The sequence below is a fragment of the Azospirillum brasilense genome, from assembly GCF_003349955.1.
In the GTDB taxonomy this organism is placed as follows: domain Bacteria; phylum Pseudomonadota; class Alphaproteobacteria; order Azospirillales; family Azospirillaceae; genus Azospirillum; species Azospirillum brasilense_B.
Window position 1 is genome coordinate 1 of record NZ_QLKQ01000039.1, and the last position, 55,326, is coordinate 55,326.

Genomic DNA, 55,326 nt, shown 5'->3' on the forward strand with positions numbered 1-55,326 from the left:
GACAAAACTCCCTCCCCTGCGAGAGCGGGGGAGGGCCGGGGTGGGGGCAAGCGCCTCCAACACACCGACAACGGTCCACCAATCCCATGTCCCCCCTCTTCACTCCGCTGAAGCCGGTCGCTCCGGCGCTGCGCACGGCGCTGGGCATCGCCTGTTTCGTGCTGTTCTTCCTGGGCTGGGGCATCGCCACCTACGGCGGCTTCGTGAAGCCGCTGTTCCTGGCCTCGCCCGGCGACACGCTGACGGCGGGCATCGCTCTGTTCCGGGAGTTCGGCTTCGCCGAGGACATCGCCGTCACGGTCTGGCGCGTCTTCGCCGGCTTCGCCATGGCCGCCGCCCTGGCGGTGCCGCTGGGCATCCTGATGGGGGCCTTCAAGCCGGTGGAGGCCTTCTTCGAGGCTTTCGTGTCCTTCGCCCGCTACCTGCCGGCCTCGGCCTTCATCCCGCTGCTGATCCTGTGGGCGGGTGTGGGCGAGCTTCAGAAGATCCTGGTCATCTTCATCGGCTCGGTCTTCCAGCTCATCATCATGGTGACGGTCATCGTGTCGGGCATCCGCAGCGATCTGGTGGAGGCCGCCTACACGCTGGGCGCCAAGCGCGACGGCGTGGTGCTGCGCGTCCTGCTGCCCGCCGCCTCGCCGCAGATCTTCGAGGCGCTGCGCCTCGTGCTCGGCTGGGCCTGGACCTACGTGATCGTGGCGGAACTGGTGGGCGCGTCGCGCGGCATCGGCCACATGATCATCGACGCCCAACGCTTCCTCGACACCGGCCAGATGATCTTCGGCATCTTCATCATCGGCGTGATCGGCCTGATCACCGACCTGCTGTTCCGGGCGCTCAACGCCCGTCTCTTCCCGTGGGCCAAAGGACGATAAGCGCCGGCCATGAGCAAGCTGTCCATCCGCAACGTCGAGAAGACCTTCCCCGGCCGCAACAGCACGGCGCCCACCCGCGCGCTGGTGCCGACGAGCCTGGAGGTCGCCGACAACGACTTCATCACCATCCTGGGGCCGTCGGGCTGCGGCAAGTCCACGCTGCTGCGCATCGTCGCTGGTCTGGAAACCCCCACCGCCGGCGAGGTGCTGCTGGAGGGCAAGGCGGTGTCCGGCCCCGGCCCCGACCGTGGCATGGTCTTCCAGTCCTACACCCTGTTCCCCTGGCTGACCGTGCGCGACAACGTCTGCTTCGGCCTGCGCGAGCGCGGCCTGCCGCGGGCGGAGCAGTTGGCGATCGCCGACCGCTTTCTGGCCCAGGTCGGGCTGAAGGGCTTCGAGAACCACCACCCCGCCCAGCTGTCCGGCGGCATGCAGCAGCGCACGGCGCTGGCCCGCGCGCTGGCCAACGACCCGAAGATGCTGCTGCTCGACGAGCCCTTCGGCGCGCTGGACCACCAGACGCGCGAGCTGATGCAGGAGCTGCTGCTGGGCATCTGGGAGGCCGACCGCAAGACGGTGATGTTCGTCACCCACGACATCGACGAGGCCATCTTCATGGCCAGCCGCGTGGTGGTGATGTCGGCCCGGCCGGGCCGCATCAAGTGCGACATCCCGATCGATCTGCCGCACCCCCGTTCCTACAAGGTCAAGACCACCCCGGAGTTCGCCGCCTACAAGGAGCGGCTGACCGAGGAGATCCGCGTCGAGACCATCAAGGCCGTGACGATGGAGCGCTGACGCGGCGCCATCCCGGACCGGCATACGCGAAGGAGCGGCGCTCGCGGGCGCCGCTCTTTTCTTTTTCGCACCGCTTTCCCTGCAACGGCCGGATCAGGACTGGCGGCCGGTGTTCATGACCAGATCGGACAGGGCGACGCCGGCGCGCTCGGCGTCCGACGCGAGGGAGCGCGGACAGTTCCAGTGCATCCGTCCCGCGATTTCGAGCATCCGGCCCCGCTGCTTCACCACCCACACACCGGTGGTCGCCATATGGATGACGCGCGCCAGCGGCTCCCCGCCGGAGACTGCGCGGGGCTGGGACGGGGATTGGGCAACGGCCGCCGGAACCGCCGCCGGATTTGCCGAATGGGTCGCCGCATCCGAACGTTCGAAGATCGGAGCGCAAGGATGGAGACGGACCGGCTGCAATGGATGCCGTTCGCGGCGGTCACTCGGGCGGCTCGCCGGGAGAACGGCAAGGGCCTGCGGCCTGGAAAGATGCAGCATGGTGGGCATCCTGGGACGTTTCCGAAGAGCCTGCGTCTGCCATGTGGCGCAGGTCGTTAGGACACTGAACCTTCCATGCAACTTTGGTGATGTAAAGGGGAAACGCGCCAAAGTCAGTGCAACGTTTCGACGCGGCATGATGGTAAACAAGTAATAACCAGAAAATAACTACAGTTTTTCACTGGAACCTGCACGCCGTTCCCATCGGCTTTGCTGAACGACCCCGCCCACCCATCTTAGGGAGAGGGTTGGGAAAGCGAAGCCACGCTCTTAGGGATGGTTTCGATGCCTTTCGCCCCGGAATAGTCACACGCGGACGGGTGTTCATTCCGTAAGCATGCGTGACAAGCGCAAGCTTGGCCGCCGGTCTCTCAGGCTGGCGCCACCCAAGAATGCAGGGAAGAAAATGGGTAGGATCATGGTGAAGAAACTGGCAGTGATCGTCGTTGGCGGCCTTGTTCTGACGGGCTGCTCGAACCTCAGCCACCGCGAACAGCGGACCTTGTCGGGTGGCGCCATCGGTGCCGCAGGCGGTGCCGCGGTCGGCGCCCTGACGGGAGGCAGCGCCGTGATGGGCGGCGTGATTGGTGGCGCGGCCGGCGCCGCGGTTGGCGCCTTGACCTCCAACAACGGCAAGCACCGGTAAACACGGTTTCAAAACACCGGTTTCACAACGGGGCTCGGGCCGCCGGACCAATGTCCGCGGCCACCCCGAGCTTCCGCGCACCTTGAACGTCAAGGTCTCAGCAGATTTTGATTTTCAAGGAGATTTTGGAGCGGGTGAAGGGAATCGAACCCTCGTCGTAAGCTTGGGAAGCGGATTTTGCCGCTCCCCAAGCTTCGATATTGTTGTAAGCAGTTGTAGCAACAGGAAAGTGCATTACCACTATCTCCTTCTGCCTACCGTGATCTACCGCCTTCCGTGTCACAGATTGTCACGCGCTGGGTGGCTGTCGCCGCCGCCCAAAACGCGATGCATCACCCAAGCGATGCCCAGGGTGGGTGGCGGGCGCAGGTCGACCTGTTCGTGACTGCTGACCAGATCGTGGTGGACATCCTCGACGATGGCCCTGGTATTCCCGAGGCCGAGCGGGAGAAGGTGTTTCAGTCCTTCTACCGCATCGAACACTCTCGCAGCCGCGAGTCGGGCGAGTTCGGCCTTGGCATGACGGTCGCTTGCGCAACGATCCGAGCGCAAGGCGGGGGCATCGTGCTCGTCGACCGGCCGGAAGGAGGGGGGCGTGTGGCGGTTTCCCTGCCGCCGTCGCCCTGATCAGGAGTACGCCTCCCTTCAGACGCTCAATCAGTTATAGGATACTCAATAAAAGCCCGATCAGTAACCCATTTCCGACCACAGGTTAGCATCCCTTTCTACTTGGAGATCGGCCAGCGGTACTGAGATCCTGGTGAAGTCGATGCGGTACATCGGGAGCTGCCAGTCATTGTACAGCGGGCCGAGTTGTTCTTCTCGTGCTGCATCAGTTATGAGCCCTGCTTTTTGCAATGCAATGAGCATCTCTCGGGTTAGGTTTCTGGCATCACTCCAGTTCTGCGTTTCCGCAAAGTCAATTTGGCTCCATATGGACGAGGTTATGTCAAGCCCTGCCCTTGTGAAGGCGCCCATGTCCCGGAGAGCTTGGCACAATCGCCAAGCGAGGGGCTCGCCATAACGGAACGCTGGTGCCAGTGCGTCCGGTTCGTTCCACATCGGCTCACCGTCTTCATGAGTGACAATGTCGGCGTAAAGCAGGCTTTCTCGCGCATATATTGTCCAGTTTGGCAGGATGTACTCGCCCACCGCACCTTCAAGATAGTGAGACTTGCGATTGTCATCGACGTAATCCTGAAGCTGCTTAACATCGACAGGCCTCCAGCTCTGCGCTTCAACATAGATCAGTCTAGCGAGATGGTCGTAGAACCACCCCATCATCGGTCCGATACGCGACTGCCGCAGCTTCGGCGGACAACGCACAATGTCCATAAGGATCAGGATCTTTGCAATCTCTTCCCTGGCGTGACCATCCAGGATGGTTGCTCCCCGATGGTGCTCGTCCAGCGCCTTCGAGGCCGCAAGCAGGTCCTCTGCGCTCTTCATCAAGACCGGCAGACCTTCGGCAATGACGTCTAACTGCTTCGTCTGAGGTAAGTTCGGTAGTATGCGTCCACGCCGCATACCGATGTCGTCCGACTTCTTCGCTTCCATCGTCTGCCCGCAAATGGGATACGCTGCGCGTGCTGCAATCCAAAGCCGCCGCGCACATCAGGCTCAGCGTGCCTCCTGGTCACATCACACTATAGCTTAAAACGTGGCCGGTTGAGAGGATCCCTGGTACACGAGCCGTCCGAACTGAAGCGGCAATTCGGAGGCCAATGGTATGGATCCGGACGCGTAGTGATAAAGGTAACAATCAGCTGTGAGCACGGCTATTAGGCCACCGCGAGTGAATTGCACCCCCTCAATCCCGCTGCCCCGGTCAGAGCAGACATCTAACTGTTGGACAATTTGCCCGTCTCGGGCGTCCAGGAGGTAAACGATGCCCTCCGAGCTTCCGACCGCTATAATTGGAACGTCTCGCGAAGCGGAACTGAACATCAACGCATTTAGGGCGAGCTGTGACTCGCAAAAATCGCGCTGATCAGCCGTAAGAGTAGATGGATGGAAGAGAAAATTCGTTATCATTTCCCCCTGTACCGTATCTACTAGCGACTCTCTTCTTGCTATTGTACTTTGCATATGCTTTGAGAGCTTAAATGTTTTCGATATTTTAGCTGATTTTACCGAAAATATATCAATCTTTCCATTGCCGAATGTTATGGCTAATTCGTTACGCGTCGGGACGTACGCCATAGAGTAGGCGTGGGACCAGGGACGCGAGCGACTGTCCACCTCAACCTCTCTCAGTGAATACCTCCCGCGCCGTATCACAAGGCGCGCAATTTTCTCATTCTGGCCGGCAATCCATGCTTCGTTATTGCTTACGAATGCTGCGCAGTATGGCTCCCAGGGGAGGTCGCGCGCGAATATTATTTCGAAAGTTTTGCTTGAGATATTAACGGACATTACGCCTTCGCGCCCATAAATTAACAACCTCATTCCATTTGGCGATATCTTAACGCCATGGGGTGTGATTCCTGAAATTTTTGCTACCATTATGCTTTTTCTATTCCAAATGAAAACATTTCCTTCGCTATCGATGGCCACATGTCGATCCGGGCCAGCCATAGCCGTTCCGATGACCGACGAAGGCATGAGCCGATCAAGCGTGTAGACGGACGACACGGTGAATAAATGGAGCGCCGAATTGCCAGAGCTTACCATCGTTTCAAAGCAGTCATAATCACCGGACAGCGACGGAATGTCGCCAATTGCACCGCGAGGAACTCGCTTGGTATGGATTAACTTGAACTCATCCATATCACTGAATTTTACACGATCGTTCAAGCTAGAATAGTACCAAGGACGCTGCGCTCCTCCTGTCATCCTCATCACATCAAATCCAACTTTCTTAAACACGTCCTCTATTGTCAGTCCGTGGAGGAGCGCATAGTCACAGAATTTTTTACAATACAAACTATTCCCATCCTTTCCGTCCTTCGCAATTTCTCCAAAACTTGTAGAGTACGCAATAAGCGTATCATCAACGTTTGATTCCTGTTCCCGAATGACATCCAAAAAATTCCCGCTTCGATTCCACTCTTCCGCCGACCATCCCTTCACACCCTCCCGGCAAGCGTCCACGACCAAAACCTTAGGCCCTCCGCAACCACGTAGAGCCCTAATGAGGGCTGACGTTGGGACGCAAAAATAATCAAGAGATCCTGCGCTTAATGGAAATTCAGCATCCACAGGAATTATGTATCCGGCTCCGCGGAATTCCACGCCATGACCAGCAAAGTAGATCAATGCCATTTCCGATTCTGACGCCATCTTCTCAAAAGCATCTAGGTGACTTTCGAGATTGGCTCGATCAATATCGGTAATTAACGTTGCTGAAAATCCACGAAGCTGGAGGAGGCTGTGCACTTTCAACGCATCGCCAATTGGATTGTCAAGCGGAAGATCTTTGTATTCTCCATTCCCAATTATTAGGGCGGCCCGCTTTCTCATCGAAGTTACCCTTGTATATTTTAGATATCGAAGCGTTGAGGCTAGATTAATTGGTAAAACTGGTGGGAAACTTACGTCGTGGCGAGGGGTTGTGAAATTTTAGCATATTTGATCGAGCATGCACGCAATTTGTAGCGGATGCGGAAGAAGGCTCTCGCTTGACGAGTTGATCTAACATTTCCGCAATTAATCGGTAGAGGCAATCGCGGAAGAGAGTGTGGGTGGCACTCGGTCACAATCAGAAGCGCGGGTTCGTTCGCACCCTGAAGGCCGGGGCCATGTGGTCGCCATGGCGGGGGATGGCGTCAACGACGCGCCGGCACTCGCCGAGGCCGGCATCGGCATCGCAATGGGCACCGCGACGCGGACGTGGCCGTCCATTGCGCCGGCGTGCCCCTGGTGAAGGCGACATGGCCGGCATCGTGCGGGCACGGGCCTTGAGCCGGGCGACGATGCGGAACATCCGGCAGAACCTGTTCCTGGCGTTCGTCTACAACGCGGTGTGGCGTGCCGGTCGCGGCTGGCGTCTTCTATCCGCTGTTCGGCTGGACACTGAGCCCCATCATCGCCGTGGCGGCGATGGCGCTCAGTTCGGTCAACGTGATCGGAAATGCCCTACGATTGCGGCCCCTCTGCCTATAGAATGGAAGGTCCATTGGCAGGCTGGCCGCCAAGGGACGGTTTCGCCCGTCCGCAAAAAGGGTGACAGTGATTCCAGCGTTTCGAGTACATCGGAGGGGTGATCCAGAATGTCTTACAAGTCCGGGCACACTTACCAGACGCTGAAGAGCGCCCTCTCGTCGACTCGTTCGTCGTTTCCTGATCATTCAACCGTGGCCGAGATGAGGCCGCACTCTCAAACCATTCATCTGCACCGTGTGAGGGAGGAAACGTACAAGGACGATATTCGTGCACATCGCTTCGATCTCGCGCGTCCATCGGTGGAGACGATCTTCCACGAGCTGACGCATTGGGCCGACTTGGTGAGCACCGTGTGGGGGCAGGAATATCTTGTCGGCTTGTTCGACGCCTACGACGTCATTGTGCGGACACAGGGCGATGAGAGTACATACTGGAAGGTGATCGAGCATTTCGACCAAGATCGCCGCATCATGCTTCCGCGCTATTATCGAACCGTCGCTAAGGAACAACAACTGCACAGCGTTAGCCGACCTTGGACGATTGAGTTCAGTTGCGGGCAGGAATTTTCCCCCGATGGCAGGATAAACCCTGCACATCCCTTGATGTTTGTTCGTTTTGGCGAGAATCCTTCTGGTGCGCTGGTCGCGCGCCAACCGCTGACCGTCGGCGCTCTTCTCGAGACAATAGCCACGTACTCAGAACTGAAATCTGGCATGCCCTTGCTCTACAAGCCAGATCCGATCGAGATGAAGATTGACTCGCAGAATTGGTCGAAAGAGAAATCATCCATTCTGTACCAAGCCGAGCTGACGACGTACACGGCTCCTGCTCATCTTTTATCTTTTAGAACAAAGACGGGCGAGATGTTGCTGAGCTATGAGAAGGCGGCGAGCCTCGCATATGTGTGCCTAAATCTAACGGACGAGTCCTTTGACCGCCTTAAGCATCCTAAGGAGTACGAGCCTTTTGGAGAGGACCGCCTTGCCGCCTTCATCAAGGCCAGAAATCGGGGCTATGCTTTTGCGGCCATTGCGACGTATGCTCCGGTGCATGATGATGCTGTCGCGACGCAAGATTGGTTGAATCTTGCAATGGAGAACGCCGGTCTATTGAGCATTGGGGAACTCCAGCAACGAGCCTATGCCCATTTTGAGAGCCTGTCGCGCCAACTCACGGTCCGCAACGATCTTGACTTGGTGAGGGATTACCTTCTCGAAATCGGGCGGCAGGTCTTTGGCATTCGGTCGCAGATTGGCAGTCCAGAAATCACACAGTCCGCACTGAGCAACCGGAAAATGCCTCTTCCTCCGCTCTTCGACTCCGAGGGCACACTGATGGAGGTCGGAGAGGTTCCTTGGGATCGCAGTCGCCATGATCCGGAGCATATGTTCGAGTGCGAGTGGGCTTTGCGGGAGTTTAGAGACAACTTCCTCAAGGGCTGCCGCGGAATTGGTCGGCAGGAGGAGGACGAATAGTCCAAAACGGAAACTGCCGATGGTTCTGCCGGCTCGGTCTGGAAGGTGACGTGCCGGATCACTCGACCTTCTCCAAGAACCGGCACGGCCGCTTCCGCGACAGCGAACTCCTGCGGAAGCTGTTCGAAACGACCGTGCAGCGCTGCCTGGAGGCCGGGCTGGTCGGCGGCGACGGCTTTGCGGTCGATGCAGCCTGATCCGGGCGGACGCCAACAAGCAGCGCTCGGCGGCGGGATCGGAGGAGGTCGACTGAGAGGCGATGGCGGCAACCCGCCGCTCGGTCCGGGAGTATCTCGACACGCTGGACGAGGCTGCCTGGGGCGCCGCCAGCGAGGTGAAGCCCAAGTTCGTCTAGCGCTCGGATCCGGCCGCGCAGCGGACGGGGGCACAGAAGGGCCATGCGTTCTTCGCCTACGCCACCAACTACCTGATCGATCTGACGCGAGCGGAAGTAGGTCGAGATGCTGTTCGCCCACCTCAAACACATCCTGAGGCTCGACCGGCTGCGATTGAGGGGGCCGAACGGCGCCCGCGACGAGTTCCACCTCGCCGCCGTCGCCCAGAACCTTCGCAAGCTCGCCAAGCGGATTTTGTCACATCCCAAGCTGCGACGTTCTTGTAAGTTGTTGTAATATAGGGGAAAGCCATTACCGCTATCTCCCCGTGTCTACCGTGATCTACCGCCTCCCGTGTCACAGATTGTTACGCGCCACCGGGGCGGCTGTGGTGGCGTTCAGATGGCCCCCTTGGCGGCTGCCCTCGGCGCACTCGTGCCTTTGTATGCAGCTCCCGGCGGGAGAAATTGGGTGGAAGAGCTGTTTTCCTGGTTTCGCCAAATCGATCTTCGTCCGGAGGAGACAGGGCGGAGGCTCCTGGACCGATCCCCCATGCCGACCAAGCGTCGCCGGCCACCATATCGCAAGCGTGACGAAAAGATAACTTACTTGGTCGCCGTGACCGGGTGGGAGCACTATTACGGTTTCCGGATCGCCACCGGCAGCGCATGGGAACCTGGCCCCTATTATGAGCTCGCGACGCTGATCCTGCGGGGCGAGGTCGTGCGCCCGGAAGGCTTCAAGCACCCCTGCGGGGAGGTCACGCTGAGTTCCCGAGCGGGCATGCTCCAAGAGGCGGGGGAACCAAAGTGCATTGGAAGCCTCAGCGTACGCGGTGACCTCCTTCAAGCATACGTCTTCATTCCGGCCGAGCGGCTGGCGGAACTGGTTGCCGTTGCGGCGAGCGGCCGCATCCGTATCGCCGCAGTGGGTGGAACCAAGCTGCGATACCGCAGCGGCACCATACACTCCGTGACCCTGAACACGGAGTTCGACCCAGAGGAGTGGTGAGCGGAGGGAGGGTTCCGCTGCGTGATGATCTCGCCGTCACCTTGCCCACTGCGTCCGCGTAATGATCCCAGCCAGATCTGCCGAAGACCATAAGGGCACCGTGGCGCTTTCACCACGCCTCGGGCCACAACCAAGTGCGAGCCCACTCGCCGAGTAGCAGGCGCTTCACACACCACCTGGGGCAGGTGCGCGCAAATGGCAAGCTCAAGAGATCGAATTCTGCGTTTACGCATGTCTCGATGATTGTGGCGCGCCTGAGTTGCTAAAACAAAAATTTCTGTTAGAGAATGGATGGATTTTCCCAGACGCAGGTCCCTGAAATGCCGTCCGACTCTCCTGATGCATCCGCTCTCGAAGAAGCTCGGACTTTCATCATCAACAACTGCTTAGCCCGTAACCCGGTGATCGTGCTCGGCAGCGGCGCCTCGGTCCGGCACGGACTGCCAACCATGGACCAGCTCAAGGGCGCCATCGTCGACGCAGTCGATCCTCTGAAGCGTACCGGCGCGGAGGACGAGGCCTGGAAGCAGTTCAAGGCCGTTCTGGCCGAGAAGGATTCCAGAACTGGCCAAGCCACGGACCTGGAGACCGCGTTGCAGCGTGTCGGCCTGCACGAGCATCCGGCCCTCCACGACGCCGTGATCGATGCCAGTTGGTCCCGCGTGGCGGCCGATGACCAGAAGGCGTTCCTGTCGTTCCTGGCCGGAGGAGAACTGCCGCTCGCCCGGCTGTTCCGCTTCCTGCTGAACAGCCAGCACCGCCGCGTCACCGTGGTCACGCCCAACTACGACCGCATCGCCGAGTACGCGGCGGACGTCGCCGGATTCTGCCACCGTACCGGCTTCGGCTCCGGCTACATTCGGACGTGGCAGGAGATGGACCGGCCGGTGCGCTTCTACCACGCCGACCTAAAGGTCGAGGAGCGCACGATCGACATCTGGAAGGTGCACGGCTCCATCGACTGGTTCCGAATCGGTGATCCGGGGCGGGAGCGTATCCTCAGCCTGCCCATCGACGCGTCCGACACCGCGCCGCCCACGCGGATGTCTATAGCGCGCCCAGTGATCGTGCCGCCTGGTCGGGGCAAGTACGAGGAGACGCACCGCGACCCTTACCGCTCCTGCATGCGTGAGGCCGATCGCAGCTTGGGGCAGGCGCAAGCCTTCCTGTGCGTCGGCTACGGCTTCAACGACAGCCACCTTCAGGAGCGGTTGGTGAGCCGCTGCCGCGACGCCAGGCTGCCGGTGGTGCTCGTAACCCGCGACATTACGCCGAAAGCCAAGGAGTTGTTGATCGACGCCAAGGCCAACTGCGTGATTCTGTCCAAGGGCAAAGCCGCGGGGATGACTCTCATTCATACGCCGACCCAGCGCGACGGCGTCGCGGTGGAGGGGGCCGACCTGTGGGACTTCCCGCATTTCCTCGACTTCGTGCTGTAGGAGCCCGCCATGTTCGTCTTCCGCGACGAGACCGCACTGGGCAAGGTTGTGTCGGTCGACACTGGGACCGTGGTAGTCCAGGTGCACGCCCCAGACCGGCTGCAGCGGCTTCAGGTCAATCGGCTCGTAGTGCTCCAGGCCCGGCCGGGGCAGCCGCTGATCGGTGTGGTACGGAAGATCACCAGGCAGATGGACGGCGAGGGGGTGGACGAGGAGACGCTGCCCGGGCTGACTCTGTCGGAGAGCAACTTCGTCCGCATCGCCCTGGTCGGCACGCTGTTCCACCGCGACCGCGGCCAGCGGCACGTATTCCGGCGCTCACTGGAGGCGGTCCCGCAGATCGACGCCCTGTGTTTCGCTCTGGAGGGACCGGATCTTACCGCGTTCATGCAGGTGGTCTCGCAGATCGGTGCCGGCGACACGGAAGCGCTGTCGCTCGGCAGCTACACGCTGGACGCTGGGGCCGCCGCACTGCTGAATGGCAACCGCTTTTTCCAGCGCCATGCCGTCGTCGTCGGCAGCACCGGGTCGGGCAAGAGCTGGACGACGGCGCGCCTACTGGAGCAGGTGGCCGATCTGCCGAACGCCAATGCGCTGGTGTTCGACATCCACGGCGAGTACCGCACGCTGACCGGTTCCGGCTTCCGCCACCTCCGAGTCGCCGGCCCGGCCGATTTGGACGAAGGAACGGCCTCGCCCGACGTGCTGTACCTTCCCTATTGGCTGCTGAACTACGATGCCCTGCGCACACTGCTGGTGGAGCGCAGCGACCAGAACGCGCCCAACCAGTCGATGCTGATCGGCCGGCTGGTGCGGGAGGCGAAGGAGAAGTTCCTGCAGGAGGCTGATCGCAAGGATCTGCTGGCGGGCTTCACTGTGGACAGCCCGATCCCGTTCGACCTTGACTGGGTGCTGAGCCGCTTGGGTGAACACAACGAGGCCATGGAAGTCAATCCACACACCAAGAAGGAGCGTCAAGCCGAGTTCAACAACAAGCTCGGCCGGCTGATCGCGCGGCTGGAGGCGAAGACCCAGGACCGCCGCCACGGGTTCCTGTTCGGCGGTCGGCCGGCGACCGGCGAACTCGGCTACCTCGACACGCTGGTCGAGCGCCTGTTGGCCGGACGGCGCGGGCAGTCGGACGAGAAGGGCGGCGTCAAGATCATCGACTTCTCCGAGGTGCCCTCGGACATCCTGCCGCTGATCATCGCCATGGTGGCGGGGCTGGCCTTCTCGGTACAGCAGTGGACCCCTTCGGACCGGCGTCACCCCATCGCGCTGTTCTGCGACGAGGCGCACAACTACATCTCCGACCTTGCCCAGGACGACTCCGAGGCGCGCGTCGCCGTCCGCACCTTCGAACGGCTGGCCAAGGAGGGCCGCAAGTACGGCGTTGGGCTGGTGATCATCAGCCAGCGTCCAGCCGAGGTGAGCCGCACGGTGATCAGCCAGTGCAACAATGTTATCGCCATGCGCCTGACCAATGCCGAGGACCAGAGCAGGGTGCGCAGCCTGCTGCCCGACACGCTAGCTGGTTTCGCCGACCTACTGCCGGTTCTCGACGTCGGCGAGGCGGTAGTGGTGGGTGACGCCAGCCTGCTGCCGGCCCGCGTGCGGATTGCCGAACCGCGCAGCAAGCCCGATAGCTTGACTGTTGAGTTCTGGACGCGCTGGTCGGCCGACAACAATCCCGGTGGTCTTAGCAACGCCTGCGAGGCATGGCGCCGACAGAGTTTCGTGACGACTGCAGTACAGCCTGTGGCAGCGCTCGAAGCGGAAATCGCATAGGCATGATGCCGCCCAGAGGTGGTTGCTTTCATCCGTCCGGGCGAGGTGCGAGCATAACAGCCTTTCGTCATTTCCAAGATTTCTCTAAAAAGGGCAAGAAGATGACCCTCGGCGCCAGCCCAAGCTCCCAATAGGCATCTTAAATAAATCAAGGAAAACCCTTTGGGTTTGTGCCTCTAAACGTCTATAACTCCGTCAGTATTGACCCATATGAGAGATAAATTCGCCAATCCAGATAATGATCCGCGTGGTCCGTACTGCGCTGTTGATCTAACGATGCCGGGATCGAAGCCACCATTACTCTACGAATGGCAGGGCATTCTGCCGCCACGTGGACGCTGCTGGCGAATCACTCGTGAACGCGGGGAGGAAATGGAGGCTGATGGCCGTGTCATATGGCCGAAGAGAAGCCGACTTCCGCGCATGAAACGATACTTGGCTGATCTGCCAGATCATCGGAACGATGATGTGCTCGATGCATCTGGGGCTGCGACAAAAATTCAATTAGTCCTCCGAAAGGCTCTTCGTGCCATCGCAAGCGAGATTGCGCGGACGCCGAGAGCATTAGGTGCTGTAGAATGGAGAGATTTGGAGCGAGTGCTGCGTGAAGTTTTTGAATCCATTGGATTCGACACTCGATTAACGCGCCCTGGACGCGATGGCGGATTCGATTTAGAAGTATCTTGTTTCGAAGAGGGGCGCAAAGAGGTTTACTTAGTTGAGGTAAAACATTGGAAGCCTCCTTCAAGACCAGGGATGGCGATTGTTTCTCGATTCACTGAAGTTGTCATTGCCGAACGGGCGGATCGTGGGCTGCTGTTGTCAAGCTCTGGATTCACTAGGGAGGTGATTCGCGGGCGATCAGAGGTGGAACAGCAGCTCGTGCGCATTGGTTCGGACAGCAAAATTGTGACGCTGTGCCAGTTATATGTTCGCAATGGACGCGGGGCTTGGCTTTCGACATCAGCGCTTCCTGAGATTCTTTTCCACGGTACTATTTGAGGTGATGATAAAGATATTGGCATTACGCGAAGACATCCGCCGTATGTAAATTGTATAAATTTTAGTATTGCGACAGAACTCTTCCGTGTCTATAACTAAAATAGTGCGAATCATACCTGAGTTATTAAGCTATATTGCTTGGAAAGGTCGGCCGCATGTGATAAATATGGTCACCTAAAACCATTTTTCGGCGAAAGCGAGAGCTGAATATTTGTGCCGCCGCTTTGTGGATCCGCCTGGGCGAGTGTCGTGGTGATGCCCGCCGATGTAACCTCCTTCTGGTAACTGAAACGGGCTTCTTTCCGTCCGTACACGCCGAATGCGAGTTATTGCATGCCATTCTGGACTGCTCAGAGAAGCTCGATTAGCTTTACGCGCGTTGCGGATATGATCGCATCTTCGCTAGCGTAAGGGATATTCGATGGGATCGCTCTACCTGAATCGGCTTGGCAAGGATGAACGTCAGGTTCTTGTTGCTCAGCTTTGGCAGCAGCAGGCAGGGAAATGCTTTATTTCCGGCAAGCCAATCGATCTGGCGTTGCACGAGGTGGACGTCGACCACATCATCCCAACACGGGATAATGGCAAGGACGATCCGACCAATTTCGCCCTTACGCTCTCCCACTATAACCGGTCTAAACAGGCGAGTGACCTGCGCATTGCGCGGGTGCTCGCCCGGTTCGAGGACATCAAAGCCACTGCTGACAGTGACGACCGCGGCGCCAACCTGAACGACGTGCTGCGGTCGGTGGGCGGCTCTTCGGCGCCGTTGCGCGTGTCGGTCGATGAGCACACAGTGTCCTACCTGACTCCCGGCTCCGCCGATCCGGTGCGGTTGCCCCTGCACATGGATTCGCTGTCCGGCATGCGCTACTTCTTCGCCGTGCTGCCGGTGGAGTGCGTCTTCCACGACGACCGCATCAACCCACGCCCGATCGGCAGCAACCTGCGCGGCCTGATCGAGGAGTTCCACCGCCGGCGGCCTCAACTTCACGTCGCGCTGGGCTGGATCGAGACCGCCCGCCTCCCCGAAGCGCAGGTGCGCGTGTTCGATGGCCAGCACAAGGCCGCCGCGCAGATTCTGCTGGGGGTCCGGCACATTCCCCTGCGTGTGTTCGTTGATCCCGATCTCGACCGTCTGCTGACTGCCAACACCAACGCCGGCACGACTCTGCGGCAGGTGGCGTTCGACAAGTCGGTGCAGCGCCGGCTGGGTAGTTCGATCCTGCTCGACCGGATCGCCCGCTACCGCGCCGAAAAGAACCTGCCGGACGACTATGAAGAATTCTCTGAGAAGACGCTCGTCGAGCACTTTAAGGGGGAGCAGAAGGCGATGACTCGTTACATCCTCGACAGCGTGCGCGATGCCATCACCCACGACCCGAACAACAAGCTGATGGATTTCGTCGAGTACGCCGGCAAGGGTTACGCCAAGCCGTTCTCCTACAGCGCCCTCGAGAAGACCTTCTATAGCCAGTTCATCTACGGCGGGCTGCTCGAAACCCCCTGGAACTACCGTGCCGACTTCGGCGAAAACCCACGTGAGCTGGAAAAGACGCAGATCGTCCGGCTGATGACGCTGATCGCCGAAAAGCTCTACATCGGCCGATACGATGAGGAAGTCGGAACCCGCCGCCTGGAAAACGCGGTGCAGGGCGGCGACGACGTGCCGGAGCCCCATCTGCGCGCCTTCCGCATGGCGAAGGAGGAGATCCTGCAGTGCTGGCTCGGCTACATCCGCCGCATCGCGGAGCAGCACTTTCTGGTCATGGGCAAGAACGTGCGGCCGGAAAAGCTGTTCCAGTATCCGTTCCCGGAACAGCTGTGGACCAACATCGGCCATTTCATCGACAACCTCGCCCGCCTGCCCTTGTGGGTGAATCGCGAGGCGTCTTCGACCGTGTTCGGGGCCAAGCAGACCTATGGGTTTTGGCAGAGCATCTTCGAGGACGGGCTTACCCCGTCGCGCCAGCGGATCATGCCGGCCGGCCTCGACATCATGGACATGATCAAGGGCTGACGGCGCGTGCAGGCCGGTGGCCCGCCTACCTCGTCCGTGGTAGGGTCCGGTCGTTTCGCGTCAACCATCACCGACTGTTCCACACCCCATGCCCATTCTGCACTGGCTGACCCGTGACCAGGACATCACGGCCGCGCGCACCGTTCCCTACCGCCTTTTGGAGGAGGTTCCCGACCTCGGCTATGGAGACTGCGACGTCGGCAACATGCTGATTCAGGGCGATAATCTGGACGCCCTGAAGGCACTGCTGCCGTTTTATGCAGGGCAGGTAAAGTGCATCTTCATCGATCCACCGTACAACACCATGTCGGCGTTCGAGCATTATGACGACAACCTGGAGCACAGCCAGTGGTTGGCAATGATGTGGCCCCGGCTGGAGTTGTTGCGCGAGTTGTTGAGTGAGGACGGCTCGATTTGGATTTCGATTGACGACAATGAAGGGCATTACCTTAAAATTATCATGGACGAGATCTTTGGAAGGCGCAATTTTGTTGACACAATAATATGGGAAAAAGCCGACTCTCCGCGAAATTCTGCGCGGCAATTTTCATCTGACCACGATTATATTTTTTTATATTCAAAAACTGACGAATGGCAGCCAAATAAGTTGCCGCGCACTGAAGAAGCAAACTCCATATACGTTAATCCTGACAACGATAAAAGGGGGGCTTGGCTTCCTGGCGATCCATACGCAAACAAGCCTTATTCTAAGGGTACATATACCATTACTGGACCTACTGGCCGCACTTTTTCCCCGCCCCCAGGACGTTTTTGGAGAATTGCGGAGGAGCGACTTTGGGAACTTGACAAGGAAGGGCGCATTTGGTGGGGACCGGAAGGAAGCGCGCGACCAAGTATAAAACGCTATCTATCCGAAGTTTCAGATCTTGTCCCACGGACGCTTTGGTCAAAAACGGATGTTGGAAGCAATAGAACGTCAAAGAACGAAATGAGGTTGCTCTTTCCAGGAACAGTATCATTTGGCACACCGAAACCAGAGGCGCTTATTCAAAGAGCAATTCATATATCTACTGGTCCTGGAGACATCGTTCTTGATTCGTTCCTTGGCTCCGGCACCACCGCCGCCGTTGCGCAGAAAATGGGGCGTCGGTACATCGGCATCGAAATGGGTGACCATGCGATTACCCACTGCGTTCCACGCCTGAAAAAAGTGATCGATGGCGAACAGGGGGGCATCTCCAAGGCCGTTGGCTGGCAGGGCGGCGGCGGGTTCCGCTTCTACCGGCTCGGCCCGCCGGTATTCGAGGCCGACGGCGCCATCCGCCGGGACATTCGCTTCCCGGTGCTGGCCGCCCATGTCTGGTTCTCGGAAACGGGCGCGCCCTGGCCTGGCCCGGCGGAGTCACCCTTCCTCGGCGTGCACGACGGGCGCGGCTACGCGCTGCTGTACAACGGGATCCTCGGCGAACGGCGGCCGAACGGCGGCAACGTGCTGACGCGCCCCGTTCTGGCGCTGCTGCGCGAGGCCATCCAGCGGCAGGCGCCAGGCTTTGCCGGGCCGCTGACGGTCTACGGCGAACGCTCCGCCCTGTCGACGGCAGCGCTGGCGGCGGATTCCATCACCTTCAAGCAGACCCCGTACGACGTGAAGGCGCGGCGATAGGACGGCATCATGGACCTGAAGACATACCAGCGGGAAACACTCGGCGCGCTGCGGGAATTTTTGGAGCAGGCCCGGCTGGAGGGGCCAAAGGCTGCCTACGACGCCATGGTGCGTCGGCCGGAGCTGGCGGGCCGCCTGGGCCGGTACGGCGACCAGTACCGGCCGTTGGAGGGATTGCCGCAGGTTCCCTACGTTTGTCTGCGGCTGCCGACCGGCGGCGGCAAGACGATCCTCGCCGCGCACGGCGTGGAAACCGTGAAGGACGCCTGGACGGAGAAAGATTACCCGGTTGTGCTCTGGCTGGTGCCCAGCAACACAATCCGCCGGCAGACAGTGGAGGCGCTGAAGAACCCCCGCCACCCCTACCGGCAGGCGCTCGACAAGCCCTTCGGCGACCGCGTACGGGTGTTCGACATCGCCGACTTCGAGCAGATCCCGGCGCATGACCTCGGCACGCAGCTCTGCGTCGTCGTCGGGACGATCCAGACGCTGCGGGTGCAGAACACCGAGGGGCGCCGCGTCTACGCCAACAATGAGAACCTGGAACCGCATTTCGCCAAGGTGCCGCACGGGACGCCGGGCCTGGAACGGCTGCCGGACGGAAAGCCGAAACACTCCTTCGCCAACCTGCTGCACGTCCACCGTCCGCTGATGATCGTGGACGAGGCGCACAACGCGGTCACCGGCCTGACGCGCGACATGCAGCAGCGCGTGAACCCCTGCGCCATCATCGAGTTCACCGCCACGCCGCGGCTCGGTAGCAACACGCTCTACAGCGTGACCGCGCAGGAGCTGAAGGGCGAGGAGATGATCAAGCTGCCCGTCGTCCTATCCGAACACAAGACTTGGCAGGGCGCGGTGTCGGACGCGATCGCTCGGCGCGCCACCCTGGACACGGCGGCCAAGGGCGAGCGGGAATACATCCGCCCCATCGTCCTGTTCCAGGCCCAGCCCAAGAACCAGGAGGTGACCGTCGACGTGCTGCGCCAGCACCTGATCGACGTCGAGAACATTCCCGAACAGCGCATCGCCGTCGCCACCGGCGACCAGCGAGACCTGGACGGCATCGACTTGTTTGACCGGAGCTGCCCTATCGAGTTCATCATCACGGTGGAGGCGCTGAAGGAAGGGTGGGACTGCTCGTTCGCCTACGTCTTCTGCTCAGTCGCCAACATCCGCAGCGCCGTCGATGTGGAACAGCTGTTGGGCCGGGTCCTGCGCATGCCCTACGCGCGCCGCCGCCGCGCGGCCGTATTGAACCGCGCCTACGCCCACGTGACGGCTACCGCCTTCGCCGAGGCCGCGAACGCGCTGTGCGAGCGCATGGTGAACATGGGCTTCGACGAAGAGGAGGCGAAGGAGAACATCGAGCCGCAGCGCGAACTCGATTACGGCGATGAGGGCCTGTTCGGCTATCGCCCGCCGCCGGTGCCGAGCTTTTCGCACACAATCGCGGCGGACCCTGCCGTGATCGACGCGCTGACCGGGGCGGCCACGCATGGTGTGCGCGTGACGGCCGCTCCGGACGGCGCCGCGACGGTTGTCGTGAGCGGGGCGCTCAGCGCCGCCGCCGAGCAGGCCATCGCCACCGCCCTGCCGGAGAACCTGCGCCGGGGATTCCGGGAGGCGGCGGCGCAGTACAGGATGGACGTCCACGGCCGTCTATCACCCGCCCAGAGGGGCGAGCGGTTCGTCGTCCCGGCACTGGTGGCGGAGGTGCAGGGCAGTTTCCTCTTCGCCGACAGCGACCTGTTCCTAGAGTCGGTGGAGTGGTCCCCCCTCGATCACCCCGCCCGGCTGGACGCGGACGAGTTCAATCTGCGCGAAACCGCCGCAAGCTTCGAGATCGACCTCGACGGCAAGCGCGTCGTAATGCAGATCGCCGGCGAAAGCGAACAGCTGCCGCTCGGCATCGACGTGGAAGGCTGGACTGAGGAGGGGCTGGTCCTCTGGCTCGACCGGCAGACGCGCCACCCGGAGGTCTCGCAGGGCGATCTGATCCGCTGGCTGAGCGAGCTCGTGCATGATCTGGTGAAGGGACGCGGGATGCCAGTCGCCGCCCTGATGCGGGCGAAGTTCATCCTTGCACGGAAAATCCGAGAGAAGATCGCCGGCTTCCGGAGTGAAGCCCGCGCCGGCGCCTATCAGCGTTTCCTGTTCGACCCGCAGGCGCGCGTGGAGGTCAGCTTCGACGATGCCTTCGCCTTCGCGTTCAAGGAGGGCATGTACGACGACCAGCGTTTCTACCGCGGCCGCATGAAGTTTCGCCGGCACTTCCTCGGCCCCGACAAGGTGCCGGCCTTCGACGGCGTCGCCGGCGGCGAGGAGGAACGGTGCGCCATCGCGATCGACGGCATCGACGACATCGCCTTCTGGATCCGCAACGTGAGGCAGCACCGGAACTCCTTCCGGCTGCCGACCTCGTCCGACAATTTTTACCCGGACTTCGTCGCCCGGCTGAAAGACGGCCGCACCCTGGTCATCGAATACAAGGGCAAGCAGGGTTCCTCGACCGACGACACCCGCGAGAAGCGCGCCGTCGGGCTGCTGTGGGAACAGCGCAGCAAGGGCGAGGGACTGTTCCTCGTCGTCGAGGAAAAGGTGGAGGGCATGGACATGCGCACGCAGATCATACGCAAGATCACCAGCAGCCCGGCTCGCTGACGCCCGTCACGGCCCACGTGCGTCATCCGCGCGCAGCGCACTGCGCAGGATCACGGTTACCGGTTCGCCGGCCTCCAGCGTGATCATCGGGGCGCGGTCCAGCATGTCCTTGGTGGCTTTGTCGAGCGGGCTGTCCAGGTTGCGGCCAAGCAGGGCGCCAAGCAGGCTGCCGCCTCCGGTCAGGACGGCGGTGGTCACGTCCACGGCGGTGCTGGCGGCGATCAGTAGGCCGGTTCGGAACCAGGGCACTTCAACGCTGCCGGGCAGGCCGCTGGCGCCGGTGGCGTCGGCGGTCATGGCGGCGATGGTGACGGTGTCGTTCTTCGGCCAGGGCCGGGTGATCACCGGGTTGGCGATCTCCAGACGTTTCTGTCCGCGCGTTACGGCCGGGGCGTAGGCCATGGTCAGCGTGGAGCCGGCAGGCACCGCCAGACAGGAAAAGCCAGCGTCCCACACGTCGCGCGTCACCATGGCGGTGAGAATGCCGCCCCGTTCGCTCACCACCCGCGTGATCGTCTGCGCCGGAATCGGCGTGCCGGCCGGCACCACGCAGGCGCCGTCCGCTGGCGTGAAATCGGACGCAGCGCGGATAGCCTCGCTTCCCGTGCCCTCCTCCCTGCGGCTCCAACCGCCCACACCGGCGTCTATGGCCTTCTTGCCCAATTCGTCCTCCTTCGGGACGGCCCTTGCCTGCGGTCGCACCGACGGAGGCGGCGGCTCCGTCGTCTTTATGCGGAGCACCGGTGGCGGTGCCGGAGCCGGCTTCGGTGCTATGTCCTCATAGCCCGGTAGCTTCGGCTCGCCGCGCGGCAGTTCGAGGCTGCCCAACACCTTGGGCAGGCCGGAGCCCTGGCTGCGGCCCAGCATGTAAGCGGCCAGGCCGAGCCCGAGCACGACGGCCGCCACCAGCAGGATGCGGACGACATGCGGACCGGAGGTGATCACCCGGTGGCGGGCCAGCGGATCGGGCGGCAGCGGCGGCGGGGTGTCGTTGACCGATGTCACGGGCGGGTCCTCCGGATGTGCACCTCCTGCGCGCCGATCGCCAACAGCAGGTGGTCGTGGATGCCGGCGACGCGGTAAGTGGCGTTCATCCGGCCATACTGGACGGGGATGCGGGTGCCGTCGGCGCCGATGCGCCAGAGGATCGGCGCGCCGTAGGTGCCGAGCGCGCCGGGGGTGAAGTTGATGATGGTCACCTCGCCGTCATCGCACACCGGCGGCTGGCCGTCGGGGGTCGGCACCGGCCGCCACTCGGGCGTGTCGCCGTCCAGCGTGTAGGTGCAGCGGCGGTCCCGGTAGGCCAGCTCGGTGGTGCGGTCGCGCCGGTCGCCGGCGGCGGTGGGAAGGGCGGCCGCCTGACCGTTCAGGGTGGCGAGGTAGTCTTCGGGGTAGCGCCAGCGCACCTCGACGTGGTGGGTGCGCTTGTGGGTCTCGACGTTCAGGTCGTATTTCCGCTCGCTGGTGAAGAGGGAAATCTGCTGGTTGAGGCCGGCCCGGCGCGGCATGAAGGCGATGCACTCGGTGCGCTGCGGCCCTTTGCCGAAGCTGTAGGGCTGGTGGGGAATCCACACCTGGGCGCCCGGCGCCACAATGTCGCGCACCACCTCGCCGGGCTTGAGGCAGACCAGCGTCTGGTTCCCCTCGGCCATGTAGACGAGGTATTGCAGGTCGGGCTGGTACCAATATTCGCAGCTCTTGCCCTTGAAGCAGGTGAGCGTCGGCAGGTCGAGGGCCGCCTCGTTGGCCTGCCCCACCCAACTGCGCGTCTGCGCCCGCGACGGCCGCGGCGATGCCTTCTCCTTCGGCTCCCGCTCCATCGCCGTCGGTGGGATGTGCAGGTCGGCCAGGGTGTAGGGACGATGTGGGGTGGCAGGACCGGCGGCCGGCGCCGAGGACGGCTCGGTGGCGCAGGCGGCCAACAGCGGCAGCGCCAGCAGGGAAGCCGGGAGTCTCATGGCTGGGGCTCCATCGTCTCGGATTGGGGGATGGGGTGGGCTTTGGCCGGCTCCTTCGTCTCGGCCTTCAGCGGCGTGCCGCTGGGCTCGGAGAAGCCGGAGATCGAGACGCCGTCGAGCGCACCGTCGCGCGAGGGACCGTCGACGGTGACCACGGCGGCGCTCATCAGCGTCTTCGCGCGCGGCTTGAAGTCCCGGTACACCGTCTCGGTCCACACCACGTAGAAGGCCGAGGTACCGGTCTTCGGGTCGGCCTCACGCTCCTGGACGCGGATGTCGGCGACGTCGCGGGTCCAGCCCTCGCCCGGAGCGAGGTCGGATGCCAGCAGGGCGTCCCACTTGCGCTCGGCCCCGCCGGTCAGCCGGGCGCGGGCGGCGGCGCGGTCCTTGGCCAGCATCACCGGGTCGGTGCCGATCTGCCGCTGCCAGCGGACGAACCACTGGACGGCGTTGATCCGGGCGCCCTTGGTAACGGTGATGGTGTTGTCGAGCAGCACGAGGCGCTGGTGGCCATCCATCTCCTGCTCCACCCGGTAGACCGGCTTGTACCGGGCGATCTCCACCAGCTTACCGGCGATGCGCAGGTTGTCCCAGGTCATCAGCGAGCCCCAGGACAAGCCGAGCACCGCCAGGGCGAAGGTCCAGCGCTTCAGCCGCAGCGCCTTGGCCTCCCGGCTGGCGCGGTAGGTCATGGCGGCGAGGTATTTGGCACTGTCGGGCACGGCCGCCGGTGGCGGGTCGTAGACGTTGACGACGCGCTCCTTCATGACGGGTCGATCTCCTTGTCGTCGGCGCGGCGATCCGTTCCGGGCGACTGGCCCGGCGGGTCCTGTGGCCGTTCGGTGGCGTTGGAGGCGGTGCGGCGCAGCCACGACTCTTCGCCGCCCCAGCGCTCGATGAGCCGGCTGGCCTGCCCGCGGGTGAGATTAGGATCGACGGTGCGGCCGGCGGCGAGGCGGTCGAGTTCGCCGCGCTGGGCATCGGTCATCGGCTTGTCCCAGCCGCTGCCACGCGGGGCCGAGGCCCGGGAGCCACCGAAGCGGCCGCCCGGGTAGCGGCGCCCGGCCGAGGCGCCGCCGGTTCCGCCACCAGCACCGCCACCGGCCCCGCCGGTGCTGCCGACGGACGCGGTTGCACCAGTCGTCACATGACGCAGGCCGCTCCACACCGCCGAGGCGCTGACGGCGAGGCTGCCGGGCGCCCCGGTGGTGGCCGCCGCCGCGCCGGCCATGGTGCGCATGCCAAGCCAGCCGGTGGTCCACAGGGCGGCCAGCGCCGTCATGCCGTCCATCACCGGGCCGCCGTTGACCAAGCCGGCGGCGGCGCGCGGCGCCTTGATGGCCAGCACGAAGATCGCCGCCGCCAGAACCGCCACCCCGAAGGCCTGGGCCAGGGTCGGGGTGCCCTGGAAGGTCAGCGCCAGCAGCGTGGCGCTGCACATGGCGATGACGCAGCCGAGCACCAGCAGCTTGAGCGCGGTGGCCGCGATGTAGCCGATGGCGCGCTCGGCCACGAAGCTGGTGGGGCCGAGCACGGCGAAGGGGATGGCGAGGTAGGCGGCGAGCGACAGCAGGCGGTATTCCAGGAAGGCGAGGAACACCTGAATGGCTAGGATGCAGAAGCTGACGATCACCACCAGGGCGGCCAGCAGGAAGATGACGATCTCGACGAAGTTCAGGAAGAAATCGACCGGCCCCAGCATCTCCTTGACGCGCTGCATCAGCGGGATCACCGCCTGGATGCCGAGATGGGCGATGTAGCCGGGGTCGTCGAGCGCGAAGCCGCCGCCGGGCACGAGATTGAGCCCCTGCCGGGCGGCGGCCTGCATCAGCGCCGCCGAGCCGGCGGGGAACCACTCGACCAGGGCGCCGATGGCGGCGAACTTCAGCAGCATGCGCAGGAAGGGGCCGTGCACCGGCGCCTTGCCCTCGAACAGCCAGAGCAGCAGCGCCAGCGTATAGGAGAGCATCATCAGCAGGCGCAGGGCGGTCTGCACGTCCGGCCCGAGCAGGCCAAGGCCGGTGACCACGGCGGCGGTGAGCTGATGCAGGACGACTGACAGGGCGCTGACGTCCATGGCGGTCACCTTCCCGGCGTGGTGTACGTGCCGATGCCCTGCCAGGCCGGGTTGCTGCGCTCCAGCCGCTCCAGGGCGGACGCCCCGTCGTCGGAGCGGGCGTAGAGGACCAAGGCCACGGCGCCGATGACGCTGACGAGGAGCATCGCGCCGAGGGCGAGGAGGATGTGCCGGATGCTCATGGGTCAACTCCCGGGCGCGCCGTAGGTGTCGAGGCCCTGCCAGTTGATGCGGGTGTGCTGGCGGGCGCGCTCGACGGCGGCCTGCTCGTAGTCGAGCTGGGCTTCCGCCGCCCGGTGGTGCGCCGCCTGCATCATCAGGAGCTGGCCGGCGACCTCGGCGTTGAGCAGCGTCGCCTGAGTGCCGGCGTCGATGGCGCAGGTCTGGCCGTCGCACCCCTTCAGCGCCGCCATGAGTGCATGGGCACGGGCCGGGTAGTCCTCGATGCCGGTCATGACGTCGGCCGAGACCAGCTTGCTGGCCCGGCTGGCGTCCCGGGCGAGGCGGGCCTGCTCGGCTTGGTGTTCCGCCAGCGCCTCGGCGCTCATGCCCTCCGGCAGGGCGTCCGGGTAGAGGTCGGCGAACTGCTGTCCGACGCCGTCCAGGCTCCAAAGCACCCGGTCCACCAAGCCGGCGGCGCGGCGGGCGTCGCCGAGCCGGACGGCCACCGCGACGCGCGTGTCGAGATCGGACAACCGGCGCATGCGGATCATGTTGTCGATCTGGGTCAGCATGTGCGCGGTCTGGGCGATGATCTCGACCTCCTGGCGCTGCACCATCTCCTCGACGATGCGCGGCCGGCTCTCCACGATCGGGCAGCCGGGCGCCTGGGTGCCGCCGCTCCCCGTCACGCCGGATGCGGCCCCCATGACGGCTCCGGCGGCTCCGCCGGTGACGTAACCGGCGACGACCGAAAGCGCGGTGCCGAACAGCCCGTCGCCCTCCTCGGAGAAGCAGCCGCCTCCGCCACCACCGCCGAAGAAGCTGTTCAGGAGCCCGCCCAGGAAGGCATGGGCCGGGGGCGGCGAACCGACGGTGACGGCCAGAACCACGGCCATGGCCGTGGACGTGCGCATCCAACGCGGGCTCATGGTATTTCTCCTTCATGTTCATGGGTCGTCTCCAGGGTGGCGGCGGCCTCGTCCAAGCCGTTGCAGCGCAGCCATTCCGCGGCGAAACGCTGCGGCCCGGCGTTCGCCATCAGCTCGAAGGCGCGGCGCTTGTGGGCGGCCCCGCCGCAGCCGCACACGGCGAGCGCCGCCGGGTCGAGGGTGAGCTGGCCGAGCCGGCTGCCTTCGGGGGTCTTGAAGAAGAGGTCGCGGCGCGGCATGGCACGGGCGACCTGGCCGGCCTGGGTGGCGTTCAGCCCCCAGTCGCGCAGGATGGAGCGCTTGGCGGCGTTGGGATCGGCGAGCAGCACCAGGACCTGGATGGTCTTCAGCATCGCCGCGATGGCCGAGCCCTCGATGTCGTCGAGCTGGTGGGTGGCGAGCACCAGGGCGACGTTCTTCTTCGGCCCGCGCCGGCGCAGCTCGTCCAGCTCGGCGGGCTGGTGCTTGAGCGCTTTGAACGCCTCGTCGACGAGGAACAAGGTCGGCCGGCCGTCCTCGAACAGCCGGTAGAAGCGGCGAAACAGCGCCTTGATCACCGGCGCCGCACCGGGGCCGCGGTCGATCAGCGCGCCGATGTCCACGGTGGTCCAGGCGGAACCGAGGAAGCGGTCCTCGGCCGCGTCAACGAGGTCGCCGTAGGGGCCGCCGCGGCAATAGGGCTCCAGCGCAATGCGGACGATGTTGTCCTGCACCAGATGGGCGAGGTGCGACAGCGTACGCTCGGACGGCGGCGAGACGGCCAGCAGGTGCAGCGCCGCGTCCACCGCGTCGCCCGCCTCGGCGGCCGACAGGTTACCCGGTCCCAGGACGCCCTGAAGACGCAGCAGGTCCATGACGAAGCCATGGCCCCAGGCGAAGCCGTTGGGGGTGTCCACGTCGGCCAGCGGCTGCAAGGCGAGGTCATTGAGCGTGCCGTCGCCCGAGCCCATGGACAGGAACTCGCCGCCGGCCGCCCAGGTCGCCACCAGCGACGTGCTCTCCGTGGCGTCGACGTCGATCCAGACGACGCGGGCACCGGCGGCGCGGGCGAGGAACTGGTGGCCCATGAAGGCCAGCACGGTGGACTTGCCGGTGCGCGGTGGGCCGATCACCAGCGCCGCCCCGTCCTGCCCCTGGTGGATGTCGAGCATCAGTGGCGTGCCGCCCTCGGCCTCCAACTGCATGAGGGGATCGCATTTGAGGTGCGGGTTGCGCTCCGGCCCGCCCCAGGCCGAGGAGAGGATGAGGAAGTCGGCGAGCTGGACCTGGGTCAGCGGCACTTTGCGCGGGTTCGGACGGACATGGCCGGGCAGCGTGCCGTACCACGCCCGCTCGGCGCCCCAGGTCTCCTCGATGACGGTGAAGCCCAGCGTGCGCAGCGCCTTGACCAGGTCGTCGCGGCGCTCCTCCACCTCCTCGACCGAACGGCCCCACAGCACGGCGGTGGGCGTCATCCAGCCGGAGCTGGTGCCGGCCTGCTCGGCCTCCAGCCGGGCGGCCTCCGCTTCCAGCGCCTCCATGACGCCGACCGGGTCGTGGCGCAGGGCGGCGTAGCCGCCGACGGCGCGCAGCAGAACCGAGCGCCAGTCGTAGGAGGTGTCGTCGTGCTTGCGCCACAGGGCGGCGAAGACGCCGCGCGCCTGGACGTGGTCCATCGCCTCGAAGCGCACCGACCAGCGGAACTCGAAGGGCAGCGTGTCCAGCAGGTTGAGCAGACCGGGATGGCTGGCCTTGGGGTAGCCGCCAATGCCGATCATGCGGACCGGCCATTCCGTCCCGCCGTTGCTCCAGGCCGGGAACGAGCCGGGTTTGAAGCCGACGTCCACGAGGTTGGCCTTGATCGGAAAGCCGGGGATGTCGGGGGCGGTGACGTGGCGCTGGTAGAGGGGCGAGACGCAGTTGTGCAGCAGGGTCTGCACGCCGTCGTCGTCCAGCATCCTGGCCCACCCCACCGCCCGGCCGAGCAGGGAGGCGAACTGGAGCACCAATTGCCGGAAGGGCTCGACGTGGTCGCGCATGACATCCGGCTTGGCGCGCTCGGGCGGGTTGCGGGTGAACCAGGAGGCCACCGTGCGCGTGGTCGGCCGCGACGGCGTGTGGGTGATCGCCACGAAGGTGCGGGTGCGGAGCTGCCGGCCGGCGTCGTCGAGGCGGTCACGCCGCTCGCCGTCGATCAACTCGGACACCGGGTGCGTTCCGGTGGAGCGCGGGTAACCGCCGACCTCCCGCCGCTGCATCTCGAAATGGAAGGTCCAGCCGCCGGTGAAGGGGAACAGGACGTTGCCGGCGGCCAGCGCCGTCTGCATCCGCTCGGCCGGGTCCTGGCCGTCCTGGTCGCGGCCGCCGTACTCGACGACGGCCATCAGCGCGCCGTCCTCCTCCAGCAGCACCACGCCGGGCCAGACGAATCCATCCCACGGCAGGTGCCGGGACAGGGAATCGAAGCCGTCGTCGAAGGCGGTCAGGTCGAGCATGCCTCACCTCGGGGCGCGGTAGGAGGAGAGGGACAGCGACCGGCCGCGGGTGCGCAACGCCCGCAGCAGCCAAGCCGAGGCGTTCTGGCGGACGATCTCCAGCCACCAGGGATCGCGGCGGGTGAGATAGCGCGCCGTCAGGAAGACCAGTAGGAACCCCGCCACCGCCTGCGGGATGGCGCCGAGTGCCAGCCACAGCTCCGCGGCCAGCCAGACGGCGATGGCCAGCAGCTCCATCGGCACGCCGAGCGGCATCTTGCTGAGTGGTCCTTCTTACTTCCCAAACAGCCATCACCTATTCTTCTCGGTAGCCGCCGGACGCCTGTCTTCGCCGCCGTTCCTACGCCACACCACGCCCGGTCCCGGAACCGTTCGGGACCCCGCCTCGCTCAGCCCGTTTTCCCTGTCCGGCCACGGCCGAACACCTCATCGACCAGCCGCCGGACATCGACCTCGGCCGGCCCGATGAAGTCGATCTCCTGCACCAGCAGGCCGGTGCCCCGGCTCATGGCGAAGCTCATCCGTTCCCCCACCACCGCGGCGGCCACGGGCAGACGCAGACCGCAGACGGTCATCTCGGTGCCCGGCTCGATCTCCAGGCCCGCGGGGGCATGCGTCAGGACCACCGACGCCGTCATGGCCGGTTCGACCGCCAGCGCCTCGACCACCAGCTGCATGGTGGCGGCGCAGCGTCCCACGGCGTCCCGTTCGGGATGGGTCGGCACCAGCACGGTGTCCGCCGCCAGCAGCGCCGCGCGCAGGGCTGCGGTGGAGGCCGCCGGGGTGTCAATGATCACGTGGTCGAAGCGGGCGTGCAGGCCCCAGACGCCGCAGCGCAGGTCCGGGCTGGCGATGCCGATGGTCTCGAACAGCGCCGGCAGGTCGTTGCGCCGCCGGCTCTCGGCCCACTCCAGGGCACCGGAGCGCTGGCCGGTGTCGAGCAGCGCCACCCGCTTGCCTTGCAGAGCCAGCTCGCCGGCGAGATGCACCGCCAGCGTCGTCCGTCCGGCGCCACGGGCCTGGTTCACAAGCGCCACGATCATGATGTGCCCTCCTCGGGAAAGGCGCCGTCCAGCAGCTCGCGCAGCAGCACCGCCATGGTCACACCCCGGCGGAAGGCGGCGATCCTGATCCGCCCGCGCAGCTCGGGGGTGACGTCCACCGTGAGCCGCGCGGTGTAGAGGTCCGCCTTGGGGGTGGCCGGCCCGTCGCCCTGGCGCACCCAGGTGTCGGGGGTGCCGGGACGCGCCCCGAAGCCGATCCGCCCGCCGCTCACCGGAGCGTCCCCAGCACTTCGGCGGCAAGCGCCACCATCTCGCGGGCGGCCTGCGATCCGGGCGCCTCCTCGGCCGCCAGCCGGCCGGCGCGGGCGCAACGGGCGAAGACGACGCGCTGACCCACCGTCGTCGCCAGGGCCGGCGGCAGCGTGCCGGCGAGTTCCCGGCGGGCGTCGCGCAGCAGCAGCGTGCGGGCGATGCAGCGGTTGAGCACGAAGCGCGCCTCCAGGCCGGGCTTCCAGCCGCGGGCGTCGTCGAGCAGGCGCAGCAGCTCCGCCGACGCCCAGGCATCGTAGGGGCTCGGCTGCACCGGGATGAGGACGAGGTCGGCGGCCAGCAGCGCCGAACGGACGAGGCCGGTGACGCGCGGCGGCCCGTCGATGACCACGTGCCGGTAGCCGCGGGCCAGTTCCGGCACCTCGCGGTGCAGCGTCTCGCGGGCCAAGCCGGTCATCGCGAACAGCCGGGGCAGGCCCCCGCGGTCGCGCTGCACGGACCAGTCGAGCGCGGAGCCTTGGGGATCGGCGTCGATGAGCAGGACCCGGTGGCCCGGGCGCGCCAGCTCGGCGGCGAGGTGGGTGGCGAGCGTCGTCTTGCCGACGCCGCCCTTCTGGTTGAGCAGCGCCACGATCATGACGCCGCTCCCCGGGCTGCGGCGTGGAGCCGGCTTTCCTCGGCATCCCCGCGGCCCATCAACAAAGACTCGTTAGACTCTCTGTTAGATACGTTAAGGGCGCGAATCGGCCCTGTATACCAAGGGCCTGGATGGTGTCCGTGCACCCGATAGCACGAGTGCCGTGCACCCGATGGCACGAGCGTTTGCACACCCGATAGCACGAGCGGTGTCACCGGTTTATCCCCCGTGTCTGTGGATAAGTCTGCGGCGCGAAGCGCAGCCGTTCGCTGCCGTCCGGCTGGCGCTCGACGGCCAGCCGGTAACCCGGCAGCCGCTGGCACCGGGCGACGGTGCGCAGGTCAATGGCGAAATTGGCGAAGCGGGCGAGGCTGCCCGACTTGGCGTGTAGGTGGCGGAAATCGAAGGCCCAGCCCTCGGCCTGGCGGCCGGCGTGCTTGCGGGCGAGCCGGTACAGCCAGCGCTCGATGCCGCCGGTGAGGCCGAAGTATTCCCGCCCAATGGTCAGCACGAAGGCGTCGGCGAGGACGCCCTGGTAGAACCAGTCCGGCAGGATCAGTTCCAGCCCCAGCGGCCGGCCGGCGGCGTCGGTGCGCTCCTTCCACTCGTTGATCCAGGAGAAGCGGTGCCGGCGCCGCAGGTCGGGCTGGCGGAGGTTGGTGACCACCGTGGTCGCCTGAAGCCGGTCGAGGGCGGCGCGCAGGCGCTGGTAGTCGCGCAGCGAGGTGCCGCGCCCGGTGAAGGTGAGGATCTGGTGTGGTGTCGCACTGAGCAGGCGCGCGGTGCGCAGGCCGGCGTCGCGCGCCTCGACGAGTTGGCTGGCCGCCCAGATCAGCACGTCGGCGTCCCAGATGGTGGCGATGCCGTGCTCGGCGGTGCCCTCGACGCGGATGCGCACCTCGCCCGCGGCGTAGTCGATGGGCTCGGTGCGCTTCGACTTGGCGAGCGAGAAGAACGGGTGCGCCATCAGGTCCTGCTGGTCGCGCACCGCCATGTCGCCGGGCAGCGCAACGAACAGGTCGAGCTGCATTTGCCGTTCGCTGTTGCGGAAGACCCCGTACATGGCGCAGCTCAGCGGCTCGCCGGGCGGGCCGGCCGCACGGTGCCGGTGCCGGGATCGGAGGTGGAGGTGCGCAGGCCCTGGTCGGCCCAGCTCTTCAGGTCCTCGACGGCGTAGACCACCCGGCCGCCGATCTTGCGATAGCGCGGGCCGGTGCCGTAGACGCGATGCATCTCCAGCGTTCGGCCGGACAGGCCGAGGAAACGCGCGGCCTCGGGCGTGCGCAGGAAGCGTGGGGGAAGGCCACCGGTCTTGTCGTCCATTCGTCCGTCTCCGTGTGCTGCGGGCACCCCAGGGACAGAGGGGCGCGTCGTGGAGCACGGTGGCGGAGGGGAGGCATGGCCAGGGAGGGGAAAGACCTTGCGGGGGTGAGTCCCCCGGTGGGGAGCGATCAAGACCTCGAAAATGCTTGGTTTCAGCGCCGTTCAATCACCGGGGCAAGGCAGAGTGGACAATAATCTTGCCTGAAGAACAGCGCGATGCCGCTGGATCAGCGGAAATCCGGATTTCCGGATCGGCTTTTTTCGGATAGGCGCCAGGAGCGGATACCCAATACTTGCGCCTTAAAGAACTGAGTTGGAGGCGCCTATCGCAACGGCTGACGTCTCGTTGGGGCGGGTCAGGCGCCGAAGCCACAAAAGGTCGGTGTGGCGCACGCAACTGTCGGAGACAGGCTGACGGTAAGGCATCGGTGTGGTATGCAACCCGTCGATACCGGTCCGCGCTTCTGGGGCTCTGACATGCCGACCAAAGTCCGCGTTTTCATCAGTAGCACAATGGAAGACCTCGCCAACGAGCGTCAGGCAGTAGTAGAGCAGGTACGTGGTCTGGGGCTTGAGCCAGTGAATGCCGAAGGCTTGCTGCCGAACGGCGAAACCAGTTGGAATTTGCTGGCGGATGAGATCCGTACATCTCATGTTTTCATCCTTATCCTCGGCGACAGGTATGGCTGGATTCCCACCACGGGCTATGGCGCAGGACAGAATAAGGGGGTGACGCACTTGGAGGTTGATCTTGCTCGCTCCTTGAATATTCCTATTTTGCCATTCTTTAAAAAGCTAAAATATGGTTCAGATGCATCAAGTGACGATGCAGTCCGCCGCGATCACTTTAGGACTGAAATCGGGGACTGGTCGAAAGGAATATTTAGAGCTGAATTTGATTGGGCAATTGACCTTGGGCAAAAAGTTCGAACGGCTCTTCTAGATGTGTTCCAGGACACTTATCTCAAGCAGCTAGTGCGAAAACTTGAGGCTGGAAGATCGACGATCACCGAGCCAACTTCCCAGCCCCCCCTCGGTTTCGGTAGTGGGCCCCAACGTTCGCCTAGTTCAATACTCTTCGCTGGCGCAGGCTTTTCTATAGCAGCCGGTTACCCGACAGCGAGCGCTTTAGCAGAGATATTGGGCCAACGGTTGGGGTTGCAGTCAAGTGGCGTTGAGATTCTCAGCCGCCATTCGTTTACTGATGTTGCCGCCCTTGCCGAAGCTAAGTTGGGACGCGCTAGCATAATACGCGCTATACAGGAATTGCTTGATACGCCTCTCCCCGTTACCCCGACTCGCGCCCATCTTGCGGCAGTCCAGGCATTTCCAATAATCATTACAACGAACTATGATCTACTTTTCGAACGCGCCTGCAAGATGCTAAGTATTAACTATGCTGTTTATACACCGACCTCTTTCCGCCCCAACGGGCAGGCCGATGTTACAATCTACAAGATTGATGGATCAATTTCTGATCCGGACACCTTGATCCTCACGGATGCAGATGCTTACCGTGCCCAGATCACTAGCGCGTTTTGGAACCCGATAGCGAGCGCATTACAGAATTGCCGCCTTGTTATCGTCGGGCACTCGGTGCGAGACCCTACCAGCCGACGGATTCTTAACAGCCGGAACCGTGAACTTCCGGGAGTCTACGTCTCACCTTATTTGGATGAGCTGGACGCCGTTCTCCTTCATCGCTACAGCCTAGAAGGAATTAAGACTGACGCTGATACCTATATGACCGCAGCCCTTAGCTTGAGCGCGCATCCGTTAAATTTGTCGTCTTAAAGGTTCTTATGCATCTCGTTGTTATACTACGCAGTCTTTTCAGTCTGCCTCGAGTCAAAAGCAGATATTGGATTTTGTTCAGGAAAAATCGCTCCGGTTCCCCGGTAGGTAGGACGCACGCAAGGAAAGGTCACCCATCATCCTTTGCTTTCCTCGTGCCACGGCGCCACGCCCAAATCGTAGCGTCATTGTCCTGTACCCAATCGGCCAATTTCTCGACTTCGGTAATGGCTTCCAGCAACCGCTCCCGGCTGACCTCGATGGGAAGGCCGTGCCACGGCATGTCCTGCTCGACGTCCCAGCGCTGGCGATCCTCGCTGACGAAGAAAGGGTTTGGGTGCTTCTCCAGCGTTTTAATATTGTGATTGCTTTGGAAAGTTAGGAAATCATTGCTGTGATGAAAGTCGTTGCGAGCCAGGACAACCTGTTCGATGAGGTCGAAACGAATTGGACAACTAGCGTAGATCTCTCCCATAATATGCTCAAGTATTTGTCGATAAGCTTCAACAAAGCCCTTCTTGAAGTGCTGCTTGCGAGCTTCCTTCGAGGTAAACTCGAGCCCGATTTCTCGCTCCAACGCCATAAAGTACAGTCTGAGCGTATCCGACAGCAGAGACACGGCCAACATACCGACAAGTTCGCGTGTCTGCTCGGCTTCCATCCATTCGTTCAGAAATGGCGGTTCCTCACTGTCATAGTCGGGATTGAATGGAGGCGGTTCGAACGGAGACACGCCGTCTTCAATTCGCTGCTTCAACTGCTCGAACGGAATGCGTGCTTCCTCGTAGAAGAGACGGATGATTCTGGTGCGCTCCCGCATGAAGTAGGAGAGGTCCATGCAGATTACTCCCTAGCTTGGCAGGTCGAGGCTGCGGCTTGTTAACGGCCTTTGTCCACGGGAATGTCTGCTAAGGGTCATAGCAGCCGTTGACCCAGTGCGGACTTTCCCGAGGTCTGCTTCGGGTTTATTTAAATTAATTGCGCCTAGTTGAGCCACCGTGCACCAGCAACGGGCGGCCTGAGGTATTTTCAAATGGCCTTGTGTGAGAATTTCACCGTCGTGCCGTCTGTTCTATTCACCCAGAAGCACTTGGTCCCGAACTCAGCGCTTCGTACGCTAAAATCCTTCACGCCGGTGCCGATTTTCTCCTTGGCTTCTGGATGACGGGCTAAGGCAGCCTCCAGCACGATAGCATCGGCCGCGCTGACCCTGTCACCAACATCGTATTTATTAAGCATCGCGTTTAGGTAGGCGACGGCATCGCCCTTCTTATCAAAGTACATGGGGCCGAGCGTCACGGCAATTTTCCTAGCCATCTACGACTCCTCACACGTTACTCAGTTGCTTCCGCAGGCCCGCCATCGTCGATCACAAGCAATCGCTCACGTAGCTCTCTAATAATGGCAGCCGGTATTTCCATGCCGCCGAGTTGGTCGGCGCGCTCTACGACCCACTCGCGGCACTCTTCCTGTCCAAGATCGTCGCGTGCGATCTTCTCATACAGGGCGACGGCGCTCATGCGGGACAAGCCAAGTTCCATCAGCGAAATCAGCGTTCGGGAGGATACGCCGAACTCAAGCTGCGTGCCGATGTCCAGCCCGTGGTCTATCAAGTCCTCACGGCCGATCGACCTAAGATGCAAGTGCAATACGTCCATATAGGCCGACAAGTACTTCGGCGCTCTAAAGCGCGCGATCTGCTCAACTAGGGCCATGGTGTCGCGTATGAGCGCTGGCAGCTTATAGGGGCGGTTGACCTCTATATGCCACGCGATATTCCTGCGGATAATCTCCGCCAGAGACTGGCCTCTCAACCACTGGAAGACGATCAAGGCATAGAGCTTGATGCGGCTTTCGGGCTCGAACGCCGGAAACAGGCTCACATTGATCCGGCGCATGATCGTGACGAAGCGGTCGTAGCTGTCATCACTCGCCACCTCGGCTGGCAGTAGGTTCTCAGGTTCGCCCTTGTATGACCTGAAGGTGTCCAGCAGGCGCTGTAATCCGACGGGGCTGACGCCCGGATGGCGGGCTGCCAGATCGGCATCAATGTCCAACTGGCTTGCAAGACCATGCAGCACATCGTCGAGCCTCGCGATGAAGGCAGAGGTGTGCCGCTTGGCGAGATCTGCCTGAGAAATTGACCCCAAGCGCATGTAGGACGTTAAAAGGTAGGCGCCAACCTGCTCGAACTCCTCGCTGCCTTCCAAATCCGATGGGGTCCGCTCGCCTCGTTTCGCTAGATAGTCGAGGAGCGCGTCGCCGAGGTCGAGCACTGCATCGCTCTCCCGTTTGATTGGGTATCTTGAACGAAGAGGAACTCCCTTTGGCCATGCGACCGGGTCGTTCGGGTCGATGCAGATGATGTTACCCTGGAACTCGGCCCCCCAGCGTCCGGCCCGACCCGCGAGGTTCCAGAAGTCGTGCGGCTCCATGGGATGGCCCTTACCCCTGCGTGGGCCGCGCACGACGATCGTGCGGCACGACAGGTTGACGCCCTCCACTAGTGTCGACGTGCAGACAAGGAAACGGATCTTTCCCGATCGGAACAGCCGCTCGATTTCGAGTCGGAGGAGCGATGGCATGTTCCCGAAGTGGAACGCTACGCCCCGCTCGACCAAGGGCGCCAGCCGAAAGTTTGGATGCACGCCCTTGCGGGCGAGTTCGGCCAAAGCGGTGAGCTCCGGATCAGTTAACTTTGGGTCGACCTTCGGCTGAAGCTGACTGATCAGATCCGCTATGTCCTCGGAATCCGCCGCGCCGTTGGCGTATACGAGCGTGCCGCCCCGTTCGCCGGCCGCGGCAGCGATGAAGGCGAGGCGCTTGATAAAGCTGGCGGGCGTATTCGCGAGTTCGAGCACCCCGATTGGGATTGTGGCCTCTGCCTGTCTTGTCTCCAGGGTCCATCGCCTGGGCTTCCCCGGAACCTGCCGAGCCAGCAGCAAATTCTGGAGGACAGTTGGGGCGTCACTATTGACCGCTACCGTCTCGATGCCCTCTGGCGCATCCGCCAGTAGCTCTTCCGGGTTCTGGGTAGCCGGACTTATGAAGACGAGCTTCATCATGGGGTTCGTGCGCGACGCGCGCTCGACCGCATCCTGCAAGATGACGCCCCGTCCGTCATCGCCGATTTTGTGGGCCTCATCCACGATCAAGAGATCGACGAGAAAAGCGTCGCCCAACACATTGGCAAGGAGGTGCATCCGCTCTTGCGTCAGGACGAGCACGAGCCGAGAGCCGCCAGTGCGCGCCGCGTCGTACTTGCTGCGCAAAGGCAACGAAGACACCTCAATGCCTTTCGCGTCGCTCAGGAGATTCTGCAGATTCGTCTCGATCTCAGAGACAAGCGCCCGGGTAGGAGCGAGGTATATGGCTACCGCAGCTTCGGCCGCGCCGAGCTGATCGACAAGCCATTGCAATACCAAGAAAGTCTTCCCCGAAGCGGTGGGCGCCGATGCCGAAAGCCATCTAGCCAGCGAGGCATTCGTCCAGAACCGCTGTTGGAAGTCGTTCACCTGCATCCACTTTCCGGTGGTCTCGACGAGGATTGAACGATCCATTTCGCGGCGCTGGGCCTCGAGGCGGAGCGCGATCCCCAGCCGACTGTCGAGATCACCTGCCACAAGGGCGCGATTGACCGCCAGCGAGACAGCCCGAAAATTGGAGAGCTTGCCGAGCAGCACAGCGCCCGCATCCCTCACGCCTCTGTCGTCCGTCAAAGTGATAGCGGCGACTGCTATCCTGAGCGCGGCCTCTTGATCGGTTCGCATTTCTGACCGGGCCAGGATGCTGCCTGCAAAGATGAGTCGCTGCCAGTCAATACCGTCCGCACCAGTCTCGTGGGCCTCCCCCGCAAGGTTGTCCAGTTCGGACCGGACTGTCAGCCGGACGATCTTGGTCAAATCGTCGCGCACACCTTCCGCGAGCAGCCAAGCTTGCAAATCTTCAAGGCTCATTTCTTCAATCCCATGGCCTCGAGGAATGCGTCTCGAAAGTCCTGCGCGGACGGCAGAGGGATGCAGAAGAACTCGATCTCAAGGCTTTCGAGCTTGTTCGCGGTAAGGCTCTTACCAATCTTCTCCCGCCAGTCGACGAGCGCCTCGCGTGCCGCCTTCGCAATCTCGTCTGCTACTGCCTGAGCGTCGTTCTTAGGGTAGAAAGGCGCTCCGAAGCCCACTAGCGCCAGCCCGCAGTAGCGGACCCTATTCGACTGAGGCGACGACCGGTCGAAATACTTCCTGAGGGCGGCAGTGAGCGCCGGGTCGCTTAGATCCGCCCTGTCGCTCAGCAGGAGAAGATCGCGCTCTCGCTCGGCGCCTTCGTGCTCAGACTCGATAAGGTAGGGAGCCAGCGAGCCGAGGCAGGATCGGATTGCATCGCCCGCGTCTTCGTAGATCTTAGACTCGCCCCAGTAGAGTTTCAGCACGCCTTCCGATGTAACACCAGCGTAAACGCCATCGGCACCATGGTAGTGTAGACGGCCATCGGTCTTCAAATCCATCTTGCACAATATCTGGGGCAGCTTGAGAAACCGCTCCGCCAGCATAAAAAGCAGCATTTCTCCGCCCTCGCCCGTCTTCGCTAGGTCGGTAAAGGAACGCTTGGCCCGTTCGACCAGCTCGGCGATCGCCTCTGTGCTGTTGAACTTGGTGTCGCGTGCCTTCGCTTCTGCGACCTTGGATCGCGGCAGTGCGTAATCAGCCGCCAAGTTCCTCATGAACTCGGCGAGGCGACGCAACTGGATGCGACCATTGCCGTCCACGGCGAGGCAGTGGCAGTGAATTTTGACTGAGTGGCCTGTGATCAAAACGTCCCGCTCAACGAGCGCAAGATGGACACCTAGCACTTCGGGGTTGCCTGTTACTGCGGCTTCTAAAGCTTCCGCGTTTATCTCCGACAGGCCCGCTACCCCCATTTGGACTGGCCCGCTTCCTAAAAATCATTCGAGCTTCGAATTCCTGAAGTTTACACGAACTCGTCGTTGTTCAACAATTGTTTTTCGCCGTAACGATTCTTCCTCGTGGAGGGTTGCTTAGGACGCGCCGGGTCGATGAACGTGCGGTTCGGGGGCAGGCGCTCAGCGTCAGCTCCTGGCGCAAAGCGGATGAATCGGTTGACTCTGTATGTGTCTTCGCGCTTTCAGACCCCGCAACCGCTCTACAGCGACAGCCGGAGCAAATCGCGATAGCCGCCGTCCATCAATTGGCGCCCCCGACGGATGAGGTAGCGCACCTGGTCGCGCAAGGGGGTGTTCCGGTACCAGTCGGCCTTAACGCGCTCGGCACCGAACAGCGCTTCGGCCGTCTGCCGTGTGTTGGCCCCGTCGTGGTAGGCGTCGAGCGCCTGGAGGGTGCGCATCAGCATGCGGGTCTGGTACGGCGTCAGGTCCGGGGGAGCGGCCGGGTTGGTCACCGCATCGTGGAACCGGCGGAGCGCGGCGACCTGGGCGTCCAGGTCATCGTCCAGCGCGACCAACGCCCGCAGCGGCGTGCCGGGTTTGGGAAGGCGCTTGCCCTCGATCCAGAAGCGCCGCTCGCGCGGCCCGTCGGCCAGCGCGACGTGGAAGCCGTCTCCCGTGTCGAGGACGGCTTGGCGCGACGCCCCCCACCAGGGATCAAGGCAAGGAGATGGCCCGGCGTAGGGCCTTGGGGCCGGCGACAGCCGGACCAGGGCCGGCAGCACCTCCGGTCTCCAGAACACCAGCGTCTCAGCGCCGCTTTTGCCCGGGTCCTCCAGGACAGTGCAACCCCCAATGGCCAGTGCCGTCGGAGGATGCCGACTCGCCGCGCTGCCCAGCCACCTCCGTTTGATAATCCCCGTTGCGGCGCAGGAACTCCCACGCCCAACAGGAAGCAGGGATGGTCAGGGCATACTGGTAGGCGGCCGATGCTCGCCAATCATTCATAGCGGTCATGATGTCTTCGCTCGCGCGCAGCGTCAGGTTGCGCCCGAATCGAAAAAGTGAGCCGCTACCCTGAAATTGCGACAGCGCTGACGGCGTAGAGCCCGGCGGGAACGGCGTACTTCAGCGGACTCCGCCGATCCGGCCCCCCGGAACGGCGGATTTCCGGAAATCCGGCGATGCGGAATTCAGTGCATGCCCTGGCGGAGCAGGTCGCGGTAGCCGACGCGCGTCATCCACTGCGCCCGCGCCAGATGGGTGGCGTGGGCGTGCCGGGCGCGGTCGGGCTCGCGCGCGGGGTCGATGCGCAGCACGATGCGGGCGACTTCGTCCGGGTCGGCCCCATCCGCCTCGGCGTCGAGCAGGCGCAGGTAGGTGACGAGGTGCAAGCGGTCGTAGTCGGTCAGGGTCTCCGAAAGAGGCGGCGCGTCGGCAACCGGCGGTTCGAGCTGCGGCGTCGTCATCGGCTGATCTCTCCCCTCTGTGTGTGGCCCCGCACCGAAGCGATGGGTGTTTTCATATAATCGTATGTAGGGACGATCCGGAGCGGTGTCGCGGAGTGGCACCGAAACATCGTCGGTTTGTCCGGCGTGCTCCGAATGGGAGATGTATCCCGTGGAGACCCGTCCCGCAATCCTGCTCCATCCTGCCGATGGAGGACATGCCCGACATCCTGGCCCTGAACATCCGCCGCCTGCGCCTCGCCAAGGGCATCACGCAGGAGGAGCTGGCGCATCGCGCCGGCATGGACCGCAGCTATCTGGGCGGTATCGAGCGGGCCGAGCACAAGGCGACAGTCGTCACCGTTGGCCGTCTGGCGATGGCCCTCTCGGTGCTTCCCCGTGATCTCCTGGAACTTCCCCCCAACCACCCCTACCTCGCACAGCTTGCCGGAAATCCGTAGGTCCGGAACGGCGGCGCTGCGCATCGGACATCACGCCGCCGCCGTGTCTTTAGATGCCTTGTGATGGGTGGTTGCCAACGGCGCATCTGGCGGGGTTTAGCTAAACTTTCAGTCTATTCTTCAGCCTTGCGGGATGGACGGGCATCGATCCCGGAGCGGGAACCGGCGCGTCGTCCGCACCGGTCCCCTGCCGGCGGTCACGCCGCCTGCCGCACCGGCGGCTGAAGCCCGTGCAGGAAATCGACGGCGCGCTGGGCATGAGCGGCGGCGCTGACGATGAAGCGCGTGTCGTTGCGCAGCACCTCCAGCCAGGAGGCGATGTAGGCGGCGTGGTCCTCGCGCACCTCCGGGGTGATGCCGAGGTCGGCGCACAGAAAGGCGCTGCCGATCTCCGCCACCAGCTCCTCGGCGGCGTAGCCCTCGTCGCCCCAGCGCTTGCGTCCAAGGTCGCGGGCGAGCCGCGACGGGTGACGGGTCCAATGCACCGTTTCATGGCCGAGCGTGGCCGCATGGCTCTCGGCGTCACGGAAGCTCTCGACGGGTGGCATCTGGATGTGGTCCGAGCCGATGGCGTAGTAGGCCCGCGTGCCGCCGGTGTGGATGTCGGCTCCGGTGGCGGCGAAGAAGCCGTCCGCCGCCGCGATACGCTGCATGGGGTCCAGCGGCACCGGGGCTGGGATATGGAAATGTTCGGGCAGGCCGTCCACCTGCTCGGCGTTGAACACCGTGTAGCCCTTCAGGAAATGGATGTCGCGTTCGCCCTCCTCGCCGTCGCCGTCCGGTTCCCGGCGGGTAACCGTGCCGGCGTAAACGACCAGTGTGCCGTGCTCACTCCGGCGCACCTGTCCGCCGAGCCCCTGCGCCTGCCGGTAGCTGAGCCAGAACGGCGAGGCATAGCCGCGCTCCATGGCGGTCATCCACAGCATGAGGGTGTTGATGCCGCGGTAGGGCTGGCCGGTGGCGCGCAACGGCCGGGCGATGCGGCCCGCAGCGTGACCGGCGTCCCACGGCTTCATCCAGGGCCGCACGCCCCGTTCCAGGTCGGCAAGGATGCGGTTGGTGACGCGGGTGTAAACGTCGGTGCGGTCGTGCGTGGGAGCGGTCATTTCGGGTCCTCCGTGTCGGGCTGCCGTGCAGCGCGCTGGCTGCTGCACGGTTGCCCGTCGGCGAGACCGGGGTACGGGGGAGGCCCTGCCGGCGGGCGGGGCCGGGCTGCGCGGCCCGCGGGGCTTCGAGCCCCGCCCGGGACGGGCGGCCCTGCTCCGCCGTAGGCGGCGGGGCCGGCGGGGCGTAGGGGCGGCGCCCCTCGACTCCCCGCACCGGCGGCGCCGGAGGCGCCGATCCGTGGGAATGCGTCAGGGATCGGCGCACGCGTGGGGCCGAGACGCGCGACACGCCGGCGCACCTCGCGGCGGCCAGCCCCTCATAGAACGAACCGGAGGGATTAATAGGAATGCAGCAGATCAGCAGCGGCCATAGGTCGGGCTTATGCTCATCGGCAAACGATGCCGCCTGCTAGGTTTGGTCTGCGCTTCGATCCACCGTGCATCCAGGTCGAGATCAAAGCACGTCCACCCAACTGCCGATCTCGGTGGCATCATCCATGAGTTGGTGGGCATCAAGCTTGGCGCCGAGCCTCTCCGGCGAAGCTTGGTGGCGCAGCAGTTCGGCATGCCCGCGCGCCCAGTCGACAAAACGTCGGCAGGAGTCCGGCAGCTCGGAATAACCGTACTTTGCCAGATAATCCTCAACAAACGCGTCGATCCGGCGCGCTTTGGCGAAGGCCTCCGCCTGGGCATCCAGGAGCTCGATACGTTTCTGTTCCAGGACTCTCCGCCGCTCGGCCTCCCGGCGGCGGCGCGCCTCTTCCTCGGCAGCCTGCTTGCGCCGCGCCTCTTCAGCGTGGCGTGCCTTCCTCGCCGCGGCGATCACCCGACCCGCCGCAAGCACGTCGTCGATCATATCCTCCGCACGTTTCCGTTTGCTGTTCGCAAAGCGGCGCCGCAGCCCGTCCCAGTGGTGCCCCTTATCAAGTTCAAACGCGAGGATGCCGTTCGGTACATAGTCCCATTCCGGGACCTTCGGCTTGTCCCAGTCACTGAACCAGTTGCCGCGCCGCTGCCTGCGTTCCCGATCCGCTTCCCATTTCCTTAATGCTGTCATTTCGGCTTCGGTCGGCTTATGAGGAATCTTGTCGGTCTGCTCCACGAGAGAGAGTGTCATGCTCTCCTCGTCGGCTACCAGTTGAAGTCCGCCGGGGGCGGACACGAAGCGGCAAGCCTGCGTGGGGGCCAACGCAATCAGCCTTTCGGCAATGAGCAGTGCCCGGGCGCCGGACGCGGGACTGATGACTATCGAGAAGAGCGATGAGTCGGACAGCCGGATGAAGCCGTCAGGCCCCACCTTGGCTGCCTCCAGTTTCTTTGCAAGCTGCACCAGAACGGGATGGTTGTCCTGACTGGATGGCATAGGGAGAGGGGGCATCACATTGCGCCTCTCCCGATCCAGTTTGGCCTTGGCGCGCGCGGCCCTTACCTCAGGCGGCAACGCTGCCGTCGGACTTCCTTGTATGACGATCCTGTCAACCAGCGGATCTGAGACGTCCCGAAACAGCGGCCGCTTGGACGGTTTGCCGGCCGCCACCTTCGCCCAATACCCACGGCTTGGCGTTGGGATACGGTGCTTGTCGCAAATCTTATGGAGCGCGACATCGGAAATGCCCAGTTCAGCGGCAACTTTCGTCATCGGGCGGGCCCAGATCATCTCGTAGAGTTCGCGGCGGGTCAGTTCGGCCGGCATGCGCATCACCCCACTGAGGATTGTATCGGACACATCGTTGCCGTCCGAATGACAGATGGCAACGGCCGTCGTGTCGATATGGTATTAACGATGTGCCAAAATGCACTTGGGCTCGCGACAAGGGCAAACTGTGGGGCCGCGGCACTGTTTTGGGTAGCGCCCAGCGGTGTAGCAAGGGCCGTGAGCCGCGCTTTTGCTCATCTGCAAACGATACCACCGACTGTGGCGATCCACCGAGCCCGGTCTGGCGGGCAACGGCTGAGCCACTGTTCAAACAGAAGTCAGATCCGTTATCGGAACAGAGCCGAGGAGCCAGCAGGAAAGCGATTAGCCGTGCTTTTGTCGTGGTGGCTTAGGTGTCTCCTGCTGCATCGCAGGCGCCTCCCCTTGTTGGTCAACCAGCATGACGCCGAGGCCGCGGGCCGACGACAGGAAGATGACGCCGTTCTCCTCCAGCGTCTTGCGCACGGCGTCGCGCGTCGTGTCCCGCACATCGAGGCGGTCCGACTCCAGCCGCTTCAGGGCGGTCAAGGCGACCAGGGCCGTATCCGCCAGCGTTTCCTGCGTCCAGCCGAGGAGCGCCCGTGCCGCCCGTATTTGCCTGGGTGTGATCATCACAGATCACATTCCCGATGCGCGCGCCCAGCGCCACTAAGACGACTATTTTAGTCGCATCCAGGTTCCGAAACCGCTACACTCTCCGGCTGTAGTTGTCCGCCGTCTTTTCCCGGTTGTAGGATGATGATGGAGGGGCCGCGTTCCCGTCCCGCCTCACCACCGGCATTGTCCAGCCGCACACGCAGCGACAAACACCTGGGAAAAAGCCGGCAACGGTATGGAGGACGAGGGCGATGCCGCGTGTCTGGGAACTTGCCGCCTTGGTAACGCGCTACGAGCGGTGCATGACCGACGGCGATGCCTCGACGCCCACCGATCTGCCCGCAGCGGTGGACAGTTATTGGCAGGCGGTGGACATCAAAGACCTGATCTACGCCGAGGCCGTGCGCTTCGGCGTTCCCATGCCGTGCGCCGGATGCTGGCAGGACGATTTGCAGACCGTGCAGGCGTTCATCGCCGGGGGCGGCTGGCAGTAGATGGCCGAGACCTGCTCGGCGACTCGGCTTCCCGGCACCCGGTGCCGTGCCGACCACAGACGGACTGAGGCGGCTGTCCTGGCGGATGCGTCCGCTCGAAGCGACGGCGCGCTGCTCACCGTCCTCCGGCAGGACCTCGGCGAGACGGTGTTCCAAGACGTCCTGGCCGCGCTCGACGACGAAATGGAGCGCCGGCTGCGCTCGCTTCACCGGGAACCGTGGGATTGGCCCCGCATCCGTGACGACACCCGGGCGATGCTGTCGCTGGCTGCCGGCTTCGACTTCGGCACGCTGGCCGCCCTGTCCCGCGCCGTTCTGTCCGCCGGCGAGTGTCCGGCGCACCGCCCGCCGGAGGTGCTACGGCCCTACGAGGCCGAGGTGCAGCGGCTGCGTTCGACCATCGCCGCATTCCGCCCCACGGCCAGCCTGGATAGAGGAGGAGCGGTGATCGTCGGCGCGCCGCCGGCATGGACCGGCGCATCCTGAGGTGGATGGAGGACGACAGCCATGATCAAGGACACGCCCATCCATGTCCTCGTCGCCGAGGACGATGTGCTGGTCGCCTGGGCGCTGCGTGCCATCCTGGAGGAGGCCGGCTACCACGTCACGCTCGCCCACGATGGCGTGCAGGCGCTCGCCCTCCAGGCCCAGACTCCCGCCGACGTGCTACTGACCGATCTCCAGATGCCCCGCCTCGGCGGCTTGGCGCTGATCCGGCAGTTGCGGGCGGCGTGTCCCACGCTGCCGGTGGTCGTGATGACCGGCGCCGCGGACGCCAGCGCTCTTGACGAACTGCACGGTGAGGTAGGGGTCGGCACCATCATCATGGCCAAACCGGTCGGCCCCCAGCCGGTGCTTACGGCCCTCCGAGACCTGCTCGGGGTGAGTAGTGTCTCAGTTTGAATGACCGCATCGGGTGAGAAGCGAACTGCGGAGTCGGTTCGCAGGGCCGACTGTGGCCTTGAACGGCGCAATGACCTGATGCAGCGCTGGACGGTCATGCTTGCCTGAGCGTTCCCTTTCCGCCGAAGAGCGGCACCATCAGGCGACTGGAGGCCGCCAAGCGATGACGCCTTCCGTTCTGGCCCGCACCTCGGGCGAGGCCAAGCATGTGGCGACGGCCTCGTAGCCGGGCGTGCCGGGATACGGGGCGACATAGGTCGGCGGGCTATGGTTGGCGGGGCAGAGAATGATCGCTTCGTCCGTGCCAACCGCCGTCAAGTCCAGGATCGCGCTTGAACGTGTCAGCATGAAAATCGGCGGGGCACCGGGGCTGCGACGCCGAAGATGGGCGATCATTGCCTCTTGAGTGGGCTGATCCAGCCCCTGTTCAATCATGTCGACCACCATGATGGCCGGACCATCCGACTCCAGGCCGGCGATCAGCGCGCTGAGTGCGTCTGATACGGTGGCTCCGTCCTCCACCAGCCAAGCCAGCGTCCGATCGACCCGCGACCTGAGAGCCGGGTCCGCATCCATGCGAGCGTAAGCAACTGCACCGCCATCCACCAATCGGTCGAGGCCGAGGAAGACCGCGTTGGGCAACGTCTCGGCCAAGCGCTGTGCCAGCCGTGTCTTGCCGCTGCCTAACGGGCCTATGATATAATTCAAGAGCCGGACACGGCCCAGTTCGAACCGCTCGCCATCCCAGGGATAAGGCAGGTCAAAGGCAACGGTGAGCGCGGAATCCGGTGCCGTCAGGCGCGCCAGTTCCCCGGCTGTCGGCCCCTTGCCCCGAGCGAGGTCGTCACGCAGGCTCCCGATCGTTTCTATCATCCCGACCAACTGACGCAGCCGGTCTTCGAGGACGGTCTGATGCGTCGCCAAAGCTGGTTCGAGGCCGCGAGGGTCGCCAGCCAACACTCGCGCTATTTGGGCGAGGCTGAAGCCAAGGGCGCGCAGCGCCACGATCTCGCCGGCGCGACTCATTTCGTTGGGACCATAGGCCCGCCATCCGGCCGTGCTGCGGATCGGAGCGATCAAACCACGCTGCTCGTAGAGACGCAGGGCCTTGGCTGAAACCCCGAGCCGGCCGGCGGCTTCGGATGCGTTCAGGTACCTTGCGGAAGAGTTCATGAGCCACCTCGCGATTGCTTGACCGCTGCCCTTATCGCTGGTTGCCCCTGGGACCGAGTCAAGAGGGATGTGCAGCAACATCCCCGCAGAAGGTGTGCGAGACGGCCGTTTTGGGTTCACAAGGGAAAAAGTTTCAAACTGAGACCGCACCTCGGGGTGCGGTGAATGGGGCCGGACTGCTCAGCCTGCACCGCGGCCGCAGGCGGGATGCGGCGCGTCCCCGCATCCCTGAAGCACCACCCGGTTCTAGCCGGTGCGCTTCGCCTCGTAGAGCGCGACGTCCGCCTGCCGGCCCGAACCACGCTACGCCTCCCTTGCGGCCAGCGCGGTCAGATCGGCGAGAACACCGCGGATGAAGTCCCAGGGATAGCCGTCGGCGTCCGGCTCCAGCTCGCTCCATTCGGTCGCGATGGCGAGCTTGGCGATGACGCCGGGGATCGACCGTGCGGACGTCCGGGACGCGGTCCTGAGCAACTCGTCCACCCGCCGGTCTGCGACGGCCTCCTGCTCGACGGCGTTGGTGAGGCCGACCGCCGCCGCCTCGGCGTCCCAGCGCGCCTGCGCGGCGGCAAGGTCACGCTTCAGCCGCCGGCGCAGCAATCGGGTGGCCGGCGCTGTCCCCAGCACCCGGTCGATCTGGCGGGCGTCCGTGGCAACCACCGAAGGGCGCCCCGGATGGTCGAGGGGGATTTCGACACGGGGAAAGCCGATCTTCTCAGCCAGTTCCCGTTCCAGGCGCTGGGCCTCGTGGCACAGCCGCTGCGAGGAGGCGAAAGTCTCCCGCCACTCCTGCCAAAGCAGGATGACCGGGTCGGCGTCCTGCCTCTCTTGCAAAGTGAAGGTCAGTAGACGAGCAGCGGCAGCGATGCTCCCTTTTCGGGACTTACGGCTCATCTGTGGCGCTCGCGTCTTTGAAGACACGTCACCTCCTTTGCGGCTTTCGTCGCAACTGATATGGTGCAAAATGACATTGATAATGACACCATAAAAAATGACTGATGCCAAGAATAATGTTATTTCCCCTGCGCAATGTCGTGCTGGACGGGCTCTGGTGCGGATGAACCAGCAGGAATTGGCGAAGGCAGCAGAGGTCTCGACGAAGACCGTGGCCGACTTCGAACGGGAAATTGAGCGCCAGCTCAACGTCCGAACCCTACGCGCCATCCGGGCAGCGCTGGAGGCAGCCGGCGTGGAGTTTTTCCCAGAAAACGGTGGCGGCGAAGGGGTTCGGTTCAAGAAGGATCGGCCGCAGGAGACGGACGTCATTTGATCACGCCCTCGACCGCTCCCACGGTCGCCTTGACCAGATCGAAGATCCCCCGACGCACGCGTGGGTCTTTGATCCGGTAGTAGCATTTCACCAGTTCCAGCGTCTCCCGCCGCCCCATCGGTGGCGTTTCGGGATCGGGCGGTTCGGAGGCACGGGGCGCCGCGTCCGGCATATCGTCGAAGAAGAAGCTGACCGGAACATCGAGTATGTCCGCCAACTGCCAGAGCCGCGACGCGGCGATACCGTTGGCGCCGTGCTCGTACTTCTGGATTTGCTGGAAGGTCAGGCCGACCCGCCGCCCCAATTCGGCCTGCGACAGGCCGAGCAGCGTGCGGCGCAGCCGCAGCCGTCCACCCACATGGGTGTCCACCGTGTCCAGGCCGGTCCCGGCCTCCGGCCTGCGACCACGCCCTTTGTGTCTCGCCCCTGCTACGACGTCCACGAAGTCTCCTCCTGCATCGCACCTTCGGTTGCGGTATGCGACCATGCCTTTTCTCGCGTGCCGGCTGTGCAGCATGGACCGTCGCGCGCATGCTCTCAAGAAAATGTTACTCATAGTCTGTAGACCAATAGGCTACACGCGGGCTAGCTGCCCGGATGGACATCCGCAGGCAGGTCGGGCTCAACGTTCAGCGGATCAGGCGCACGCGCGGCTGGTCGCAGGAGGAGCTTGCCTTCGAGTCGGGTCTGCACCGCACCTACATCAGCGGCATCGAGCGCGGCGCCCGCAACCCGACCATCACGGTGCTGAAGGAACTGGCCGACGCGCTGGGCGTGCCGCCGGGAGCGCTGATGGACACCCAGGGGGCCCCGTCCTCCGGCTGAAGCAACGCTGGCCGCCCCAGGCGGCCGGCTCGAATTTTCCAGGCGGAGGGCCGCCCTCCTGAAGGAGGGCGGCGGTATCGCCTACTCGGCGGCCATGGGCAGGTCCGACTCGGGAACGCGGTCGCTCTCCGCGTCCGGCTCCGTACCGAAGCGCATGGCATCGGGGAGCCAGTCGCGCCCCTTGACCTGCCAGTCCGGCGCCTCGGCCCCGGCCTCGGCCGTCCGCTCGAAATGCTTCGCCAGCGCGGTGACTAGACCGGACTTCTTGTAGTCCGACAGCCGCGCCATGGTCACGGTGGCGCCGCTCTCCTGAGCGATGGCGCAGAGCTGATCGCGGGTGCGCCCGCCGAGGAAGGTCTCGTCCGGCCGCCACCAGTCGCGCATGTCGGCCCCGAGGTCGCGCGCCACCCGGTTGAACAGGCTATCGCCGTGGTCGATGGCGTCCATGTCGCCCTGGCCGAAGGCGAGGATGGTCAGCAGCAGGTGCAGGCCGTCCAGGTCCTCGTCGCTCAGCCGCTTGACCCGCTCGTACAGGTCGGCGCCGTCCTTCGGTTCGCCCACCAGCCGCTCCCAGGCACCCCGGCTGCGCGGCCCGTAGGTGGGCTCGTCGTCCTCGGCCGGTGCCAGCCCGAGCAGACGCTCGAAATACGCTGCCGCCGCCTCGATGGCGTCATAACTGCGGGGCCGGGGTCCGTCCCCGCCCGAGAACAGCGCGCACGCGGGGTGCACCTCCACCGACGCCCGGCCATGGTGGCCATCGGCGCCGCGCATCAGCATCACCACCGCCACCTCCCGGGCCGTGCGCCGGGCGGCGATCAGCAGCGTCTGCACCGCCAGCGTCTTGTGCGCGGCCATGTGGCGGACCAGCCAGGACGGGTATTCCGGGCGCTCCCGACGCACTGCCAGCGGGCTCTCCCGTGTCTCGGCGACGACGGTGCGCTGCACGTCGTGGCGCATCAGTCCGTCGCGTACCTCAACCCGGCCGGCCGGCGTCAGGTTGATCACCACACCGCCGTTCTCCCCGTCCTGCGCCGCGCGGTAGTGCCACCACGGCGCGCCCTGCGTGTCGAACAGGTCCACGAAGGCGGCGGTCTTCGCTCGTTCCGCCGCCAGTTCCTCAACGGCCTGCCGCTGCAAGGCGTGAAACTGCGGGGCGTCGTCGAAGTAGGTGGCTTCGGCCTCGGCGAACAGGTCGGAGGTGACGGTGCCGCTGTAGCGCTCCAGCGGGAACACCGCCATGGCGACGGACGGCTTCTCCTCAATCAGCCGGGCGCGCACGTCGTCGGCATCGTACCAGCCGCCGTCCGCGATGTCGGCGAGGATGCGGGCCTGCTGCTCGTGGGTGCCGAGCGTCAGCGCCTCGGCGATGCCGAGCCCGATGGCGCCGTCGCGCACCGCCTGCTTGGCCTCGGCGCACAGTCCGGCCAGCGCCAGCCGGCGCCTGACGGTGGTGGTGCTCAAGCCGGTCTGCGCCGCCACGTCGTCCAGCGTGGCGCCCTTCTGGAGCAGGGTCGCGAAGCCGTCCGCCTCGTCGATGGCGTCCAGCGCCTCGCGCTGCACGTTCTCCACCAGGGCGATGCGCCGGGCGTCGGCGGTGCTCAGCCCATGGCGCACCTCGACCGGGACCCCGTAGTCGCTGCCGATCTCGCCCCGGCTCTCCAGCAGCTTCAAGGCCCGGTAGCGCCGTTCGCCGGTGACGACGCGGAAGCGGTCGCCCTTGAGGCACTTGACGACGAGGTTCTGGAGCACGCCGTCGGTCTTGATGCTCTGGGCCAGCCCCTTGATGCCGGCGGGGTCGATGCGCTTGCGCGGGTTGGCGGTCGGCGGGAGAAGCTGGGACAGGGGAACGCGCTGAGTGCTCATGGTTCATCTCCCTCTCTTGAAGCTGCGAAGCAGCAGCCTTGCCGCTGCTGCTTCCCGGGGCCGCGCGAGCGGTGGGTGAGAGGGGGGCGAGGGACGGCGCGCCGGGCCGGGTTGCCCGGGCGAGGGGCACGCCCCATGCCCTGAGCCGGCGGCCCTGCCCGGCAACAGGCGGCCCTCGCGGGGGAGAGAGCGGCAACGCCCTCTTTCCCCACGTCGAGCTGGCGCCGGCGTCACGCCGACGCCAGCTCCAAAAGTTCGGCGACGGCCGGCAACATCATGCGCGAGGGATCGTCACCCGCAGGGACCGAAACGCAGCCCACTGCGGCTCGGTGGCGCAGCCATAGAGCCCGGCCCGCAGGGTGCGCCGAACAGCAAGGGCCCATCAGGCAACGGGGTGCCGACGAGCCGCTCCTTCACAGCGACCGGAGAATGATTGCTTTCGCGCGCTGAACCAGAAGGTCGTTCCCATCTCTTCGATATTCAGCGACGGAGCTTCTTTTTCTGCGCCGGAGGAAAACGACTCCTCCAAATCGAAGCCTCGCCACTCCAAAAAGAGACTGTAGCTCACGCGCGCTCATGGCGGGATCATGCTGCTCTGGCTGAGGATTGCCTCTTCCTCGGGTTTATGGGAGGCCCTATGACCTCCCGAATTCCACCCGGAATGACTTGGCTGACCGTTGCCGACCTAGCCGTCATCCTCGGCCTGAAGAAGCAGACGATCTACAACCGCTTGAGCTCGTGTCCGGAGACCCTGCCGCCACCGACGCGCGTCCCCATGCTACGCGGGCCCCGCTGGTCACCGCGGGTCGTGCAGGAATGGCAAGCCCAATACGACCCAGTGGGGCTGCTGGACAATCCGCCCCGCCCTGGTCGTCCGACCAAGGCCGAAGAGATAGCCCGACGGCTCAAGGGAAACGCGAGCTAGGCTCGTGCGGTGCGGGCAACGTAAGCAGCCGCCAATACCTGGTCGTAGAATGACAATCCTGGGCCACCTGTTCGTCACTCATGAGATTTCCATCATCGGAAGGTATGGCTCCGCTTCCAAATTCAGAGCCGAGATCTTTGCCTTCAAGAGCCGGCGAAGGTCGATTCGTTGATCGAGCACCGCGCGGAGATCGAAACCTTCCATTAGGAAGATGGCCTTGTTTGGATTTTGCTTGAGAAGAGGGACAACGTGCTCCGACCACCCCTCGACGGAGAGGAACATGCCCATCGTCTGCCGTCCTGAGCGCGCTACTTGGCCGGCCAAGCCGTCGAGCTGTCGGATGTCAGCTAGGCGCGTGCGCCAGCGGCATTCGACGATGTAGTGCCACCCGTCCAACTCGAAGGCGGCGTCGATCTGCTCGCCACCGCCGTTCCGTCGGAAGGCACGGAGCACCGGAACGCCGTAGAGGTCGAAGGTGCGGTTCAACAAGTCCTCGAGCAGGTAGCCGCGCTGCTGATGTTCGCCAGAAGACGCCGCTTGGTCGAGTTGAGCGAGAAGCAGAGCGCTTTGACGTTTGATCATCTCGCTTTGTTCGCGTTGGCGCTGCTGAGCGGCTGCCTCCCGTCGGGCTTCGGCCTCCGCCAGCTCGCGCGCATCAGCAGCGGCGAGCACGCCGCGCAACTCACGTGCTTTTTGAACGACAGCCCGCGCTTGATATTCATTCTGCGCAAGGTGAAACGCTGACCAGTCCGCAGCGAGGGCGACGATGTTGCGGATGACCGCATGGTCACCGCCGGTGCGGGCCAATTCTTCCAGCACAAGGGCGCCCGCATCGCGCTTGGATCGCTTCTCGCCTGTTGCCGGGTCGCGTTCGGTCAAGAAGCGGCGGATGAGATCCTCGGGGACACCCACACGCCTAAGCACTTGGTCGGCGGCGGTCTTCTTTACGTAAACGAGTGTCGCAATTGCTTCGAGCGCCAACCGGCGGGCATCGGCGTCGGTCAGCGTGGTGGCACGCGTTTCGTGATCGGTCATCATGCCGCACCTCGGGAGCGGATATCTCGGAGTTCCGCCAGGAAGGTGGTGGCAGTGGAGGTGGCCTCCGTGGCAGCCTCCTCTCCGACGTCGAGGCCGTGCGCCGCCCGGTTGAGCACCTGGAGTGCCGAGCGGAACCGGTCAGCGTTGGCCGGTGCGAGGCCGAGTCGGCCGAGCTCGCTGAGGCTCGCCATAATGCTCAAGGGGCGCTCGCTGGTGCCGCGTTCGTCGATCATGGCGCGAAGCTCGCGTTCAATTTCGATCCGCAGCTTGACCAACGACATCAACGGAAATTCACGAGCGAATTCCGCCACGGTCGGCAGTTCGGCCTGCAGAACGTCGGGGAGGGCAGCCGAGAGGCGATACTCGGCGACTCCCATCGGCTTCGCCGAATCACGCAGTGCATATTCGACGATCACCTCGTTCTTGCCCTTGCAGAGAATAATTCCGATGCTCGGCGCATCGGTTTCATGGCGGAGCTGATCATCGACCGCAGACAGATAAAAATTCATCTTTCCCGCGAACTCAGGCTTGAAGTCCTCGATTTTAAGCTCGACGATGACAAAGCAACGCAGACGAAGATGATAAAAGAGCAGATCCAGGTAGTAGTCTTGGCCGCCAACTTCGAGATGATACTGGCTCCCGACAAAGGCGAATCCCTTGCCAAGTTCCAGGATCAGGGCGCGCAGATGCTCAAGGAGGCCAAGCTCCAACTCACGTTCCGATATGTCTGGGCCGAGCGAGAGGAAATCGAAGCTATAGGGATCTTTGATCAGCTCCTGCGCGAGGTCCGATTGTGGGGCGGGCAGGGTCCGGGCGAAGTTGGTAAGCGCTTTGCCTTGGCGAGCGTAGAGGCCGCTTTCGATCTGATGAACAAGAACGTTGCGGCTCCACCCATGTTCGACCGCTTGCCGGGCGTACCAGAGACGCTCAACGGAGTCCTTGATGGTTTCGACCAGCTTGACCGCATGCCCCCAGGGCAATCGTGCAACAACCTGTTGCACAATTTGACGATCGGGAAAGGCCTCCGCGAGAGCCCTCATATACTTGAGGTTCCGAGGTGAGAGCCCGGTCATTTCCGGGAAATCACGCCGAAGGTCGGCGGCCAGCCGGTCGACGATGCGGGCGCCCCAACCCGCCGCGGTCTGCCGGTCGAGGATATCCCGGCCGATGCTCCAATACAGGAGGATCAGTTCTTGATTCACGGCGACGGCTGCCCTCAGGCGAGCTGTGCGGATACGTTCCTTGAGCTCGGCCAAGAGAGAAGCGTAGCCGTCGCTGTCCGGAGGGAAGGCAGGCGTGGTCATAAGCAGACCTTAGCAGACTAAGACGCGAACAGCTTAGCGCTCGATGACCGGATGGAAAACCTCTGCGATCTCCTTAGGCGCCGCGGTGAAGAATGCGGCGCCTGGGATTGCTGAAGCGGTGCTCAACCGATTACAGCTCTTCGCCAGCCCTCTGGAAAACTCAACAACTGCCTAACCGAGTCGTGCTGCCAATCGATGAGAGCGTAGATGGCTGTATCGCTTCAGCATCTCCGGGGAGAGGTGCCCGGTGATGGCCATGATCTCATGGTCGCGCAGGTCGGTGTTCTCGAACAGCCGGCTGATCGCCTCGTGCCGGAGGTCATGCCAGCGCAGATCGGGGAACCGGTCCTCCTTCACGGCGGTGCGGAACGCGTGTCCAATGGCCCGCGGCGTCTCGATGGGGAAGACCCGGCGCTTGCCGATGGCGCTCACGCCGTCCGGCAACAGCGAGCGGAACGCCGCGACGGCGCGTGTGCTCAGCGGCACGCGCCTGGGGCGGTCGTTCTTGGTCCGTGGCAGATCGGCGTGAGGGTGGGGGCCGTCAAGGTGGACGCGGTCGCCGGTGAGGCCGGCCAGTTCCGCCTGCCGCATGCTGGTTTCCAGCGCGATCCGCACCGCGGCCCCGAGCCACGTCGATTTAGACGTGTCGCACACCGCGTAAAGCCGGTCCTCCTCGGTCTTGCCGTCCTGGTCGGACTCTGGGTCAAGACGGCGGCTTCGGCCGTTGTCGAGCGTCGGGCGGACGCCCCGGACCACCGGGTTCTCGATTGCGACTTGATGGATGAGCGACCATTGACCGTACAGGTGGGAGATCAGGTTGAGTCGGTGCACGCAGGTCTGCGCGCTGAACGCCGCCTCGGGGCCAATCTGCCCGCCGTCCTCGGCATTGTCCTCGTCCAGGACCTCGCGGCGCCAGTCCAGCAGGTCCCAGGGACGGAGCGACAGCAGCGACCAGTCGGCGAATCGGCTCGCCTTCCAGTAGGCGACCTGGCTCATCTTCACCTTGGCCGACCGCGGCGTCTTGGGGACGATCACCCGCGCGTACCAGTCGAGGGCTTGTGACAGCGTCGTGTCACGGGCCTTGCCTCGGTCGACGAATTCGTCGCCGGTGACCTTGCCCTCCATGATGCGAGCCCACTCTTCGGCCTCGCGCCGGCTCTCGAACGTCTTGGTTTCGGAAACGCCTTTGCGGCGGATGCGGACGCAATACTGATATGGTCCGCGTTCCCAGATCGTGGCCATGGGACACCCTCTGTGACAGAGGGAGTGTCACATATTGTCACGAAAATGGCCAGGAAATTGGAGCGGGTGAAGGGAATCGAACCCTCGTCGTAAGCTTGGGAAGCTTCTGCTCTACCATTGAGCTACACCCGCGCGCCGCATGTTTATAGGCGACGCTTTCGCCGCTTTCAAGCGGTTCGAGCATGCCACAGGCGGGATTCGGCAAGTTCCCGTGGGGAGGCGGCGAAAACCGACACCAGCGGCGAGATCAGTCGCGGAAACAAGGCGGTGCCGCCGGCCGCCGGCCGAACGTCCTCGTTCGCGGGCACGCCGTAGCCCTCGTCCGTCGCCGGGACGGTCACCATGCCGGCGGCGCCGGCCAGGGCGCCGGGGACCAGTTCCAGACCCAGGAAGCGGTCGAGATCGACCGGACCCGGCAGGGCCATGTCCAGCGTCAGCTCCCGCGTGAAGCCGAACCGCGCGTAATAGGGCGCGTCGCCCACCAGGATCACCGCCCGGTGACCCAGCGCCGCCGCCTTGTTCAGGCTCATCCGGATCAGCTTGCTGCCCAGCCCGCCGCCCTGCAGCCGGTCCGACACCGCGATCGGGCCGAGCAGGAGCGCCGGCACCGTGCCGCCGATGGTCACCGGCCAATAGCGGATCGTGCCCTCCAGGATCTCGTTGCCCAGCTCGTCATGCTCGATGGCGACGAAGCCGAGTTCCGGGATCGGGGCCACGCCCTCCCGCAGCTTGTAGGCGGTCTTCTTAAAACGATCCGGGCCGAAGGACCGGTCGAGCAGGGCTTCGATCGCCGCGTCGTGCCGCGGCTCTTCCAGGGAGATCATCATGTCAGGGGCTTCCCGGCAAAAGGACTGTGGTCGGAGGCGGACCGCGCCGCCGCGCCGGGGGAGCGCCGGATCAGTGCCGGCGGAGACCCGAAGCGTCCGCACGCGACCCAAGGACGGCCGCAACCGCGCGCAGCGCGGCGTGGCGTCGTCGTCGGATGCTGATGCTGTGCGGACGAGACATGGGCAAGGCTCTTCGGCCGTTGCAGGGACCTCGCATATAACACCAGTGGACAGGGGGTTCAAGCGATCGTGAAAGGGCCGGAACCGGCCCCCCGCGCATGGCTTCCCGGTGTGTCCCGCATGCATCGCCGCAGCCCCCGTCCCGCCGCTTCCGGGCATCCGGAGGGGGTGTCCCCCGC

The 55,326-nt window shown here is 64.0% G+C and carries 56 protein-coding genes, 1 tRNA gene and 1 pseudogene; 22 read left to right on the plus strand and 36 right to left on the minus strand.

What is annotated here, in order from left to right; genetic code table 11:
- The first annotated feature begins 86 nt into the window (after positions 1-86).
- Complete coding sequence (locus DXK32_RS17640) at positions 87-875, plus strand: ABC transporter permease (protein WP_114859716.1); 789 nt, start codon at positions 87-89, stop codon at positions 873-875.
- A gap of 9 nt (positions 876-884) precedes the next feature.
- Positions 885-1,673 carry an ABC transporter ATP-binding protein gene (locus tag DXK32_RS17645; protein WP_014238630.1) on the plus strand — a complete coding sequence of 263 codons (789 nt, stop codon included), beginning with the start codon at positions 885-887 and terminating at the stop codon, positions 1,671-1,673.
- Between the two features lie 93 nt (positions 1,674-1,766).
- Here DXK32_RS17645 and DXK32_RS32230 read toward each other — a convergent pair whose 3' ends face one another.
- Entirely contained in the window at positions 1,767-1,925 is a 159-nt protein-coding gene (locus DXK32_RS32230) for a hypothetical protein (protein ID WP_162801223.1), read from the minus strand.
- Positions 1,926-2,580: 655 nt separating this feature from the next.
- Here DXK32_RS32230 and DXK32_RS17650 point away from each other — a divergent pair.
- Together DXK32_RS17650 and DXK32_RS17655 are read left to right on the plus strand one after the other, a co-directional pair.
- Complete coding sequence (locus tag DXK32_RS17650) at positions 2,581-2,808, plus strand: YMGG-like glycine zipper-containing protein (protein WP_014238634.1); 228 nt, start codon at positions 2,581-2,583, stop codon at positions 2,806-2,808.
- Between the two features lie 276 nt (positions 2,809-3,084).
- A complete protein-coding gene (locus tag DXK32_RS17655) occupies positions 3,085-3,435 on the plus strand; it encodes an ATP-binding protein (protein WP_162801224.1) in 351 nt (116 codons plus the stop codon).
- A gap of 60 nt (positions 3,436-3,495) precedes the next feature.
- Here the strand turns inward: DXK32_RS17655 and DXK32_RS17660 are convergent, their stop codons facing one another.
- Together DXK32_RS17660 and DXK32_RS17665 are read right to left on the minus strand one after the other, a co-directional pair.
- Positions 3,496-4,365 carry a hypothetical protein gene (locus DXK32_RS17660; protein ID WP_114859719.1) on the minus strand — a complete coding sequence of 290 codons (870 nt, stop codon included), beginning with the start codon at positions 4,363-4,365 and terminating at the stop codon, positions 3,496-3,498.
- A gap of 96 nt (positions 4,366-4,461) precedes the next feature.
- Positions 4,462-6,270 carry a caspase family protein gene (locus DXK32_RS17665; RefSeq protein WP_114859720.1) on the minus strand — a complete coding sequence of 603 codons (1,809 nt, stop codon included), beginning with the start codon at positions 6,268-6,270 and terminating at the stop codon, positions 4,462-4,464.
- Positions 6,271-6,559: 289 nt separating this feature from the next.
- Here DXK32_RS17665 and DXK32_RS33700 point away from each other — a divergent pair, with 289 nt between their 5' ends.
- The 11 genes and pseudogenes from DXK32_RS33700 to DXK32_RS17715 all read left to right on the plus strand — a co-directional run bounded on the left by DXK32_RS33700 (position 6,560) and on the right by DXK32_RS17715 (position 20,270).
- Positions 6,560-6,673 carry an HAD hydrolase family protein gene (locus DXK32_RS33700; RefSeq protein ID WP_205215756.1) on the plus strand — a complete coding sequence of 38 codons (114 nt, stop codon included), beginning with the start codon at positions 6,560-6,562 and terminating at the stop codon, positions 6,671-6,673.
- 346 nt (positions 6,674-7,019) lie between these two features.
- Positions 7,020-8,387, plus strand: a complete 1,368-nt coding sequence (locus DXK32_RS17675) for a hypothetical protein (protein ID WP_114859721.1) — start codon at positions 7,020-7,022, stop codon at positions 8,385-8,387.
- Positions 8,388-8,404: 17 nt separating this feature from the next.
- Positions 8,405-8,841, plus strand: a pseudogene (locus DXK32_RS17680) (transposase); the annotation flags it as partial.
- A gap of 7 nt (positions 8,842-8,848) precedes the next feature.
- The gene (locus DXK32_RS33705) at positions 8,849-9,019 is read left to right on the plus strand and encodes a hypothetical protein (RefSeq protein ID WP_432612351.1); all 171 of its coding nucleotides are present in this window, start codon (positions 8,849-8,851) and stop codon (positions 9,017-9,019) included.
- Between the two features lie 174 nt (positions 9,020-9,193).
- Complete coding sequence (locus DXK32_RS17685; RefSeq protein ID WP_162801225.1) at positions 9,194-9,733, plus strand: hypothetical protein; 540 nt, start codon at positions 9,194-9,196, stop codon at positions 9,731-9,733.
- A 449-nt stretch (positions 9,734-10,182) separates the two neighbouring features.
- Complete coding sequence (locus tag DXK32_RS17690) at positions 10,183-11,172, plus strand: SIR2 family protein (protein ID WP_162801226.1); 990 nt, start codon at positions 10,183-10,185, stop codon at positions 11,170-11,172.
- Between the two features lie 9 nt (positions 11,173-11,181).
- Positions 11,182-12,960: an ATP-binding protein gene (locus tag DXK32_RS17695; RefSeq protein ID WP_114859724.1), complete on the plus strand. Its 1,779-nt coding sequence runs from the start codon at positions 11,182-11,184 to the stop codon at positions 12,958-12,960.
- 435 nt (positions 12,961-13,395) lie between these two features.
- On the plus strand, positions 13,396-13,962 hold the full coding sequence (locus DXK32_RS17700; RefSeq protein ID WP_162801228.1) for a restriction endonuclease: 567 nt from the start codon (positions 13,396-13,398) through the stop codon (positions 13,960-13,962).
- A gap of 421 nt (positions 13,963-14,383) precedes the next feature.
- Positions 14,384-15,982, plus strand: coding sequence for an HNH endonuclease (locus DXK32_RS17705; protein WP_114859726.1), 1,599 nt, complete (start codon positions 14,384-14,386; stop codon positions 15,980-15,982).
- Between the two features lie 88 nt (positions 15,983-16,070).
- Positions 16,071-17,606 (plus strand): site-specific DNA-methyltransferase, encoded by a 1,536-nt coding sequence (locus tag DXK32_RS17710; RefSeq protein WP_114859727.1) that lies wholly within the window; start codon positions 16,071-16,073, stop codon positions 17,604-17,606.
- Positions 17,607-17,615: 9 nt separating this feature from the next.
- A complete protein-coding gene (locus tag DXK32_RS17715; RefSeq protein WP_114859728.1) occupies positions 17,616-20,270 on the plus strand; it encodes a DEAD/DEAH box helicase in 2,655 nt (884 codons plus the stop codon).
- A 6-nt stretch (positions 20,271-20,276) separates the two neighbouring features.
- Here the strand turns inward: DXK32_RS17715 and DXK32_RS17720 are convergent, their stop codons facing one another.
- The 13 genes from DXK32_RS17720 to DXK32_RS17775 form a co-directional block, all read right to left on the minus strand.
- Entirely contained in the window at positions 20,277-21,275 is a 999-nt protein-coding gene (locus DXK32_RS17720) for a TrbI/VirB10 family protein (protein WP_114859729.1), read from the minus strand.
- On the minus strand, positions 21,272-22,228 hold the full coding sequence (locus DXK32_RS17725; protein ID WP_114859730.1) for a TrbG/VirB9 family P-type conjugative transfer protein: 957 nt from the start codon (positions 22,226-22,228) through the stop codon (positions 21,272-21,274). Before DXK32_RS17725 ends, DXK32_RS17720 begins: the two co-directional genes overlap by 4 nt.
- Positions 22,225-22,995: a hypothetical protein gene (locus DXK32_RS17730; RefSeq protein WP_114859731.1), complete on the minus strand. Its 771-nt coding sequence runs from the start codon at positions 22,993-22,995 to the stop codon at positions 22,225-22,227. The genes DXK32_RS17725 and DXK32_RS17730 overlap by 4 nt, the downstream gene beginning before the upstream one ends.
- Positions 22,992-24,305 (minus strand): type IV secretion system protein, encoded by a 1,314-nt coding sequence (locus tag DXK32_RS17735; protein WP_114859732.1) that lies wholly within the window; start codon positions 24,303-24,305, stop codon positions 22,992-22,994. The genes DXK32_RS17730 and DXK32_RS17735 overlap by 4 nt, the downstream gene beginning before the upstream one ends.
- Before the next feature lie 5 nt (positions 24,306-24,310).
- Positions 24,311-24,487 carry a hypothetical protein gene (locus DXK32_RS32730; RefSeq protein WP_205215757.1) on the minus strand — a complete coding sequence of 59 codons (177 nt, stop codon included), beginning with the start codon at positions 24,485-24,487 and terminating at the stop codon, positions 24,311-24,313.
- Between the two features lie 3 nt (positions 24,488-24,490).
- The gene (locus DXK32_RS17740) at positions 24,491-25,396 is read right to left on the minus strand and encodes a hypothetical protein (protein WP_114859733.1); all 906 of its coding nucleotides are present in this window, start codon (positions 25,394-25,396) and stop codon (positions 24,491-24,493) included.
- Positions 25,393-27,870: a conjugal transfer protein TrbE gene (locus tag DXK32_RS17745; protein WP_114859734.1), complete on the minus strand. Its 2,478-nt coding sequence runs from the start codon at positions 27,868-27,870 to the stop codon at positions 25,393-25,395. Before DXK32_RS17745 ends, DXK32_RS17740 begins: the two co-directional genes overlap by 4 nt.
- 3 nt (positions 27,871-27,873) lie before the next feature.
- The gene (locus DXK32_RS17750) at positions 27,874-28,125 is read right to left on the minus strand and encodes a hypothetical protein (RefSeq protein ID WP_247877212.1); all 252 of its coding nucleotides are present in this window, start codon (positions 28,123-28,125) and stop codon (positions 27,874-27,876) included.
- Positions 28,126-28,259: 134 nt separating this feature from the next.
- The gene (locus tag DXK32_RS17755) at positions 28,260-28,913 is read right to left on the minus strand and encodes a chromosome partitioning protein (RefSeq protein WP_114859735.1); all 654 of its coding nucleotides are present in this window, start codon (positions 28,911-28,913) and stop codon (positions 28,260-28,262) included.
- Positions 28,910-29,146 (minus strand): chromosome partitioning protein ParB, encoded by a 237-nt coding sequence (locus DXK32_RS17760; RefSeq protein ID WP_114859736.1) that lies wholly within the window; start codon positions 29,144-29,146, stop codon positions 28,910-28,912. Before DXK32_RS17760 ends, DXK32_RS17755 begins: the two co-directional genes overlap by 4 nt.
- Positions 29,143-29,781 (minus strand): ParA family partition ATPase, encoded by a 639-nt coding sequence (gene parA / locus DXK32_RS17765; protein ID WP_114859737.1) that lies wholly within the window; start codon positions 29,779-29,781, stop codon positions 29,143-29,145. Before parA ends, DXK32_RS17760 begins: the two co-directional genes overlap by 4 nt.
- Before the next feature lie 211 nt (positions 29,782-29,992).
- Positions 29,993-30,844 (minus strand): replication initiator protein A, encoded by an 852-nt coding sequence (locus DXK32_RS17770; RefSeq protein WP_114859738.1) that lies wholly within the window; start codon positions 30,842-30,844, stop codon positions 29,993-29,995.
- An 8-nt stretch (positions 30,845-30,852) separates the two neighbouring features.
- Entirely contained in the window at positions 30,853-31,104 is a 252-nt protein-coding gene (locus DXK32_RS17775) for a helix-turn-helix transcriptional regulator (RefSeq protein WP_114859739.1), read from the minus strand.
- Positions 31,105-31,581: 477 nt separating this feature from the next.
- Between DXK32_RS17775 and DXK32_RS17780 the strand changes: the two genes are divergently transcribed.
- Positions 31,582-32,898, plus strand: a complete 1,317-nt coding sequence (locus DXK32_RS17780) for a DUF4062 domain-containing protein (protein ID WP_162801229.1) — start codon at positions 31,582-31,584, stop codon at positions 32,896-32,898.
- A 130-nt stretch (positions 32,899-33,028) separates the two neighbouring features.
- Here the strand turns inward: DXK32_RS17780 and DXK32_RS17785 are convergent, their stop codons facing one another.
- The 7 genes from DXK32_RS17785 to DXK32_RS17810 form a co-directional block, all read right to left on the minus strand.
- Positions 33,029-33,736, minus strand: coding sequence for a hypothetical protein (locus tag DXK32_RS17785; RefSeq protein WP_114859741.1), 708 nt, complete (start codon positions 33,734-33,736; stop codon positions 33,029-33,031).
- A gap of 191 nt (positions 33,737-33,927) precedes the next feature.
- Entirely contained in the window at positions 33,928-34,215 is a 288-nt protein-coding gene (locus tag DXK32_RS17790; RefSeq protein ID WP_114859742.1) for a DCL family protein, read from the minus strand.
- Positions 34,216-34,232: 17 nt separating this feature from the next.
- On the minus strand, positions 34,233-36,854 hold the full coding sequence (locus tag DXK32_RS17795) for a DEAD/DEAH box helicase (protein WP_114859743.1): 2,622 nt from the start codon (positions 36,852-36,854) through the stop codon (positions 34,233-34,235).
- Positions 36,851-37,813 carry a HamA C-terminal domain-containing protein gene (locus DXK32_RS17800; protein WP_114859744.1) on the minus strand — a complete coding sequence of 321 codons (963 nt, stop codon included), beginning with the start codon at positions 37,811-37,813 and terminating at the stop codon, positions 36,851-36,853. The genes DXK32_RS17795 and DXK32_RS17800 overlap by 4 nt, the downstream gene beginning before the upstream one ends.
- 242 nt (positions 37,814-38,055) lie before the next feature.
- Complete coding sequence (locus DXK32_RS17805) at positions 38,056-38,598, minus strand: DUF2285 domain-containing protein (protein WP_247877213.1); 543 nt, start codon at positions 38,596-38,598, stop codon at positions 38,056-38,058.
- Positions 38,599-38,605: 7 nt separating this feature from the next.
- Positions 38,606-38,812, minus strand: a complete 207-nt coding sequence (locus tag DXK32_RS33710) for a transcriptional regulator domain-containing protein (RefSeq protein ID WP_432612352.1) — start codon at positions 38,810-38,812, stop codon at positions 38,606-38,608.
- 176 nt (positions 38,813-38,988) lie between these two features.
- The gene (locus tag DXK32_RS17810; RefSeq protein ID WP_114859746.1) at positions 38,989-39,264 is read right to left on the minus strand and encodes a DNA -binding domain-containing protein; all 276 of its coding nucleotides are present in this window, start codon (positions 39,262-39,264) and stop codon (positions 38,989-38,991) included.
- Positions 39,265-39,461: 197 nt separating this feature from the next.
- Here DXK32_RS17810 and DXK32_RS17815 point away from each other — a divergent pair, with 197 nt between their 5' ends.
- The gene (locus DXK32_RS17815; protein WP_247877214.1) at positions 39,462-39,704 is read left to right on the plus strand and encodes a helix-turn-helix transcriptional regulator; all 243 of its coding nucleotides are present in this window, start codon (positions 39,462-39,464) and stop codon (positions 39,702-39,704) included.
- A gap of 197 nt (positions 39,705-39,901) precedes the next feature.
- On the opposite strand, the gene DXK32_RS17820 is transcribed toward DXK32_RS17815, so the two are convergent.
- From DXK32_RS17820 to DXK32_RS17830, 3 genes are all read right to left on the minus strand, one after another.
- Positions 39,902-40,810 carry an ArdC family protein gene (locus tag DXK32_RS17820; protein WP_114859748.1) on the minus strand — a complete coding sequence of 303 codons (909 nt, stop codon included), beginning with the start codon at positions 40,808-40,810 and terminating at the stop codon, positions 39,902-39,904.
- A 454-nt stretch (positions 40,811-41,264) separates the two neighbouring features.
- Positions 41,265-42,536: a hypothetical protein gene (locus DXK32_RS17825; protein WP_114859749.1), complete on the minus strand. Its 1,272-nt coding sequence runs from the start codon at positions 42,534-42,536 to the stop codon at positions 41,265-41,267.
- Between the two features lie 294 nt (positions 42,537-42,830).
- Positions 42,831-43,118, minus strand: coding sequence for a helix-turn-helix domain-containing protein (locus DXK32_RS17830; protein WP_114859750.1), 288 nt, complete (start codon positions 43,116-43,118; stop codon positions 42,831-42,833).
- 287 nt (positions 43,119-43,405) lie between these two features.
- On the opposite strand from DXK32_RS17830, the gene DXK32_RS17835 reads away from it, so the two are divergent.
- The 3 genes from DXK32_RS17835 to DXK32_RS17845 all read left to right on the plus strand — a co-directional run bounded on the left by DXK32_RS17835 (position 43,406) and on the right by DXK32_RS17845 (position 44,500).
- Entirely contained in the window at positions 43,406-43,597 is a 192-nt protein-coding gene (locus DXK32_RS17835; RefSeq protein ID WP_162801230.1) for a hypothetical protein, read from the plus strand.
- A 147-nt stretch (positions 43,598-43,744) separates the two neighbouring features.
- Positions 43,745-44,083, plus strand: a complete 339-nt coding sequence (locus tag DXK32_RS17840; RefSeq protein WP_162801232.1) for a hypothetical protein — start codon at positions 43,745-43,747, stop codon at positions 44,081-44,083.
- Between the two features lie 21 nt (positions 44,084-44,104).
- The gene (locus tag DXK32_RS17845) at positions 44,105-44,500 is read left to right on the plus strand and encodes a response regulator (RefSeq protein WP_114859753.1); all 396 of its coding nucleotides are present in this window, start codon (positions 44,105-44,107) and stop codon (positions 44,498-44,500) included.
- Between the two features lie 138 nt (positions 44,501-44,638).
- Here DXK32_RS17845 and DXK32_RS17850 read toward each other — a convergent pair whose 3' ends face one another.
- Together DXK32_RS17850 and DXK32_RS17855 are read right to left on the minus strand one after the other, a co-directional pair.
- Complete coding sequence (locus DXK32_RS17850; RefSeq protein ID WP_114859773.1) at positions 44,639-45,673, minus strand: MerR family transcriptional regulator; 1,035 nt, start codon at positions 45,671-45,673, stop codon at positions 44,639-44,641.
- A gap of 303 nt (positions 45,674-45,976) precedes the next feature.
- Positions 45,977-46,507: a hypothetical protein gene (locus tag DXK32_RS17855; protein WP_247877215.1), complete on the minus strand. Its 531-nt coding sequence runs from the start codon at positions 46,505-46,507 to the stop codon at positions 45,977-45,979.
- Positions 46,508-46,664: 157 nt separating this feature from the next.
- Between DXK32_RS17855 and DXK32_RS17860 the strand changes: the two genes are divergently transcribed.
- Positions 46,665-46,943, plus strand: a complete 279-nt coding sequence (locus tag DXK32_RS17860; RefSeq protein WP_114859754.1) for a helix-turn-helix domain-containing protein — start codon at positions 46,665-46,667, stop codon at positions 46,941-46,943.
- Here DXK32_RS17860 and DXK32_RS17865 read toward each other — a convergent pair.
- Positions 46,936-47,385, minus strand: a complete 450-nt coding sequence (locus tag DXK32_RS17865) for a helix-turn-helix domain-containing protein (RefSeq protein ID WP_247877216.1) — start codon at positions 47,383-47,385, stop codon at positions 46,936-46,938. The two genes, DXK32_RS17860 and DXK32_RS17865, sit on opposite strands and share 8 nt — an antisense overlap.
- A 155-nt stretch (positions 47,386-47,540) precedes the next feature.
- Between DXK32_RS17865 and DXK32_RS17870 the strand changes: the two genes are divergently transcribed.
- Positions 47,541-47,768 (plus strand): helix-turn-helix domain-containing protein, encoded by a 228-nt coding sequence (locus DXK32_RS17870; RefSeq protein ID WP_114859756.1) that lies wholly within the window; start codon positions 47,541-47,543, stop codon positions 47,766-47,768.
- 81 nt (positions 47,769-47,849) lie between these two features.
- Here DXK32_RS17870 and DXK32_RS17875 read toward each other — a convergent pair whose 3' ends face one another.
- The 7 genes from DXK32_RS17875 to DXK32_RS17900 form a co-directional block, all read right to left on the minus strand.
- Positions 47,850-49,631, minus strand: a complete 1,782-nt coding sequence (locus tag DXK32_RS17875) for a ParB/RepB/Spo0J family partition protein (protein WP_114859757.1) — start codon at positions 49,629-49,631, stop codon at positions 47,850-47,852.
- Between the two features lie 382 nt (positions 49,632-50,013).
- Positions 50,014-50,199 (minus strand): hypothetical protein, encoded by a 186-nt coding sequence (locus DXK32_RS32235; RefSeq protein ID WP_162801234.1) that lies wholly within the window; start codon positions 50,197-50,199, stop codon positions 50,014-50,016.
- A 435-nt stretch (positions 50,200-50,634) separates the two neighbouring features.
- Positions 50,635-51,594, minus strand: coding sequence for a hypothetical protein (locus tag DXK32_RS17880; protein ID WP_114859758.1), 960 nt, complete (start codon positions 51,592-51,594; stop codon positions 50,635-50,637).
- Complete coding sequence (locus DXK32_RS17885; RefSeq protein WP_114859759.1) at positions 51,591-52,898, minus strand: PDDEXK nuclease domain-containing protein; 1,308 nt, start codon at positions 52,896-52,898, stop codon at positions 51,591-51,593. The genes DXK32_RS17880 and DXK32_RS17885 overlap by 4 nt, the downstream gene beginning before the upstream one ends.
- 171 nt (positions 52,899-53,069) lie before the next feature.
- Positions 53,070-54,140 carry a site-specific integrase gene (locus DXK32_RS17890; RefSeq protein WP_114859760.1) on the minus strand — a complete coding sequence of 357 codons (1,071 nt, stop codon included), beginning with the start codon at positions 54,138-54,140 and terminating at the stop codon, positions 53,070-53,072.
- Positions 54,141-54,198: 58 nt separating this feature from the next.
- Positions 54,199-54,272 (minus strand) — tRNA-Gly (locus DXK32_RS17895).
- 35 nt (positions 54,273-54,307) lie between these two features.
- Positions 54,308-54,967 carry a GNAT family N-acetyltransferase gene (locus DXK32_RS17900; protein WP_114859761.1) on the minus strand — a complete coding sequence of 220 codons (660 nt, stop codon included), beginning with the start codon at positions 54,965-54,967 and terminating at the stop codon, positions 54,308-54,310.
- Between the last annotated feature and the right edge of the window lie 359 nt (positions 54,968-55,326).

Coding starts and splice junctions, on each gene's coding strand:
- DXK32_RS17745 (WP_114859734.1), bottom strand. CDS start 27,870: ATGCTCGACCTGACCGCCTTCGACGACGGCTTCGATTCCCTGTCCCGG.
- DXK32_RS33710 (WP_432612352.1), bottom strand. CDS start 38,812: ATGACCGCTATGAATGATTGGCGAGCATCGGCCGCCTACCAGTATGCC.
- DXK32_RS17800 (WP_114859744.1), bottom strand. CDS start 37,813: ATGGGGGTAGCGGGCCTGTCGGAGATAAACGCGGAAGCTTTAGAAGCC.
- DXK32_RS32230 (WP_162801223.1), bottom strand. CDS start 1,925: ATGGCGACCACCGGTGTGTGGGTGGTGAAGCAGCGGGGCCGGATGCTC.
- DXK32_RS17750 (WP_247877212.1), bottom strand. CDS start 28,125: ATGCCGCTCGGCGTGCCGATGGAGCTGCTGGCCATCGCCGTCTGGCTG.
- DXK32_RS17830 (WP_114859750.1), bottom strand. CDS start 43,118: ATGATCACACCCAGGCAAATACGGGCGGCACGGGCGCTCCTCGGCTGG.
- DXK32_RS17640 (WP_114859716.1), top strand. CDS start 87: ATGTCCCCCCTCTTCACTCCGCTGAAGCCGGTCGCTCCGGCGCTGCGC.
- DXK32_RS17780 (WP_162801229.1), top strand. CDS start 31,582: ATGCCGACCAAAGTCCGCGTTTTCATCAGTAGCACAATGGAAGACCTC.
- DXK32_RS17870 (WP_114859756.1), top strand. CDS start 47,541: ATGGACATCCGCAGGCAGGTCGGGCTCAACGTTCAGCGGATCAGGCGC.
- DXK32_RS17795 (WP_114859743.1), bottom strand. CDS start 36,854: ATGAGCCTTGAAGATTTGCAAGCTTGGCTGCTCGCGGAAGGTGTGCGC.
- DXK32_RS17660 (WP_114859719.1), bottom strand. CDS start 4,365: ATGGAAGCGAAGAAGTCGGACGACATCGGTATGCGGCGTGGACGCATA.
- DXK32_RS17770 (WP_114859738.1), bottom strand. CDS start 30,844: ATGTACGGGGTCTTCCGCAACAGCGAACGGCAAATGCAGCTCGACCTG.
- DXK32_RS17705 (WP_114859726.1), top strand. CDS start 14,384: ATGGGATCGCTCTACCTGAATCGGCTTGGCAAGGATGAACGTCAGGTT.
- DXK32_RS17820 (WP_114859748.1), bottom strand. CDS start 40,810: ATGACCGCTCCCACGCACGACCGCACCGACGTTTACACCCGCGTCACC.
- DXK32_RS17755 (WP_114859735.1), bottom strand. CDS start 28,913: ATGATCGTGGCGCTTGTGAACCAGGCCCGTGGCGCCGGACGGACGACG.
- DXK32_RS17725 (WP_114859730.1), bottom strand. CDS start 22,228: ATGAGACTCCCGGCTTCCCTGCTGGCGCTGCCGCTGTTGGCCGCCTGC.
- DXK32_RS17850 (WP_114859773.1), bottom strand. CDS start 45,673: ATGAACTCTTCCGCAAGGTACCTGAACGCATCCGAAGCCGCCGGCCGG.
- DXK32_RS17880 (WP_114859758.1), bottom strand. CDS start 51,594: ATGATGACCGATCACGAAACGCGTGCCACCACGCTGACCGACGCCGAT.
- DXK32_RS17845 (WP_114859753.1), top strand. CDS start 44,105: ATGATCAAGGACACGCCCATCCATGTCCTCGTCGCCGAGGACGATGTG.
- DXK32_RS17710 (WP_114859727.1), top strand. CDS start 16,071: ATGCCCATTCTGCACTGGCTGACCCGTGACCAGGACATCACGGCCGCG.
- DXK32_RS33700 (WP_205215756.1), top strand. CDS start 6,560: ATGGCGGGGGATGGCGTCAACGACGCGCCGGCACTCGCCGAGGCCGGC.
- DXK32_RS17715 (WP_114859728.1), top strand. CDS start 17,616: ATGGACCTGAAGACATACCAGCGGGAAACACTCGGCGCGCTGCGGGAA.
- DXK32_RS17675 (WP_114859721.1), top strand. CDS start 7,020: ATGTCTTACAAGTCCGGGCACACTTACCAGACGCTGAAGAGCGCCCTC.
- DXK32_RS17810 (WP_114859746.1), bottom strand. CDS start 39,264: ATGACGACGCCGCAGCTCGAACCGCCGGTTGCCGACGCGCCGCCTCTT.
- DXK32_RS17665 (WP_114859720.1), bottom strand. CDS start 6,270: ATGAGAAAGCGGGCCGCCCTAATAATTGGGAATGGAGAATACAAAGAT.
- DXK32_RS17695 (WP_114859724.1), top strand. CDS start 11,182: ATGTTCGTCTTCCGCGACGAGACCGCACTGGGCAAGGTTGTGTCGGTC.
- DXK32_RS17860 (WP_114859754.1), top strand. CDS start 46,665: ATGACTGATGCCAAGAATAATGTTATTTCCCCTGCGCAATGTCGTGCT.
- DXK32_RS17890 (WP_114859760.1), bottom strand. CDS start 54,140: ATGGCCACGATCTGGGAACGCGGACCATATCAGTATTGCGTCCGCATC.
- DXK32_RS17775 (WP_114859739.1), bottom strand. CDS start 31,104: ATGGACGACAAGACCGGTGGCCTTCCCCCACGCTTCCTGCGCACGCCC.
- DXK32_RS17645 (WP_014238630.1), top strand. CDS start 885: ATGAGCAAGCTGTCCATCCGCAACGTCGAGAAGACCTTCCCCGGCCGC.
- DXK32_RS17740 (WP_114859733.1), bottom strand. CDS start 25,396: ATGAGCCCGCGTTGGATGCGCACGTCCACGGCCATGGCCGTGGTTCTG.
- DXK32_RS17785 (WP_114859741.1), bottom strand. CDS start 33,736: ATGGACCTCTCCTACTTCATGCGGGAGCGCACCAGAATCATCCGTCTC.
- DXK32_RS17900 (WP_114859761.1), bottom strand. CDS start 54,967: ATGATGATCTCCCTGGAAGAGCCGCGGCACGACGCGGCGATCGAAGCC.
- DXK32_RS17875 (WP_114859757.1), bottom strand. CDS start 49,631: ATGAGCACTCAGCGCGTTCCCCTGTCCCAGCTTCTCCCGCCGACCGCC.
- DXK32_RS17690 (WP_162801226.1), top strand. CDS start 10,183: ATGGACCAGCTCAAGGGCGCCATCGTCGACGCAGTCGATCCTCTGAAG.
- DXK32_RS17790 (WP_114859742.1), bottom strand. CDS start 34,215: ATGGCTAGGAAAATTGCCGTGACGCTCGGCCCCATGTACTTTGATAAG.
- parA (WP_114859737.1), bottom strand. CDS start 29,781: ATGATCGTGGCGCTGCTCAACCAGAAGGGCGGCGTCGGCAAGACGACG.
- DXK32_RS17815 (WP_247877214.1), top strand. CDS start 39,462: ATGCCCGACATCCTGGCCCTGAACATCCGCCGCCTGCGCCTCGCCAAG.
- DXK32_RS32730 (WP_205215757.1), bottom strand. CDS start 24,487: ATGAGCATCCGGCACATCCTCCTCGCCCTCGGCGCGATGCTCCTCGTC.
- DXK32_RS17735 (WP_114859732.1), bottom strand. CDS start 24,305: ATGGACGTCAGCGCCCTGTCAGTCGTCCTGCATCAGCTCACCGCCGCC.
- DXK32_RS17730 (WP_114859731.1), bottom strand. CDS start 22,995: ATGAAGGAGCGCGTCGTCAACGTCTACGACCCGCCACCGGCGGCCGTG.
- DXK32_RS33705 (WP_432612351.1), top strand. CDS start 8,849: ATGCTGTTCGCCCACCTCAAACACATCCTGAGGCTCGACCGGCTGCGA.
- DXK32_RS17885 (WP_114859759.1), bottom strand. CDS start 52,898: ATGACCACGCCTGCCTTCCCTCCGGACAGCGACGGCTACGCTTCTCTC.
- DXK32_RS17835 (WP_162801230.1), top strand. CDS start 43,406: ATGACCGACGGCGATGCCTCGACGCCCACCGATCTGCCCGCAGCGGTG.
- DXK32_RS17650 (WP_014238634.1), top strand. CDS start 2,581: ATGGTGAAGAAACTGGCAGTGATCGTCGTTGGCGGCCTTGTTCTGACG.